Here is a 57671-nt window from a genome sequence, read left to right as displayed (position 1 = left end):
GACACGGCGGACACGCCGCGGAGGCTGGCCGAACGGGTCGGGGAGCTGCGGGGGGACGGACGGCCGGTGGGGAGCGCCTCGGCCACGGTGGTTCAGGGAGCGGGAACGGCGCTCGCTGAGCCGGTGGTTCGGCAATCAGTGGCGCGCCCTGCCGCGCAGGAGACCGCCGAAACCGCCGCAGGCCCCGCCGACCCCGCCGGAAGCCCCGCCGAAGGCCTGACCGCCCTCTTCGGACAGCAGCTGCACCTGGCAGGACAACTGGTCGAACAGGTCGGCGAGATGATCTCCCGCCAGCTCGACGTCCTCGCCACGACCGCCGCCACCGCGACGCCACGGACCGAGCCCACCGCCCTCAGCACCACCTCGGCCGTCGACACCACCCCAGCCGTCGACACCACCCCGGCCGTCAGCACCGCGCCCGCCCCCTCCACGTCACCGGCGCCGGCCGGAAACACCGACTTCAGCCTCTACTTCTTCGGCGACTACCCCCAGGACGGCGACCAGGACAAATACGGCCTGATCATGGCCGCCGCCGACTTCGCCGACCGGCACGGCTTCCACGCCCTGTGGTTCCCCGAGCGGCACTTCAACTCCTTCGGGGCGCTGTTCCCCAACCCCTCCGTCCTGGCCGCGGCCCTGGCCGGCCGGACCAGCCGGGTCCGGCTGCACGCCGGGTCCGTCGTCCTGCCGCTGCACCATCCCGCCCGGGTCGCCGAGGAGTGGTCGGTCGTCGACAACATCTCCGGCGGCCGGACGGGCCTGTGCTTCGCGAGCGGCTGGCACGCCACCGACTTCGCGCTCGCCCCGCAGAACTTCGGCCGCCACCGCGAGGTGATGTACGAGCAGCTGAAGACCGTACGGCAGCTCTGGTCGGGCGAGCCGCTGAAGACCACGGCGGGCGACGGCACCCCCGTCGAGATCAGCCTGCACCCCCGCCCCGTCCAGGACAGCCCCCCGATGTACGTGGCCGTCGTCGGGAACCCGGACAGCTACCGCCGGGCGGCCGCCGAGGACCTCGGCGTGGTCACCAACCTGATGACGCAGACGGTGGAGCAACTGGCCGAGAACATCGCGCTGTACCGGCGCTGCCGTGCCGAGCACGGTCTCGACCCGGCGGCCGGGCGGGTGGTGGTGCTCGTGCACACCTACCTGGAGGAGGACGCGGAGCGGGCGCGGGCCGAGGCGTACCGGCCGTTCCTGTCGTACCTGCGTTCCTCGCTCTCCCTCTTCGACCAGGTCACCAACAGTCTCGGCTTCCGGGTGGACCTGGAGAACACCCCGGAGGAGGACGTGGAGTTCCTCCTCGGGCGGGCCTACGAACGCTACTGCGACTCCCGCGCCCTGATCGGCGACGAGCAGACCGCCGGGGAGACCGTACGGCGTCTGCTGGCCGCGGGAGCGGACGAGATCGCCTGCTTCGTGGACTTCGGCGTGCCGAAGGAGAAGGTCCTGGCGGCGCTGCCGGTCCTGGACCGGGTCCGCAGGGCGGCACCGGCGTCTTCGGGGCCCGCGGGCAGCACCCCGGGCACTCCCCGGACGATGGCTCCGGCACCGTCGGCACCCCGCCGGGCGCCCCTCACCCCCGCCCAGCGCCGCATCTGGTTCCTGGAGCAACTGCACCCGGGCACCGCCATGTACCACGAGCCCAAGGCGATCCGCCTGGACGGCCCGCTGGACGTCCCGGCCCTGCGCTGGGCACTGGACCGGGTCGCCGACCGGCACCCGGCGCTGCGCACGGTGTTCGGCGACACGGACGGTGTCCCCTACCAGGAGATACGCGACCGCATGCCGCTGGACTGCCCCGTGGAGGACCACACGGGTGCGACGGAGGAGGCGGCCCTGCGGACGGTGCTCGCGGCGGACCACGGACTCGATCTGTCCGCGGGCCCCCTGGTCGCGGCCCGGCTGCTGCGCCTGTCCCCCGACCGCCACCTGCTCTTCCTCCTGGCCCACCACATCGTCTTCGACTCCTCCTCCACCGCCGTGCTGGCCCGCGACCTCGCCGCGTACTACCGCGCCCGGCGGGGCGGAGGTCCCGAACCGCGGCCGCTGCCCGAGCTGCCGGCGGCCGGCCCGCCGGACCCCGCGTCCCTGGACTTCTGGCGGCAGCACCTCGCCGGCACACCGGAACTGAACCTGCCCACCGACCGCCCCCGTCCCCCGGTCAGGACGGGAGCGGGCGCGAGCCTCACCCACGCCCTCGACGCCGACCTGACCGGCCGCCTGCAGACATGGGCGGCCGGGCAGCGCGCCACCCTCTTCATGACGCTGACCGGCGCGATCGGCGCGGTCCTCGGCCGGTTCAGCGGGCAGCGGGACGTGGTGATCGGCACGGCGGTGGCGTCCCGCCCCACCGGCGCCGAGGACCACGTCGGTCTCTTCCTCGACACGGTCCCGCTGCGCCTGGACCTCACCGGCGACCCGGACTTCGCGACCCTGCTGGGCCGGGTCCGCGCGAGCAGCACCGCGGCCTTCGAACACAGCGGCGTCCCCTTCGACGAGCTGGTCAGCGCCCTCAACCCGCGCCGCGACCCCGGCCGCAACCCGCTGTTCCAGGTGATGGTGGAGTACGAGAACGAGGGCGGGGCGGAGTTCGACCCGCCCCGCCTCACCGCCACCCTGCTCGACGTCCCGAGCGACCGCGCCCCGTTCGACCTCAGCGTCTACCTCACCCGCCACCCGGGCGGCGTCCGCTTCATGGTCGAGTACGACACGGCCCTGTTCGACGAGGTCACGGTGCGCCGTTTCGTGGACTACGTCGAGCAGGTGCTGCGCCGGACGCTGGACACGCCGGACGCGCCGCTCGCGGCTCTGACCGCCCTCACGGCGGCCGACCGCACCGCGCTGGCCCGCCTGGAGCGCACCGGAGAGGGGACGGACACCGAGGCGGACACGGGGACGGACACGTGGACGGACACCGGGGCGGACACGGGGACGGACACCGAGGCGGACACCGGCCCGGCCGCCCCCGGCACCCTGCACGGCCTGTTCGAGCAGCAGGCGCGCCGCACACCGGACGCCGTGGCGCTCCTCGACGACGAAGGCCGCATGTCCTACGCCGAGTTGGACGCGGCGGCCAACCGCCTGGCCCACCTGCTCCGCACCCGCGGCGCGCGACGGGGACAGCGCGTGGCGGTCCTGCTGCCCCGCGGCCCGCGGCTGATCATGGCTCTGCTGGCGGTCCTCAAGACGGGAGCGGCCTACGTCCCGCTCGACCCGTCCCTGCCCGCCCCGCGCCTGGCCCTGCTCCTCGCCGACACGGAACCGGTGCTCCTCCTCACCTCCGAGGCGACGGCCCGCCCGGACCTCGAACTCCCCGTCCAGCTCGTGGAGTCGGCGGACGACACCCTCCCGTCGACCCCGCTCGCGGACGGCGCCGGGCCCGAGGACCCGGCCTACTGCATCCACACCTCGGGCTCGACCGGCCGCCCGAAGGGCGTCGTCGTACCCCACCGGGGCCCCGCGAACCTGGTCCGGCACCACCTGACCCGGCACCCGGCGCTCCGCACACTCCAGTGGACGTCACCGGCGTTCGACGTGAGCGTCCAGGAGATCTTCACGACGCTCGCGTCGGGGGCGGCGCTCGTCCTCGTCGACGACGCCGTACGGCACGATCCGGCTGCGGTGGCCGAGGCGGTGCGCCGCCACGAGGTGCAGCGCCTCTTCATGCCCTGCACCCCGCTGAAGTACCTGATGGAGACGACCCCCCAACTGCCGTCCCTGCGCGAGCTGTTCTCGGCGGGCGAGGCGCTGCGGCTCACGCCGGCCTTCCGCCGCTTCCTCGGCACGCACCCGCAGTGCGCCCTCCACAACCAGTACGGCCCCACGGAGACGTCGATCATCGTCACGTCGCACCGCGTCGATCCGGCCGGTGAGGAGTGGCCCCCGATCGGCACACCGGTGCCGGGAGCCCGGATCCTGCTTCTGGACGGCACGGGCCGGCCGGTGCCGCTCGGAGCGGTCGGCGAGATCCACGTGAGCGGCGTGCCGGTGGCGTACGGCTACCACGACCGCCCCGCCGAGACGGCCGCCGCGTTCCTCGACGACGGCGAGGGCGGTCGGCTGTACCGCACGGGCGACCTGGGCCGCTGGCGTACGGACGGCACCCTGGAGTACCGGGGCCGGGCCGACGACCAGGTCAAGATCCGCGGCCACCGGGTGGAACCGGGCGAGGTCCAGGCGGCGTTGACGGCACTGCCGGCCGTCCGGGACGCGGCGGTGCTCCCGCGCCGCGACCGCCACGGCGACACCGAGCTGGTGGCGTACGTGGTCCCGGACGAAGGGACGTCCGGGCCCGCTGTCCGCACCGCGCTGGCGGCCCGGCTCCCCGACCACCTGGTCCCCCGCCGCTGGGTGCTCCTGGACCGCCTCCCGGTGAACGCCTCCGGCAAGCTGGACCGCGCGGCCCTGCCGGCCCCCGGGGACGACACGGACGACTCGGACGACGCGGCGGAGCCCTCGCGCTCGGAGCCGGCGACGGACCTGGAGAAGGTGCTGCACGAGCTGTGGTGCGAGGAACTGGACACCCGGCCGGTCCCGGTCACGACACCGTTCTTCGAACTCGGCGGCCACTCGCTCAGTGCGATCCGGCTGCTGAACCGGATGCGGGAGGCGGCGGGCGTCGACCTGACGATGGCCGAGTTCTTCCTGGACCCGACGATCCGGGGCATCGCGAACCGCGCCCGGGTCGTGGACACCGTCCCGATGCCGTCGACCCTGCGCCGCCTGTGGCGCCGCCACCACGCGCTCGCCGACCCGAGCGTCTACAACATCGCCCACCGCGTGGACCTGCACGGCGACCTGGACCCCGGCGCGCTGCACCGGGCCCTGACGGATCTGGTGGCCCGCCATCACGCGTTGCGCGGCAGGCCGGTGCGCCGGCAGGACGGACGGTACGAGGTCGAGGTGCTGTCCGACGTCCCCGTGTCCCTGCCGCTCAGCGACCTGCGCGCGCACGCCGGTGACATGGAGGAGGCGGTGGACCGCTGGTGCCGCGAGCAGGTGTCCGTCCCCTTCACGATGGACCAGCCGCCCCTGTTCCGCTTCGGTCTGGCCCGCGTCGCACGGGACCGCTGGGTCCTGGTCACGGTCTTCCACCACGCGGTCTGCGACGGCTGGTCCCTGGGCATCATCAGGCACGACCTGGCGGACCTGTACCACGCGCACCGAACCGGCGCCGCTCCGCAACTACCCGCCCCCACCGCCCATTTCACCGACTTCGCCCGGGCGGAACACAACCTCCCGGACGACCGCAGGAAAGCCCTGGACCACTTCTGGCGCACGGAACTGGAGGGCATCCCCCTGCGCCCGCCCCTCCCCTACGACCACCCCCGCCCCCGCACCCTGTCCGGCCGGGGCGCCCTGCACACCTGGACCGTCGACGACGGCACCGCCGCCCGCCTGACGGACACGGCGACCCGCCTGGGCACCACGGCCTACACGATCCTGGCGGCCACGTTCGCGACCTGGCTGGGCACCCTGTGCGGCGACCGGGACGACATCGTCCTGGCCGCCTCCAGCGCGAACCGCGTCCGCCGCGACCGCGAGGACATCGTCGGCATCCTGGGCGACGCGGTCCTGCTGCGCGCCCGCCTGTCCGAGGCCGGCTCCTTCCCCGACCTCGTCACCCAACTGAGCACCACCCTCTTCACGGCCCTGGACCACCAGGAACTCCCCCTGACGGACGTGGTCTCCCTGGTCGCGCCCGACCTGGCGGAGTCCCTGTTCCCGACGGTCCTGTTCACGGTCGTCACCACGGAGCCCCCGTCCCTGAACCTCCACGACGTCCGAACGACCATCACGGCCCTCCCCGCCGAGGGCGTGTCCCGCAACGAGCTCTACGTGGTGATCGCCCCCGAGGCGGACACGATCACGGTGACGTTCGAGTACTCGACGGACCTGTTCGGGGCGGAGACGATCGAGGCGTGGGGCCGGTCCTTCACCCAGCTGCTGAGGGAGGTGACGGCCTCCCCCAGCCGATAGGCGCGGTTGTGGCCCCCAGCCGGTAGGCGCGACTGAGGGCGCGCCTACCGGCTGGCGCGGTTGCGGGCGCCTTCGAATGTTTCGAGGGTCAGACCGAATAATGCGAGAGGTATTGACGGGTACCCCGGGCCTCCTATCATCCAGGTTGCCCGGGCACTCGAACGCCCTGATGTGTCATGGACCCATCACCCCCCCACCAGGCCAGCTGACCGACCGTGCGCGCGGAGCGCTTCCGATGGGAGCGCTCCCTCACCCGCTCATCACCGACCTTTCGTACGCACCCCTGTCAGAAAGCCGAGGTACCCGTCATGCGCCGCAGACTTCTCGCCCTGGCGGCGGCACTCTCCTCGCTGCCGCTCCTGTTCACCGCCGCCCCGTCCGCCCACGCGGCCGACCCGACGACCATGACCAACGGGTTCTACGCGGACCCCGACTCCAGTGCGAAGCGGTGGGTCGCCGCCAACCCCGGCGACGGCCGGGCGCCCGCGATCAACGCCTCCATCGCCAACACCCCGACGGCCCGCTGGTTCGGCTCCTGGAGCGGCACCATCGGCACCGCCACGGGCGCGTACGTGGGCGCCGCGGACGCCCGGGACAAGCTGCCCGTCCTCGTCGCCTACAACATCTACAACCGCGACTACTGCGGCGGGCACTCGGCGGGCGGAGCGTCCTCGCCGTCCGCCTACGCGAACTGGATCGCCCAGTTCGCGGGCGGGATCGCGGGCCGCCCGGCCGTCGTCGTCCTCGAACCGGACTCCCTCGGGGACTACGGCTGCATGACCCAGGCCCAGATCGACGAACGCAGGGGCATGCTCACCGGCGCGCTCGCCGAGTTCAACCGTCAGGCCCCGAACACCTGGGTCTACCTCGACGCCGGCAACCCGGCCTGGGCGAGCGCGGCGACCATGGCCCAGCGCCTCCACGGGGCCGGACTCCGGCAGGCCCGCGGTTTCTCGCTCAACGTCTCCAACTACCTGACCACGGCCGAGAACACCGCGTACGGCGCCGCCGTGAACAGGGAACTCAGCGCCCGGTACGGCTACACCAAGCCGTTCGTCGTGGACACCAGCCGCAACGGCAACGGCGCCAACGGCCAGTGGTGCAACCCTGCGGGCCGCCGTATCGGCACCCCCACCCAGCTGGGCGGAGGCGCCGAGATGCTCCTGTGGGTCAAGGTCCCGGGCGAGTCCGACGGCAACTGCGGCGTCGGAGCCGGCTCCTCGGCCGGGCAGTTCCTCCCGGAGGTCGCCTACAAGATGATCTACGGCTACTGATCGGGGGACTCCTCCAGCCACGCGCCGGCCGGGGCGCCGGGGAGCGGGGGCGGCTCTACGCTGGAAGCAGCCGCTGGAAACCAGCCCCGAGGGGCACGGCCGTCCGGACGGAGGCGTGGCGCGTGGAGATGGCCGGCAAGCAGGACTCCCCCACTGCCGTGGTCGTGGTGGCCCCGGACGGCGTGGTGAGCGGCTGGAGTGAGGGGGGCCGGCTGCTGCTGGGCTGGCCGGCGGAGGAGATCGTCGGCCGCCCGGTGGCCGAGCTGCTGGTCGATCCCCCGCCGCCCGGCTTCCCCGAGGGGTACGGCGCCGGCCCCGACCCCACGGGGTTCGTCTCCCTGCGCCACCGGGACGGTTCCACGGTGGACGCCGTGGTGGCGGCGCACCCGCTGTCGGGCCCCGACGGGCGGGCACTGGGGCACGTGGTGACCGTGCAGCGCTGGGGACGCCGCCCCGTGATCGCCGACCGGGCCTTCGAGCAGTGCCCCTTCGCTCTGGGCGTGTACGACCCTGAGCTGCGGTTCCTGTGGATCAACGCCTCCTCGGGCCGGGTGATAGCGCACTCCGAGGAGCAGGTGCTCGGCAAGAAGTACCGCGAGGTGCTGCCCGAATTCGACCGCACGCTGTTCCCCGAACGCGACGACAAGCCCTACACCGACAAGCTCGCCGAAGTGGCGAGGACGGGCGAGCCCGCGCGTCTCATCACCGTCTTCCGCCCCCGCGGCAGCGACTACGCCAACGCCTGGGCCACCAGCATCTGGCCCGTGCGGGACGCCGAGGGCAGGGTCCGCGCGATCGCCAACTGGGGATTCGACATGAGCGCCGAGTACTGGGCGCGGCAGCGGCTGCTCATGCTGAACGAGGCCGGCGGCGGCATCGGCCGGACACTCGACGTGATCGGCACCGCGCACGAACTGGCCGGCACCCCGGTGCCGGGATTCGCCGACCTCGTCAGCGTGGATCTGTTCGACGAGGTGCTGCGCGGAGAGGAACCACCCTCCGCGTCCTCGTTCGCCCCCGGCGAGACGATCACGCTAAGCCGTGCCGCCCGGCACAGCGCGAAGGAGGACACCGACTCGGCTCCCGGGCCCGGCACACAGGTCGGCCACGCTCCCGGGTCCGTCGCCGCCCGCTGCATGACCACCGGCAGGTCCACGGTGGAGCTCGCCGCCGACCCCGGCCAGGGCGGCGAGTGGGCGTTCGGTCCGGGGCTCGCCGCCGACCCGGCCCACTGGCCGCCGGGCAACCCGTTGATCGACGAGTCCCTCGCCGCGGACGGGCTGACCGGCCGGATCACCGTGCCGCTCCGGGCCCGCGGCGCGCTGCTCGGCGTCGTCACCTTCTCCCGCTTGGACCGGCCCGAGGCCTTCACCGCAGACGATCTGATCCTCGCCGAGGAGCTGGCCGCCAAGGCAGCGGTCGCCATCGACAACGCCCGCCGGTACGCGCGCGAGCGCACGACCGCGCTGACCCTGCAGCGCAGCCTGCTGCCGCAGGGGCTGCCGAACCAGGAGGCGGTCGAGGTGGCGTCCCGCTACCTGCCCGGCGGGACCGGCACGGAAGTGGGCGGTGACTGGTTCGACGTCATTCCGCTGTCCGGCGCCCGGGTCGCCCTGGTCGTCGGTGACGTCGTCGGACACGGCCTGCACGCCTCGGCCAGCATGGGCCGGCTGCGTACGGCGGTCCGCACCCTCGCCGACGTCGACCTGCCGCCGGACGAGCTGCTGACCCACCTGGACGACCTGGTCCTCCACCTCGCCAGCGACCTCCGGCCCGCGGACCACTTCCGGCAGACCGGCGAGTCCGGGGCCAGCTGCCTGTACACCGTCTACGACCCGGTCTCCCGGCGCTTCACGCTGGCGAGCGCGGGCCACCCCTTGCCGCTGATCATCCACCCGGACGGCACCAGGGTCCCGGTGACCGCACACCCCGGACCGCCGCTGGGCATCGGCGGCCTGCCGTTCGAGTCCACCGAGTCGGAACTCCCGGAGGGCAGCCTGCTCGCCCTCTTCACCGACGGGCTGCTGGAGGACCGCGAGCACGACATCGACGAGCGGATCGCCGAACTGCAACGGGTGCTGAACCACTCGGCCCCCTCACTGGAGGCCCTGTGCGACACGGTGACGGACGCCATGCTCCCCGATCGCCGCACCGACGACGCCGCCCTGCTGCTCGCTCGCACGCACGCGCTGGATCCCCACCACGTCGCCGACTGGGACGTCGAGCCCGACGCCGCGCAGGTGCCGCACGCCAGGAAGTTCGCCGTCGACCAGGTGGACGCCTGGGGCCTGGAGGAGGCGTCCTTCGTCACCGAGCTGGTCGTCAGCGAGCTGGTCACCAACGCCATCAGATACGGCGAGCCGCCGATCAGGCTGCGGCTGATCCGCGACAGCTCCCTGATCTGCGAGGTCACCGACGCCAGCAACACCGCTCCGCACCTGCGCCGGGCCCGCGCCTTCGACGAGGGCGGCCGGGGCCTGCTGCTGGTCGCCCAACTCACCCAGGGCTGGGGCACCCGCCACACCACCAACGGCAAGACGATCTGGTGCGCACAGCCCCTCCCGGGGGGCGCGCCGCACTGACATCCAGGCCGCGGAGCGGCAGACGAGTCGGGCTGTACGCCGGGTATTCCTGGAGCACCTTTCTGACCTGCGACTTTGTGGGAGCGAACCGGCTGTGACCTGCTAGGGCGGGTTGCAGAGGCGACCGGAGGCAGTCAGAGGAAACCGCTCTGATTCGACCCCGATTCGACCCGAGGGCGATCGGGCGCTGCTCGGAGCCAGTCAGAGGCAATCGCTCTCTGTTTGGCTCCGAGTCGGCCGAGGTCGGGGCGGTGTCGGACGAGTCAGGACTCCACTGACGGTGCTCGAAATCGGTCTCGGTCGAGCCGCGATGGGAAGTTCGCTGAAATGCCGTCGAGCGGGGCGGCCCAGGTCAGCCCTGCCCACAGGACGATCACCGCTACCGTCAGGCGGCGGCAGATCTCGACGAACCGGACGGCGGGCCGTCGTGCCTCAGCAGGTCGGTGGCTCGGTGGGCGGTTTCGTCGGCGTCCTCGGGAAGGAAGCGGCTGGCCTGGCCGCTCCATGTGACGATCAGCTCGTCACGTGCGCGGGTGGCGGCGACGAACACGAGTGAACGGGCGCGCTGTTCCTCCTGGCGGTAGCGGTCCGGGTTCGCGAGCCGATACTGCTCGATGCGTTGATGCGGTACCTGGCCCTCGCCGATGGAGGTGAGGAAGACGCGCTGGAACTCCAGGCCTTTGAAACGGTGCATGGTCCCGATGCGTACGGCGTCCAGGTCGGCGCGAACTCCCTCCTGCCTCAACTCGACCACCGGGATGCTGAAGGGTTTGCGGGCCAGAACGTTGGCGAACTCCTGAGCAGAGCTCCCATCGGGCACGCTCACGGCCATCGCGGAGTACGGCGTGCCATAGGCGTCGTGGCGCTCCTGGATGAGGGTCGCCACCGCCCTCATCTCGGTGAGCCGGTCTGGGGCCCGCCAGAACTGTGGGGCCAGTCCGGTGAGGACGGATCGGTAGCCGTCGAGTGTGTCGGTGCCCGCGTCGAGGTCGTCGAAAGAGGCACCCTCGATCAGACGGTTCGCGCTGCCCAGGATCTGACGGGTGGTGCGGTAGTTGAGGGTGAGACGCCGTGAGGCGCGGCCGCGGACCTCGATGCCCTGGCGGCCGAGCACGACCTGATTGCCGTAGATACGCTGGTGGGCGTCGCCGACGAGGAAGATGTCGTTCGGCCCCTTGCGGACCATGGCACGCAGCATGCGCCAGTGCGAGGCAGACAGGTCCTGTGCCTCGTCGACGACGATGTGCTGGTAGCGCGGCTTGAGCCACATGCCGCTGCCCGCCTCCCGATGGACCAGGTCGCGGCCCCCCACTTCCTCCTTGTAGCGGGCCTGTTCCTCGACGCGGGCCATCCGGCGCTGTTCGATGGTGGCCGCCTCCTCGGCGATCAGCGCGTACGTCGTCTGCCGCGGCGGGGACTCCAAGTGGGCCTTGTAGGCGAGCACGAGCTGCCAGATCTCGTGGCGCTGGGCGGTCGTGACGCGTGGGCGCCCCGAGCGGGTGACGCGTCGGTAGGTCTCCCACGAGCCGCATCCGCCCGCGACGATCACATGCTTGAACTCTGTGTCCAGGAAGTCGGCGTCGTACTGGAAGCTGTTCGTCTCGGTGATCACGGTGTGCCACAGGTTCATGGCCGCGTTGTCGTCGATCGGCCGGCCCAGCTCCACCCGGGTTTCCTGGACGATCTCGCGGGCGAGTACGTCGACCGACTTGACATCGACGCGGGCCAGAAGTTCGTCGCCGCCCAGCTGACGCAGCCGTTCCTTGAGATCCAGCGCGAGGTTGGTGTTGTACGTGGTGAGCAGAACCGCATGGGAGTGGCCGGGCGGCAGCCTGTCGACCAGGTGGCGCACCCGGTGGAGGGCCACGACCGTCTTGCCGGTGCCCGGACCGCCCGTAACTTTCGCCGAGCCCTTGAAGTCACCGGTGGCCAGGCGCTTCTGCTCGGGGTGGAGGAACAGCCTCCAGGCGTCGAAACTCTTGCCGAGCGCGCCGAGTACGGCGTCGTCATCGGTCTCGGCCTGGGACACGGCACGCTGGGCCGCACGGGAGAAGTCACGGGGATTGACGTCCTCCTCCGCACGCCACTTCTCCGTGATGTACTGCCGCACTTCCTTCGGATCCACGCGGTCGCGCAGTGCGAGGAGGACGTCCCGCGTGAGTTCCGGAAGGTTGTGGACGAGCAGTGCTTCGAACTGCCCGTCGGTGCAGACCTTCCGCAGGGCCGGCAGGAGAGAGCGGACGACTCCGAGGTCGAGGAGGAGCTCGTCGTCGTAACGGGCGAAGAGCGGGGTGAGGAGGCTGCTCGTGGGGGTCGGTACCGGTGCGGCGGCTTCGGTGCGAGGCGTGTCCGGTGCGGCGTCCGCCCTCACCGCCCCGTCGCGTGGAGCGTCGTCCGTGGTGGGTTCCGTGCGGCCCGGCAGGGCGACGACCTGGGCGCTGACCTCGCTCTGGTCGACCACCTCGATCGCGCCCGACACGGGGTTGATCTCCACGGTGAGCCGGGCGAGTTCGGCACCGGCCTGGGTGCCGTCACGCACGGCGAGGACCCGCATCTCGTCCTCGCCGTCGGTCGACAGGAGCAGGACCATGCAGGTGTCGGCGTGTGCCAGGTAGAGGTCTCCGTTGGTGCCCGCGGCCCTCAGGAAGGTCCGGCGCAGGGCCCGGTTGTTCCGGTCGGCCCGCAACCGGTGGACGAAGGTCGCGACCGCGTCCCCCACGGCACCGCCCCTGCGCCGGATGTCCTCGTGGGCCTGGAGCCCCACCTGCACCCGCGTCCTGGCCCGGCCCCCCGGCCGACCCGCCGCGTAGCTCATTGCGCGCCCCCCTTCTCGCCCAGCAGCCGGGCGAGTTCCTCCACGTCCCAGTCACCCGGCGCGCGTACGTGCCAGTCGGCTGACGCACACTGGGCCATGTACTCCGTGTCCTCGGCGTCCTCCCCGAGGACGATGCCGATCTTATGGGCAGGCCAGGCGAGTTCGATGGTGCGGGAAACGCCGTCGACATCCCAGCCCGCCTTGCCTGCCGGCACGTCTTCACGGGCCGACAGATGCTCGGCGAGCGCCGCGACCTCGGGATCTCCCCACTTGGACAGCTCTGCGACGACCAATTGCCAGGCGGATCGCTCCACTGGAGTCATGACCTCGGCCGCTTCCGGAGTCCCCGTTTCCGGCTGCTCCTCGGGTTCCGTCGGGTTGACGCCCTGCAGGCGGTCCTCGGCCTCGTCGAGGGCCTCAGGCAAGGCGAGTCCGGTGCCCGATGCATCGTCGCGCAGCGCGGCCAGAAGGCCCGTACCCGATCCGGCGGTGGCGGCGAGCAGAGAGGCGTCGAAGGTGTCGAGCGTGGAGCGGGCGAGGGCGAGTCCGTCGGCCTGACCCGCGCCAGTGGGGTCGAGGAACTGGATGATGTTCCCCCAGCTCAGCCAGGCCTTCCAACGGCGCCTGTGGTCGGGCCGGTCGCCTTCGACCGCTTCGGGCCGATCGTCGAGCACGGCGAGAGCGCTCCAGCGCAGCGCCTTGGCGTCGGCGCGCTGGGCTCCGGCGAGGACGAGGGGCAGCCCTGAACCGTCCTGGAACGAGAGCAGCTTGAGCCCTTGTCCCGTGACGGCCGGGGCGGGCTCGTCACGAACGGCGGCCTCGATCCACCCGGTCGCGGTGACCGCGTCGGCGTCGACCAGGTCGTTCCTGCGGAGGAAGGCGGGCGCGCTCACCGCGAGCTGGGCGAGTTGCTGCCACTTGTTCAGCCGGGGGTCGCGCAGGAAACCCAGCAGGGAGGGGATCGCTCCGCCGTAGAGGAGGGCGTCGGCCTCCGAGGGATCCCGTCGTGCGTTCGCCCACTGCTTGCGCACCATGGCCCCCGGTCCCGCGGGGGAGGTCACGTCGTACGGCGGCCAGGCCGCGTCGGCCTCAGGGCCGGCGACAACGGGAGCGAGCGGATCGCGAGGCTCGTCCACGTCCTCGGCCGGCTCGTCCTGCGGAGCCCTCAGGGCCTTCTCCCAGGCCACCACGTCGTCCCAGCTGATCTGCCAGACGAGGATGCCGTCGGCGCGCAGCAGGGCACGCTTGGCGGCGTCGGCCGCGATCCGGTTGGTGCGGGAGGAGGCGTGCCAGCGGTAGCCGTCGAGGTAGACGGCGATCGGCATGGGGGGCGCGCCGTCGCTCGTGGTGTCCCCGGTGACCGGGCGGAAGAGGAGGTCGGGGCGAGTGCGGTAGCCGTGCAGGTCCTTCTGGGCCACGACCTCCCAGCGGACTCGGCCGCCGCCGGGCCGGGTGAGGGTGAACTGCTTGCCCTGCCTGCCGGTGGTGGTCTCTTCGTGGTCCGCGGGAGCACCGTTCTCAGGGACGGCGAGCCAGCGGTCCAGGGCCTCGATGAAACGGCGCTCGAGGTCGCTCTCCGCCTGAGCGGCGAACCGGATCTCGGCGTCTGCCGACTCCTTGCGGAAGTCCCATCCGCTGTGCCCGTCGGCGCCCAGCAGATCGTCGAGCATCCACAGGGCTTCCTGCCGGTCGAGGTCCTTGTAGTCCCGTTCCGGGGCGTAGCCGAGGAGGCAGAGGTGGCAGGCGCGGCGCCCCTGGGTGTCCTTGCAGGGGCAGACCCGCAGCGCGTCCTGGGCCTCGGCGAGCACGGCCCGGAACTCCTCGCCGTCACGCTCCACCAGACGCTGGAGGTATCCGGTCCCGCCAGGCAGCGCGTCGTACAGCACCAGGTAGTTGCGGGTGAGGTCGCTGTCCCGGTCCGGCTCGGTGGCGGGGGCGGAGCGGATGTGGGCGGGGTCGCCGCCGTAGCGCCGGGCGAGGCCCAGGTGGAGCGCGGCGGAGAAGGAGGCGAGGCGTTCGGGCACGTTCAGGGTGGCGGCGGGGAGCAGGATGCGCAGCGCCTCCGTGCGGTGCTCGGTGGCGGTGACCACCTGCACGTCCTCGGGTGTGGCTTGCTTGTCGCGGCGGCGGGTGGGGCACCACGGCCGGTGGTGTGCGAGCTCGGGGCGGCCGAGCAGGGACTGGCTGAGCGAGTCCTGGGTGGGGCTGTGACCGGGCTCCCGGTCGGTGGCGCCGCCGCACCGCGGGCACACGGTGAACCCGGTGGGGGTGGCCACCTCGGTGCCCGCGAAGTAGGTGTCCTTGGGGCGGCCGTGCCGGGCCTTGCCGAGGTTGAAGCGTCGGATGACCGCCTCACGGACGTGGTCCACCCCGAAGGTCCTGTTCTTGTGCCGCCAGGTCTCCTTGATGTTCTGCCGGTCGACGTCGACGGCGGTGACGGTGGTGTAGGTGGTCCGGACCCGGTTCTCGTGGTCGTCGACGATCCGGGCGTCGTCCCGCTTGTCGTGGGCGGTCACCTTGCGCGGCACGACCACCTGGAAGACGGCGCTGCGTCCGCCGATGCCGTGGCCGCCACAGCGCGGGCAGGGCGAGGTGTCCTGCTCGGCCCGTTCACCGGTGCGGACGTGGCCGCACTCCCGGCAGATCCGCCAGGTGCGCAGTCCGACCGGCATGCCTGCCGGTGAGCCCTTCCGGGTGGGGCCGAGGTCGAAGCCGTCGACGACGTGCCGGTAGCCGCGTACGTAGTAGGCGTTGCCCGGGGCGAGTTCGGTGAGCGCGGCCTCGGCGGGCCGGTCGTAGACACGCGGTTCGCTGCTCCACTTGGTCCTGGGCGCGCCCTCGGCGCCCGGCTTCCCGTCAGCCGTGCGGGCCTTGCGGACGGGCTCCTTGAAGGTGAGCATCGCCTCCAGCCGTACGCCGTCCTCGACGAGGCTGTAGTTGGGCAGCAGCCCGTGCTCGACGAGGAAGCCCTGGGCGTCGGCCTGGGCCATTTCCTGGAGCCGCTTGCTGACGCCGGTCGCCTCCCGGATCAGGGTGCGCTTCTCACGGGCCTCGTCGTCCACGGATTCCTGGAGCGCGTCCGCCGCATCGTTGATCATGTCCTTGCGCCGGACGAGTTCGGCACGCTCGGCCTGCCAGGCGCGCTCGGCCGCGTCCAGCTCCTGGCCCAGTTTCTCCGCGGCGAACCGACGCAGCACCTTGCGGGCATCGCTGGAGGCACCGGATCCGGGAACGCCCTCGATCTCGGGGAACAGGCGCAGGAATTCGTCCGCGAGGTCCAGGCGGCCGACCGTCGCCTTGCCGAACTGCTTCAGCCAGCCCGAACGGCCGACGAGCTGGGTCACCCGGTCCGGCAGCGGAATGACACCCTCCAGGGCACCCCGGGCCGCGCGGTCGATCAGGAACGCCGTGTACTGACGGCACAGCAGCTCACCCGCCGACAGGAAGCAGCCGGGCGGCAGGATCGGGCCCGCGATCAGGTGGCGTGGTTCGGCGAGGTGGTACAGCGCGCGGGGGCTGGTGTCGGCGAGCGACACCGTGAAGGCGTTGCCGGTGGCGCGGCCGGCGCGGCCGACCCGCTGGACGTAGCCGGCCGTGGACGGTGGCAGCGAGGCCAGGATGACCGACTCCAACTGGCCGATGTCGATGCCCAGTTCAAGGGTCGGAGTGCAGGACAGGACGTTGGGGTCGGTATGCTTGACGCCGCGTCGGAAACCTTTCTCCACATCCTCGCGCTCCTTGCGCTTGAGGACACCGGTGTGTTCGGCGGCGACCACGCTGTACGGCTTGGCCTCCCGGTACAGACGCCGGTAGTAGTTGGAGCGGGGGTCGCGGGCCGCGCGTCCGCCGACGTCGGCGGACGGCCGGGTGAGGGCTCCCTCGCAGCGCTTGAGCGGGCAGCGCGTGCCCTGCCACACCTCGGCGCGCTCCGGCGGCACGGTCTGCGTCCAGCCGCACTCCCGGCACGTGAGCACGGCGAGCGGGGTCTGTTCGTCGTCCAGCGGGCGTACGCGTACATGGCCCGGTGTGAGCCCGTACACCCCGTGGCCCTGCTGCTTGTCGGCGGTGTTGGTCCGCCGCCGGGCCAGTGCGCCGATGTCGTCGTGGGCCAGCTGCTCGAACAGCGCGGCCAGGTACTCCCCCGCGGTCTGCCGGTCCAGCCCCAGGCAGCGCTGGGTGAAGTCGACGTACCAGCTGTCCCGGGTGTCCACCCGCTCGAAGTCCGTGCTTCCGCTGCGGGCGCCGACCAGCACGAACGCCGGCGCTTCGGAGTTGCGGCCGAAGGCGGGCATACCGGTGGGACGGCCTGTCCAGACCGGGTAGCGGGTTCGGCCTTCCTCGTCGATGAAGTTGTCCAGCCAGGTGTGGTGGATGCCGCCGATCTGACGGATGTGTTCGAGGAGTCCGCGGACGTAGCCCTCGAAGTAGCGGAGCCGTTCGGGGTCTCCCGGTGCGGGGGGTCCGCTCGCCGCACCGGCGGCAACGGGCAAGAGCTGCCCCTGATGGAAGCCGAACAGAGCCTCGGCAGTCTGAGCCGCTTTCTCGGGCTCGGGCAGATGCACCTCGGCCGCGACCGTGCGGGTCAGTTCGAGGGTGCGGCCGAGGCGGGAGTGCAGGCCGAACTCCAGCAGCGTGTTGAACGCAAGGCGCTGGCCGACGAGCTCCCAAGTCGACTCCGGGATGCGCTTGCGGCCTTCGAGCAGGCGCTTTACCTGGGCCACGTCGTGCAGGTCGGGCGGGACGACGGAGGCGAGGACCCGCTTCTCCTGTACGGCGGCCCGGCTCACGAGGGAGGCGATCAGTTCGTTGAGCGGGACGCCGTCGGCCGCGTAGGCGGGGTCTGTGCGGACGCGCTCGGACAGCTGCTCGTGGATCAGCGAGCGGAGCGAGAATTTCCAGGCGCGGCTGGCCACGAAGCCGGCGCGGTGCGCCGCGTCCTGCACCGAGTCGTTGAAGATCAGCGTCTTGCGGCGGTCCCGCTTCTCCTCGTCCTCGGCCGGGAGTTCGCCGCCGGTGAAGAGCTGGGTGACCACGACCGAGGCGAGCGGGGCGACACCGGCACCGAGGAAGCGGATGCCCTGGGCCTGTCCGCAGGCGGGGCAGCGGTCCTGCTTGGAGTAGTCGCCGCGCTCCTGGTTCTCGAACCAGGTCCAGACGTAGACGCCGTTGTCGGGGGCGGGAGAGACCCCGCCGTCGGCACGGAGGACTTCGTCCGGGTCCAGTCTGCGCAGTGCCGTGCCGTTGTCCTCCAGGACCATCAGGGTCGCGTCGTGCGCGGCGCCCCGCCGGCCGCGCTGGGCGCGGCGCGCGAGTGTGGCGCGGGCCTGTTCGGCGGCCTCGGCCGGGGTGGCCGCGATCATCGCCCGCACCCGGCCCTTGGCGGCTCCGCCCGTCACGCTGGCCCGGTAGATCTCGTCCGGGGCGTGCACCAGGTTCTGCGGATTGCGGTCGGGGCATATCGCGGACCATCCCGAGCGCCCGCAGTGTCGGCAGTAGGCCGCCGGCAGCCGCCCCGAGGCGCGCGCCTTCCGCCGCCGCTCCACCTGCGCGGCCACCGTCACCGCTTGCCGGTCGGCATCGGCACGGTTCTGCTCGGCGAGGGCGGCCTGGTCGGCGTCCGACCAGGAGAACACCGGTTCCGGGCTGACGAACCGCAGCACCCGCGACAGCGCCCGCAGCCACAGATGTGTCTCCACGAGCAGCAGCGGCCGTTCCTCGTCGGCGGGCGCGTCGGGATCGCGAGCCACGGAGATCAGCGCCACGAACCGCGCCAGAGCGGCGGCGGCCTTCTCCGGGTCCTGTGCGGCGGCGGCGCGCCAGGCCGACGTGGCGTCGAACCCTTCCAGCACCTCCAGGGCCGTCAGCGGGGCGTCCTTGGTGTGCAGCAGTGCACGCGTGAGGGGGTGGGCGAGCAGCCGCCGCCCCAGCTCGCGGGGGTCGGCCGTGTCGCACCCCACGGTGGCGCGTGCCACGGTGTCCATGCCGCCGGGTGTGCGCACCGGGTCCGGGAGGCCGGCCAGTTCCTCGGGGGACGGCAGGGGCAGCGAGTGGTCGACGGGTGAGAGGAACTCGTCTATGTCCCGCCGGTCCTCCCCCACCACCGCGTCGTCCGGGAACCGTACGCCGAACACCTGCGAGGCCACGTCCAGCATGGCCCGCGCCCCGCCCGCCCCGCCGCCGGACCCGAGGGTCGCGGAGGTCGCCACCGGACAGATCGACCCGAGCGGCCGTCCCTTCCCGGCGGCCCCGACCACGGCCGCGAGGCGGCGCAGCAGCATCGCCACGTCGGTGCCCTGGGCGCCGTCGAAGGTGTGGAACTCGTCGATCACGACATACGCCAGGTCCGCGTCCCGCCACAGGGAGGCGTCCTGCTGCCGCTGGAGCAGCAGGTCCAGCATCTTGTAGTTGGTGATCAGGATGTCCGGCGGGTTGCGGCGAATCTCGGCCCGGTCCACCATCACGCGCCCGTACGGCGGCTCGGACCCGCGCGCGGCCGAGGCCTCGCCGATGTACAGCCCCGCCGTGACGTTGTCGAGGCGCTTGTCGCGCTCGAACAGGTCGCCGAGGCGACCGGCCTGGTCACCGGCCAGGGCGTTCATCGGATACAGCAGTACGGCCTTGATGCCCGCCTTCCCGGCCTCCCGCGCGCGGCGGCAGTGGTCGAGCACGGGGATGAGGAAGGACTCCGTCTTGCCGGAGCCGGTGCCGGTCGTCACGAGGGTCGGCTCGGGCCGGTGCCCACCCTTGCTGGTCAGCCGGGCGAACGACTCCGCCTGGTGCGCGTAGGGCCGGAAGCGCGCCGGGAACCAGTCCAGGTGGCGTTCCCAGCCGCCGGCCGCCGGCCGGAAGGGGCGCCGGATGCGAAGGTAGGGGCCCCGGAAGAGGCCGTCGACCGGGTCGGTGAGGAAGTCCTCCAGGGCGTCCTGGGTGTCCGGTTCGGCCAGGGCGAAGGTCGTCGTCAGATACTCGACCGTGGTGTCGCGCAGCGTCCGCGCGGCAAGTGTGGGTCTCATGACGCGCCCTGGCCCCCGTCTCCCGTGTCCCGGCACCCGTCACCGCCTGGACTGATCACGCTCCACTCTACGACCGGCCACTGACAGTGCACCCGCGTTCGCCGGGACGAGGATGATCAGGGTCTGAGGTCGATGACCCTCACCGGCTGCCCCTTCCATGCTTCAGGTTCGGTGGTGGCGACCACCGCGCCGTTCGGCCGCTCCGGCGTCGGCTCGGCCGCGTACCGCGTGTGCGCCGGCGCCCATGAGTCCTCGCGGGCCAAGGCCAGCGCGGCGGGCAGGTCCAGGTCGAGAACGGTCACACCCGGGAGCGCGGCGAGGTGCTCCGCCGTGCCCGGCCGTACGCGGTCCGCCGAGACCAGGGCACACGCCGGGGCGTACAGGAACCAGCCCGCCTCGGCATGGGCGCGATGGATCAGGCGCGAGGCGAGCACGTTGCCCTGCCCGGCCGCGACCATCGCCGTGTCGTCGAGGACGATGTGCAGGGGCTCGGTCACCGCGCTCCCGCCTGACGCAAGCGCTGGTCCAACTCGGCGTCGAGCGCCGCCTGTTCGTCCGCGCTCGGGTCGTAGCCGTTCCATTCCCGCAGTGCGGCGCGAGCCTGCTCGGCCTGTTCCGCGCGTTCCTCGGGGGTGAGCAGCGTTTCGGCGAGGTGGGACAGGTAGCCACGCAGGGACATGCCTTCGGAGGAAGCTATCCGGGCGAGTCTGTCCCGAGCTTCGGCGGGGATGCGGACGTTGGCGTCGGACATGGCTGCCTCCTCGTTCGGACGCCGCCAGAATACGGGTACGGGTACGTACCCGTCCAGTTCATTCGGGGATCGCGAGGGCACACTCTGCCCAGACCGTGTTGCCTGGTCCCCCGTCCGACCGGAGGCGCCAGTCCCAACGGGAGGCGAGTCCGGCGACCAAAAGCAGCCCTCGGCCGCCGGTGTCCTCGGCGCCGGGCGCCCGGAGGGCGTCGGTGCGGGGCGGCGCCCGTTCGACGCGGGTGTCGGTGACCTCGACCCGGACGGTCTGCGTGTGCGCGATCACCTGTAGGCGAAGATGGAAGCCCCGGCCGGGAACGTGGCCGTGCGCTACGGCGTTGCTGGCCAGCTCGGCGATGACCAGCACGATCGCGTCGTGCCGGTAGGAGTCGTACGGGATCCCCCAGACGTCGAGCCGGTGCGCGGCGAGCCTCCGGGCGAGGCGGGCGCGGCGCGGGATGGAGGTGAAGCACATCCCGAACGTGCAGTCGAGTGGCGCGTGAGGGGTAATCAAGTAGACCGCGGAGCGGTCGGGTTGAGAGGTGTGGGTGGAGGTGCCGGGTTTCTTCGTCATACCGACAGACGCTGCAGGTGCGGGCGGGGCTGGAGCGGGAGGAGTTCGGGCGGCGGATCGGCTATTCGGCGTCCACGGTCGCGTCGTTCGAGCAGGGGCGGAGGATTCCGCCGCCGGGGACGATAGAGCAGGCGGATGAGGTGTTGGGGGCGGGTGGGTTGCTGACGGTGTGGAAGGAGCAGGTGGAGCGGGCTCAGTATCCGGTGTTCTTTCATGGCCGTCGAACTGCTCGCGTACGACACCCATGTGCTCAACGGCTTGCTCCAGACCGAGGAGTACATGCGGGCAGTGCTCGCTATGCGGCGTCCCGTCCTGGACCAGGAGACCATCGAGCAACGCGTGACGGCTCGCCTGGCTCGGCAGGACATTTTCAGCCGATGGCCCGCGCCGCTATTGAGCTTCGTCCTCGACGAGGCGGCTCTGTGGCACCCGTCGGGAGGCAAGGACGTGCACCGTGGGCAATTGAAGCAACTGCTGCTGATCGGCGACAAGCCCCACGGCGAGATTCAGGTCATGCCGACTGATCGCGAGCACAACGCAGGTGTAGACGGTGCATTCACGGTCATTACACGCAAGGACGGAAAGAGGTTCGTCTACACCGAGGCGCAGGGAACCAGTGCCCTCCAGACGGAGCCGGAACAGACGACTCTCGCAGCCGCCCGCTATGAGATCACCGATCGCAGGCTCTCCCGTCGCGAGAGTCGTTCGACTTCATCGAAAGGTTGCTGGGATCGCTACGAACAACTCTGAGTCCTCAACCATCGCGTCCGGTCTCACCTGGTTCAAGAGCAGCTACAGCGGAGCCGAAGGTGGTCAGTGCGTCTAGGTCGCGGCCGGTACGGAGTTGTGCACGGTCGGGACTCCAAGGCCGTGGCCGGGCCTGTCATACGTGTGTCGCGTGAAGCGTGGGCGGGGTTCGTCGGGGAAGCCTGACGGTCCTACGTACGCGAGAGCCCTGCTGGTCCTTGTCGGGCGGCAGGGCTCTCGTACGTCACGCCTCGCGCATGCGGCGCGTGAACTCGGCGTGGGCCACCTTCATCTCGACCTTGCGGCGGGCCTGGTAGAGGGGGTCGGTGTAACCGTCGGGGAGTGTGTAGGCGTTCGGGAACTCGTCGTGTGAGCTCAACGTCTTCCAGGCGTCCTTGGGTTGCCCGTAGCCATGTTGCTGGTGCGCCTTCGCGATACGCCGGCCGGTCGCGTCGAACCACATGCTCTCCTCATACTGCTGGAGTACGGGGAACCGGGCGTCGTACATCGCGACCAGTTCGTCCGCGCTGATGCCGAGCCATACGGCGACGAGGGCGTCGATCTCGACGAGCGCCGCGCGACGGGCGAACTCCGTGCGGAGGGGGGTGTCGCGGGTCCAGGTGCGGCCTACGCCTTCGGCGAGCGGAGGCGTGGACTCGGGCCAGGTTCCAGAGGCTGCCCAGGTGTCCTGCTGCCAGGCTGTGTCGTACAGCTCCTCCCAGAGGAGGGCGTAGGCGTTGGTCTGGCAGTTGAGGCGGAGGGTGCGAAGGAGGAGGGCTGGGGCAAGGGGGTGGCCTTCGGTGGGGGCAGGCAGCGTCTTGGCCTCACCGATGCGTAGATCATTACGGGCAGTGGCACGCAAGTAGTAGTCCAACGGCAAAGCAGCCATGAAGCCAGCAGCGAGCACAGTGTCAGTGGCACTGCCCAGCGCCATAGAGTTCACCAAGTCCACGTGCACAGGACCTTGCGGAATGATGGCCGCGAACAGGCTCCGTTCAGTGTTGGACGCGATCTGCCTGCGCCACGCCACCCGGTAAAACGCAGAGTACGGTCGCATGCTCGCCGCCAGGAACAGGTCCTCGACAGCTTCGCTAATGAGCCGCTCATCCAACTCCGGGTCGGCTGCCCTGACCTCCGCCTCCGCAGCAGCGACCGCAGCCGGGTCGTTCCGAAGCTGGGCAATTCGCTCGTGATCCACCCAGTGGTCCTGCGCGCCTACGAACCGGGCCCGGTCCCCGGTAGGGAGGTAATTCGTGCGCGGCACCGCGCCCACCGCAAGGTTCAGGTGATCCCATGCCTCGTAATCACGCATGCTCTTCGAGCCGCCCTCCGGTGGCTGCTTGTAAAGCGGCGTGGCCACGTGAATCAGCGGTCCTTGGAGGATGACGTCCCGCCAGCTGTCGACCTCGCTGGGGGTCCAGGTGAAGTAACCCTTCGTACGGTCGGTCTTCTCGTTGAAGCCTCCGCTGATCCGTGGACGCAGCGCGCCAAGCCGATGCGGCCACTTCGCGAGGGCGCTGATGGCGGATTCCTCGGCTCGTGTCACGGGGTAAAGGAGCTTGGCCTGCTCGGCCGGCGGCGGATTCTCCTCTCCTGCCAGTTCGAGCCATTCCGTAAGGCGCGTCTCGTCCACGGTGATGATCCGGTCCTGGTGCGCTCGCAGGTCCCACTTGCCCTCGTGTTTGACGCCCGGCACGGGGTCGTCCATCTTGGTGTGCCGAACGGACTTGACCAGGACGCTGGGGTGCAGCAGCCAACTCATGTGCTGGAAGTGGATGTCCTGGTCCTTGCCATACACGTTGACGCTGAAATGGCTACTGTTACCCACCGGGTTGGCAAAGATGAGCAGCTCATTGGTGAAGTCCGCGTGGAAGCGCAGGTGCCGATAGGCAGCCGCACGCAGAACCGCCTCATTTGATCCAGTCAGATGCGTGGACGGATGAATCAGACCGGCGATACCCCGCTCACCGATAGCCCGCCACCCTGACAGCATGAACGCCCGATACATATCCGGCCGTGTCCCCACCAACTCCGGATACGTATCCGCCGACGACAGGAACTCCGAAACACCGGCCACGGTCCCCAGCTCACCCAGATAGAACGACCGGTTCTCAGGCCTGCTCAGGACCTCGGCGACGTTCCACTCCCGGTCGGCCTCGGTGTCCTTGCCGCCCAGCACGAACCACGGCTCGGCCTCCGCGAGGACCCCGTTCTCGTCCCATTCCTGCCGTACCCACGGCGGATTCCCCACCATCAAGTCGAACCCGCCCTCGGCAAAGACCTGGGCGAAGTTCAACTCCCAGTGGAAGAAGCCCCGTTCCTCCGCAATCCGCTGCACCGACTCGTACCACGGGAACGTGTCCCCGAGATCCGCCGGCCGGGACCACGCCGTGGCCTCGGTCATCTTCTCGTCGAGCTCGGCCTCCTTCTCATCCAGCTCATGAAGGTCCTGCACTCCCTCGAAGGACAGCAACGACACCTGCTGCCCCTCCCCGGTGTCCACATCCACCCGTCCGAGCACGGCCTCCGCGAACTCAATCCAGTCGTCTAGGGACTTGAGCGCGACCTTCCGCTTGGCGTGCCCCTTGGGCAGAGTCGTGCGGTCCTCCCCGTTCGGCCGGTATTGGAACTCGTCCGCGCCGTCCAGCAGCCCGATCTCTTCCAGCGGCCAAAACCACAGCGCACACCAGGCGTCCATGACCTGCTTGAGCCGCCAGTAGGGGGTGCCCCTCCGCTGGAGTGCCTTCAGGACGGCGTCCCGGTCCATCGGAGGACGACGACGCCCCGCACCGCCTTCCTCCTCCCGGGGAACCGCGGCCCCCCAGACATCCACGTGCCGCGAGATCTCCTCCTCGGACAGCCTCAGCCGCATCACGACCAGGTCCCACAGGTACTCGACCCGCCGGGCGAGCCCGATCAACCGCCCGGTCTGCGTCCGAGCTCCGGGCTCCTCGTCATCGTCCTGCGCGGACTTGACCGATGCCGCCGCCGTCACCCGCGACGCACCACTACCTCCCCCACTGCCAGCCACCGCCGAGGTAACCCCCAGCGTCGGCTGCTCCCAGATCTCCAACCCAAGATCGAAGGCACCCTGCCCCAGCGCCTCGTCCTTCTCCGCCTGCTTCTCCGGAGTCGGCGCCGCCTTCTTCTTCGGCGCGGGCGCCCTCCGGGGGTCCCCCTTCGGGTTGCGTCGCATCGCCGACCGCCACTTGCGCAGCGCCTCGACCAACTCCGGCTCCAGCCAGTCGACGACCTTCCCGTCGACCACGGCCTTGACGGTCTCCTTGGACGTGCCCTTGTTCAGCGTCCGGACGGAGACCTTCTCCCCGATCGACCCCCACCCCATCGCGGGCAGCAGGAACTGGTGCACCTCCCGCGCCTTCAGCTTCTCAGTCAGCGGCACATGCCGGGGCCTCTGCGGCTCCTTGGACGTCAGCCAGCCGCCCTTGCTGAGGCTGTTGCCGGGGTACACCTTGCGCGCGGCGCCGATCAGGGAGTTGCCCCGGTGGAGGTGAAGGCCGTACCAGGGTGCCTTCATGCCCCGGTGCATGGTGTTCAGCCACAACGAGATCTCGGCGAGCTCCACCGCCGTCTCGTTGAGGTCGACGCCGTACGCGTTGTGCAGCGCGATGTACGCCTTCACCTTCTGCAGCTCGCGCTGGTAGTCCTCGGGGTCGATCTCCACGCCCCGCTCGCGCTCGGCGAGCTTCAGGTACAGCTCGGCGAGCTGGTTGACGGCCTCGTTGAGGAACGCGCCGGAGCCTAGGGCCGGTTCGCACACCCGCCACTTCAGGACGTCGGCGGCGTTGATCCAGGCCTTCTCCGGCTCCTTGGGGTCGACCTCGCCCTTCTCGTCCAGGCGGAAGCGCAGGGTCTGCTCGACGGTCGCCTCGGTGAGGGACTTCGGCGTGTAGTACGAGGCGCTGGTCTCGCGGTCACGGCCGGCGAGACGGTAGACGTAGGAGTCCACCTTGCGCGGCACCGGCACCAGTTCGTTGGTCTGCGGGTCGCGTTCCGTCCCCACGAACACGTCGTTCGGGTAGCGCCCCGAGGCGACCTGGCTCGCCTTGATCAGCCAGGAGCCGCCGCTCGGGTCGCCGCCCTTGGCGACCTCGTACAGCGGCTCGTCGGCGATGAACCCGGTGTACGACATCAGGCCCTCGTACACCGCGCCCAGGTGGTTGATGTCGAGGTTGGCGTACGAGATGAAGCCGCCGCGCCCGCCACGGCCCCGGCCCTCCACCACGGTCAGGTTGCGCAGCACCTGGTGCAGGACCTTGTTCCGCAGGCGCAGGTCGAGGCGGCGGGCGGTGTCGGGGACCGTACCGTCAGGAGCCTTGTCGGCGGGGTGGACGATGATCTGGTCGACGAGCTTTATCGACGTCGGGTCGAAGAGCCGGGAGCGCAGGGCCTCGATGCGGACACCCGCGTAGCCGTCGTCCTCGGCCAGCTCAGGGGTCTCACTGTCGACGTCGGCCACGGAACCGCGCGAGGTGACCGTCTCGGCGACCGGATGACCGGTGAAGACCTTCTCGAACAGCAGCGCCAGCGAGTCGTGGAAGTGGTGGCGGTCGCGCGAGGCGCTGGACAGCTTCTCCTGGACGACCAGCTCGCGCAGTCGGCCCACGCTGTACCCGGAGGTGTACTCCGGGCTCTTCATCGGGAGGATGTCCAGCTCGGGGCGGGCCTCGGCGTAGAGGAGGAAGAGGATGCGGTACAGGTAGCGGAGCGACTCCTTGGTGAGCAGGCGGGGCAGGGCGCCGGGGTCGGCGAGGGGGCCCGGGAGCCACTCGGGGAGGTCGTCGGGCCGGACTCCCTTCCTGCCCGCCAGCTCCAGCACCTCGTTGGCGATCAGCTGGACCGACTTCTTGAGGCCCTCGCGCAGGTCGGAGGTCACGCCGACGGAGTGGTCCCGGGACTCCGCCACCAGGCGGGCGATGTCGTCGTCCCCACCGTCCTCGGCGGGACGGAGCGACTGCGCCCCGAACAACGCGGCGATCACGTCGAGTTCGCCGGCGGTCGCGCCCTTGAGACCCTTGCGGGGGAGCGCCACCTCCAGGCTGACCGCCAGATGACGGCCGCGCGCGAAGTTCTCCCGGTCCGCGAGGACGATGACCCCGCCGAAGAGGAGCAGCGCGTAGCGGGGCGCGTCGTCGGCGGACAGCAGCCAGGCCGCCAGGTCCGTGACCGTGGTGAGGGTCTTCCCGGAGGCCACCCGGACGGGGACGGCCAGGCGGTTGGCGGAACCCTCGCCGCGCGTGGCGGCCACGTCGTCGGCGAAGCCGCCGGTGAGGACGACGATGCCCGGCTCGCTGTGGGCCACGGGCACCGCGACCGGAGCGGCGGCACCGTGCACGGTGAGGTGACCGGGGGCGGGGGTGAACCCCAGGGCCTCCAGGACCCGTACGTGCCAGGCGTTCAGGCCCGCCCGCCAGGCGCCCTCCGGGGTCTCGTCGTAGACGCGCGGCGCGGTCGCGGGCTGGAAGGCGGGCGGCCCGTCCGGGCCCGTGTGCGCCTTGAGGGCCTCCGTCGCCGACTGCTGGGCCGCGATCGCCCCGGCGTCGGGCAGCGGGTTGTACTTCTCGGCCTCGCCGCCCACGCCGAGGCGTACGTCGAGGTACGGGCCCGTGAGGTCGCGCAGGCCCTGGCGGGGCGTGGGCCGGCCCTGGCGCTCCTCGGCCGTCCACTCCTTCAGGCGGCCGGTCTTGAGCTGCTTGGGCAGGATCTCGTCCAGGTAGAAGGGCGGGAAGTACTCGCCTTCGTTGGTCAGAGCGTCGAACTTCACGCTTGCTGCTCCTGCCGGATCGCGTCAGTGGTGGTGGATCGGGGGGATCGGGGCGTCGTCATGAGCTCGGCTCCAGGGCCGCCAGGACACGCACCATCGGCTCGCCCGTCGTACGGAGCCGGGTCGCCGCCTCTTCGAGGTTCTCGGCGGCACGGTCGCGGGCCGTGCGTCCGCCGCTGAAACCGGGGAGGGTCTGAGCGCGCCAGAGGCCGACCTTCTTCTCGTACTCGCGCAGGGGGCGGTCGACCAGCTTCTCCGCGTCCTCGCGGCGCAGCCTCATCTCGCGGCGGGTGGCCTCAACGGCCTCGCGCACGTGGCGGCGGAGCGCCGCCGGGTCGCCCTCGGCGAAGTGGTCGGGCATGTCCGGGCCCAGGCCGAGGTCGGCGAGGAGGGTGCGGGTCAGCTCCCTGACCCGGGGCTCCCCGTCCGGTCGGCCGAGCCGGTCAACGGCCAGCCAGGCGACGACCGTCGGCCGCCCGTCCTTATTGGACCACACGCCCTGGGTGAGGAACACCGGCTCGGGCAGGCGGGTGCGGTCCACCTGGATCACCGGCGCCTGCTGACGGCCCAGCTGGACCAGGACCTTGTCGGTGATCCACTCCATGACCGGGTGCAGCTCGCCGACGTAGTGGGCGTCCGGCCACAGGGAGGAGGAATCGGCGTCCTCGCGGGCCCGCTTCAGGGAGTCGGCCGCGTCCTTCTTGCTGAAGGTGAGCTTCATACGGCGGGTGATGCCCTGGTCGCGCAGGTAGCCGGCGGGCAGCACGTCGAGCCGGTCGGCGAGGTCGTCCGGGGTGTCGAAGCTGAGGTCGGTGCCGTTCACGGTGGTGTCCAGGCGGAAGGGTTCCAGGTCGGCCAGTTCCGCGAGGCCGGCGAGGACGTATTCGCGGCGGTCCTTGAACAGGCGCAGTTCCTCGACCTGGTGGAGGGGAGAATGGGCGGCGGCCTGGGCGGCGGGGGCCGGCTCCTCCTGCGGGGCGCCCGGGGTGTCGGGGGCCTCGTGGAAATCGAAGCCCGCGTCGCCGTCGTAGTCCGTGTCGAAGTCGAAGTCGGCGTCCTCGAACGGATCGCCGTCCGCACCGAACTCGGCGTTCAGCTGTTGCGCGAGCGGCAGGTCCGCCGGGGTGACACCCTCGTCCAGGGGAACGGACTCCAGGTCCGCCACGGCCTCCTGCGGCGCCTCACCCTTGAGCAGCGCCTCCATGACGCGCTTCTCCTCCAGGTCGCCGTCGTTCTCCCTCGTCGCCGCCTCCACGGCGCCGAGGACGGCGTGCACCCTGGCCTCACGGGCGAGGACCTTCTCGGCGATATCGGTGTCGTCGAGCGCGCCCTCGACAGACGACTCGAGGATCATCGCGCGGAACTCGGGCGGCTCGGTCTGGCCGTAGCGGTCGATGCGGCCGTTGCGCTGCTCGACCCTGATCAGGCTCCAGGGCAGATCCCAGTGGATCAGGTGGTGGCACTGGCGGTGCAGGTTGACGCCCTCGGAGGCGCCGTCGCCGGTGAGCAGCAGACGGACGTCGCCGCCCGCGCGGGCGAACTCGTCGACGTACTCCATCTGCACCTTGTCCGAGACGCCGGTGCTGTGCAGCACCTTGACGGCGGCCTTGGCGTCGTCCTTCTTCTTCCAGCCCAGCAGTGGGGGGAGCACCTCGCCCAGCCAGTCGAGGGTCTCGCGGCGCTCGGAGAAGACGACCGCCCGGGGCACGTTGCCCGCCCCCACGCCGATGCGGCGCAGCTCCTCGACCAGTCCCGCGAGCTTGGACGTGGCGGTCAGCCCGTCCTCCCCGCCGGCCGCGCGGTCGATGGCTCGGGCAAGCTCCATGAGACGCAGGAGGGAGGCGGCCTCGGGCGTGCATGCCTCGACGTCGGCCGGGGGCACGTCAACGATCTTGTGTCCGTCGGGGAGGCGGTGGCCCGTCTTGGCGAGCCTCTGGCGGGCCGTGACGAACAGGGCCCGGTGCGAGGAGAGGAACGACTTGAGCAGGACGTACGGGAACAGTCTGTCCTCCGTACCGGCCTGGGCGTCGGGCTGCTTGAGCCAGTGCTCGGCCAGCTCCTGGAAGACCTCCTCCTCCAGCTCGCTCGCCTGGCAGCGCACCGGATGGGAGCCGCCGCGCGGCGCCCAGTGGTCCTTGAGCTGCGCCGCGACCTCGGCGCTGACCTTGGTGCGGCGCAGCATCAGATGGTCCAGCTCTTCGGCCTTGGGATTGCGGGGGTCCTTGACCGCCATGGGGTCGAGGAGGCGGATCAGGCCGGTGAAGGCCTGCATGTCGCCGTTGTGGGGGGTCGCGCTGGCCAGTACGAGGGCGTCGGTGCGCTCGGCCAGGAGGTCGGCGAGGGCGCGCCGGTCGCTGCCCTGGTTGATGAGGTTGTGGGACTCGTCGATGACCACCGCGTCCCAGCGGATGTGCTCCAGCCAGGGGCGGTAGCGCTTGGGGTTCTTGAGCGTGTCCATGGAGATGATCACGCGCTTGAAGTACGTGAACGGGTTGCGGCCCGCCGGGATCTTCCGCTCGATCCGGGCGATGCCGGCGCTGTCGAGCCGCACCAGGGGCAGCGAGAAGCGCGTCCACATCTCGTGCTGGAACTGTTCGAGCACGGGAGCCGGCGTGACGACGAGGATGCGCTCGCCCCGGCCGCGCCGGATCAGCTCGCTGAGCAGCACCCCGATCTCCAGGGTCTTGCCGAGCCCCACGACGTCACCGATCAGGAGCCGTGGCCGCAGCGGGTTCGCCAGGGCCTTCGCGGCGGGCCGCAGCTGGTAGTCCATGCGGTCGAGGAGGAAGCCGTCGGCCAGCGCCAGCCGGCGTTCGGTCTGCGGGAGCGGGGTTTTGCGGAGCACGGCCTCCAGGAAGAGGCGGCTGCGCCGGAAGTGCGGCGAGCGGTCGCCGATGAGCTCGGTGTCCTCGGGGAGCAGGATCCGCGGCTGGTCCATCGTGGGCACGAGGAACCGGGCCTCCTGGCCGCGCACCAGCTCGGACGCTCCGACCGCCTCGATCACGAACTCGCCAGGGCGCACCTCGTCGCTGCTGCGGACCATCCACTCCTCGTCCCGCACCTCGATCACCGTGCCGGCGGGCGGAGCTCCTTCGGGTTGCGCCATGGCCTGGGCGGCGGGGCGGTCCTCAGTGCTGCCGGGCGCGGTGTCGGGCATGTGTGCGGGTCCTTTCGGGTCGTACGGGGAACGTCCTGCGGCGATGAAGCCGAGTGTGGCCGATGCCGCCGGGGCAGGGCGTCCCCGTGAAGCCTAGGGCTCCGAAGAGGTGAGGTGGGAGGCTTACGTGGGACGGCTCAGGGCTTTGGCGATCAGGCCGGGCACGGCGTGAGGGGCCGCGTGTCCTGCCGACTTCGCCGGCCTGCGGTCGCGCCGTCCGCGCTGCTACAGCCTGCCGCTGTGCGCGTAGGCCTTCCGCAGCCGCTCGGCCACGCGCAATGCGGCACGGGGCGGGGCAGCCGCGGGCTGTTCCTCGGCCGGCCGCGGAGGCTGGAGGGGGTAGCTGGTGGGGTCGGGGTGTTCGGCGGGAGGCGCCTCGGGGACCTCGTCCGGTGGGTTCGGCGCGGGAAGTGGTTCGGCGGGCTGCGCCTCGGGCTGGTCGACGACCGTCGGTTTGTACCCGGCCGGTACGCCGTCCTCGGCGGCATCCACGGCCAGCTCGATGTCGTCGGTGTCGACGATGCCGAAGAAACCCGCGCCACCACTCGACAGGTCCACGGGCGTGCCCCCGGCCCACGGCGCGTCGGGCGCGGCCCCCGCATCGACCGCCCGCTGAGCCAGATCCCGCACCGCCGGATCGACACCGCCCGAGCGTGCCTCAGGAGGCAGCTCCGGAGCCAGGCCGGCCTCCGCCACGAGCACCTTCAGCTGCTCGAACGCCAGGTCCTGGGTCAGCCCCGCTTCGTGAAGGAGGGCCCGCAGCCCCATGTCCACCCTGTCAAGGTCCGGACGCAGGCCGGGGATGTCCACCAGTATCTGCGCGAGCAGCGGGCGGAAGTCCGCGCCGACGCCGTTCCAGTGCGGCGGGGTGAGGAGGGGCTCCTCCGGGTAGGGCGGCCTGCCGGTCAGCGCGAAGAACAGCGTGGCACCGAGCGCGTACACGTCGGTGGGTTCCTTGGCGCTCGGGAAGTTGTGGAGCTGCTCGTAGGACATGTACTTCTTGGTCCCCCAGGCTTCACCGGGGCCGGTGATCGCCTGGCTGGTCCGTCGTTCGATGAGGGTGGCCAGCCCGAAGTCCAGGACGACCGGGCCGTGCGGGCCCAGTACGACGTTGTCCGGCTTGAGATCGCGGTGCAGCAGCCCCGTGCCGTGGATGGCGCGCAGGGCGTCCACCAGGTGGAGGCCCAGGGCGGCGTACGGGCCCACGGAGAACGTGCCGGACTCCTTCACCATCCGGTGCAGCGACGGACCCGCGATGTAGTCCATGGCGAACCACGGTTCCGACGCGTCGGTGTCGGCCGCGAGGAGTGCCGGTACCCGGTCGCTGACGACGGCCCGGATCGTGTCGATCTCCCTGTCGAACCGCTTCCTGGCCCCCGGCTTGTCCAGTAGGTGCGGCTGGATCATCTTGACCACGGCGAGCCGCGGCTCCGCGGCGTCCGCGCCCTCGTCGGGCTCGACCAGGTGGTACGTCGCGGTCAGCTCGTCCGTGAGTCCGTCCAGCGGGATCCGGCGGGCCAGATAGGCCACACCCATGCCGCCCTCCCCCAGCCGTGCGAGCAGTTCGAAAGGCCCCAGCACACGGGGGTCCTTGTCGGCGTCCAGCGGCTCCATCGGCGCCCTCGTACCCCCACGCTCATGTCACGGCCCCCCGGCCGCACTGCTGTCGATCAGTTTACGGGCAGTGTCACGGCGGAGGCGGTCGGTGAAGGAGAGGCGATGGTCCCGTTCCCGACCTGGCTTGAATCGGCGGGTGGCTGAACACTGGACGCTATACATGAGCACGCTGCGCGATCGGGCGTCATGTTCATACGGGGAGGCACGGCATGCGGGCCTGGGTGGTACGGGCGGGAGAGAACGGTCAGAGGGAGCATGCGGCCCTGGAAGAAGGGGTGCTCCTGGCCGGGTGGCACGAACTGGGAGACCTGACCGACCTCACCACCCGCGAGGACATGAAGGCCGCCGTGGCGGCCGCCTATCCCGACGAGGGCCCCTACACGGTCGGAAACTGGACCGGCCAGCTCTACCGCTTCGTGCATGAGATACAGCCCGGGGATTTCGTCGTCCTGCCGCTCAAATCGTGGCGGGTGGCCGTGGGCCGGGTCACGGGCGGCTACGAGCACCAGGCGCAGGCCGCGGACGGTCCGCGTCACATCCGCCGGGTGGAGTGGCTGGTCAAGGACATCGACCGGCAGTCGATCCAGCCCGATCTGCTCGACAGCATGGGGTCGCTGCTGACCGTCTTCGAACTCAGCAGGTTCGCGGCGGCGGAGCGCATAGCGGCCCTCGCCGAGGGCAAGCCCGACCCGGGACGGCCTGACGCCGACGAGTTCGCCGCCAGCCTGACGGAACCCACCAAACTGTACGAGGAGGTGCGCCGCCGCGCCGCGGACGAACCGCTCACGCTGTCCATCCGGGATTTCCTCGCCGTCTGGGGCGTCCAGCGCAGGTATCCGGCCGCCGTCGAGCAGATCAAGAACGATCTCGACCAGCGCGGACTGGTGACCGTGCCGCCCTTCACCGAAGGCAGCATCGACAGCAAGATCGCCGTATTGGCGGGCGGCGCCGAGCCGGACGCCTCCGGAACCAGCGCCGTGACCCGGTTCACGGACACCACGGCGGTGCCCCATGGTGTCGTCGAGGCCGACGGCGAGGTCGAGACACAGACCGTCGCCTACCGCGTGAGCAATCTCGAATCGGCGAACCGTATGCCCGAGTTCGTGAGGGTGGGAGCCGACCTGAAGACCGCCATGACGCTCATGGTGCTGCGGGGCTACAGCCAGCTTCCCGTCCTCGACGAGGACGGGCGACTGCGCGGCGTCGTCAGCTGGGAGTCGATCGGGCGCGCCCACATGGCCGATCCCCACGCAAGCCTCGAATCCGCCACGGTCAGGGGCCAGGAGGCCGACCGTTCGGACGACCTGCTGGACTGGATCGGCACCGTCCAGCAGTCCGGGTTCGTGCTCGTACGGGACCGCGACCATAAGGTCTGCGGTCTGGTCACGGCGGCCGACCTGACGGTTCAGTTCGGGACCCGCGTACGCCCCTTCGTGCTCGTCGAGGAGATCGAGCAGCGGCTGCGGCGTGTGGTCGACCGGTGCATCCCGCTCGATCGCATCCGCGCGGTGGTTCCCGCACGGCGCGCATCCCGGGTGAACTCCGCCGCGAACTTGACGTTCGGAGCGTACGGTCACCTGCTCAAGGTGCCCGAGAACTGGGCCGCCCTGGGCTGGGCCATCGACCAGGAGTACTTCCTGACTGCGCTCGAGGAGTGCCGCCAATTCCGCAACAGCCTCATGCACTTCAGCCCGGATCCCGTCACCGACGACCAGTTGCTGCCGGCGCAGGGGCTGCTCGAACTTCTTCGCTCCATGGATCCCTCGAACTGAGACCAATAGGGGGAACAACAGGTGGGGGGCGCGAGGAGATCGCAACGGCCCTGGGGGAACTGTTGGCGATCTCAAGGGATTCGGGTAGACGGCCGCGCTGGCAGGGGGTCGGGCGAGCGGTCCGTACCGGTGAGGACGGCTGGTACGCGGTCGACGTGCACGGCTCGGACATCGGACCGGGCCAGCTCGAGGGCCTGCGACTGGCAGGCCCGAGCCGGACGCCATCGAGGGAAGTGGCTTCTCCGTCTCGGTTGCGTGGTGGCAAACACTGAGGAAGCCGATCGCGGCGGCAACACAGTGCGGAGAAGACAGACGAGTCGGGCTGTACGCCGGGTTCTGTTCCCGGGGTTCCTCGCGGAGCCCCGGGCGACGGCCATCCATCTAGGGCCGGCGTTGCCGCCGGCCTCGTGCGGTCTACCCGCGGACTCGGGCGGGCAGCCCTCGGTCGTCCGCGCAGAGACACCGGGGTGTCTCCTCTTGACCTTGCTCCGGGTGGGGTTTACCTAGCTGCCTGGGTCACCCCAGGCACTGGTGGTCTCTTACACCACCGTTTCACCCTTACCCGGCGCCTGAGCGCCGGGCGGTTTGCTTTCTGTGGCACTGTCCCGCGGGTCACCCCGGGTGGCCGTTAGCCACCACCCTGCCCTGTGGAGCCCGGACGTTCCTCGGGAAGCTCCCCGTCAGGGGGACTCCACGCGGCCGTCCGCCCGGCTCGTCTGCCGTGTCGACCATGGTACCCGGCGTGGCGCGGGCTTCGGCGCCGCGGCCGTGGCCAGGACCGAGCCGGCCAGGATCAGGGCGAAGGCGGCCAGCACCGTCGGGGTCAGGTGCTCGTCCAGGAAGACGGCGCCGGCCGCCACCGCGACCGCCGGATTGACGTACGTGATGACCGACGCGCGGGTCGGGCCGGCCTCCTTGATCAGTTCCAGGAACGCCACGAAGGCGATGGCCGTGCAGACCACGCCGAGGGCCGCGAGGGCGGTGAGGGTCTCGGGCGAGGGGAGCGTCGCGGGGCGGGAGGCGACGGCCGCGGGGGCGTAGACCAGGGCGGCCAGGGCCAGGCAGGGCGTGATGAGGTGCAGGGTCGGGACGTCCTTGAGGTGGCGGGCGGCGATCAGGGGGGCCGTGGCGTAGCCGACGACCGTCAGCAGGACCTCCGCCAGGGAGAAGGCGTCGCCGCCGGTCAGGTGCGGCACGGTGAGGACGCCGACGCCGGCGAGGCCCAGCGCGAGGCCGGTGACGCGGCGGGCGCCGAGGGACTCCGCCGTGCCGAAGAAGCGGGAGAGAAGGACCGCGACGATCGGTACGCCCGCGATCAGCAGGCCCGCGGTGGAGCTGGAGAGGTGGCGTTCGGCGTCGGTCAGGGTGTACCAGGGGCCGACGATCTCGATCACGGCGAACGCCAGCATCGGCTTCCAGTGCGTCCGCACGGTGCGTACCAGGCCCGGCTGGCGCAGGGCGAAGGGGAGGAGGAGGGCGGCGCCGAGCGCGCAGCGCGCGAACACCACCGCCGACGGGGACAGTTCGCCCACCGCCACCTTGATCAGCAGATAGGGGACGCCCCAGACCACGCCCATCAGGGCGAACAGGAACCAGCCGCGTGCAGTCATGCGCCGAGTCTCGGCCGTCTCAGCCCGTCGTGTCTTGAACGCTGTTGCGGTACGCCGCCGGGGTCACGCCCAGCACGCGGCGGAACCAGCGGGTGAGGTGCGCCTGGTCGGCGAAGCCGACGAGACCGGCGACCTCGGCGGGGCGCAGGCCGGTTTCCAGGAGGCGGCGGGCCCGGGCCACCCGGTGCTGGGCGAGCCAGGCGTACGGCGGCACGCCGGTGGTGGTGCGGAAGGCGCGCAGGAGCTGGTAGCGGGACAGGCCCAGGTCGGTGGCGAGGTCGGCCAGGGAGGGCGGGTCCAGCATCTCGTCCGCGAGGCGGTCGCGGACGGTCCTGGCGATGTGGTCCGCGCCGGGCAGGGTGTCGTCGCTCGCCCGGGCCGTGGAGTGGCGGCGGGCCAGGGCCGTGAGCAGCCAGGGCAGCCGGGACTCGGCCTCCAGCGGGTCGGGGCGGGCGCTGATGTCGGTGTGGGCGGCGCGCAGGGCGGCGGCGAGTTCCGGGTCGTGCAGGACGGGGTCGCGAAAGTGCGGGAGGCCGCCGAGGGTGCCGTCGCGGAGCAGGGCCGGTTCGGCGTAGAGGGCCTGGTAGGCGTAGCCGTCGGCGGCGGCCGGTCCGCCGGTGTGCATCTCGCCGGGTTCCAGGACGACGATCGAGCCGGGGTAGGAGTGGATGTGCCCGCCCCGGTAGGCGATGACCTCGGACCCGCCGACGGTGACACCGACCGTGAACTCGTCGTGAGCGTGGGGCGCGTAGGTGTGCTGATCGAAGTGGGCGGTGAGCAGGTCCAGGGGCGGCCCGGCCCGGCCCAGTCGGGCTCTGGTCCAGCTGGCCTGTTCCCGTATCCCCATGACCCACCCCCGGGCCCAGGGGATCAGAGGAAGTCCGCTGTGTCCAGGTCGAAGGCGAAGGGTTCGGGGAGTGCGAGCCGCTTTCCGAAGGCCGCGGTGGAGAGACGACAGCAGTCGTCGCGCTCCGGCTCGCTGAACAGCGTCGTAGAGCCTGCGTCCCGGTCCACGAGCAGGTAGAGAGGGATGCCGCCACGGGCGTAACAGCGGCGTTTGGCCACCCGGTCGATCTCCGGCCTGGTGAAGGTCACTTCCAGCACCATGGTGACTCCCTCGCAGGGCATCCAGGGAGGCGCCCCACGGAAGAGCCGTGGCGCTCGGGCGACGACCGTGCCGTCCGGGACCACATGGTCCTGGGCCCGGCCGGCTGCGCTGTTCAGCTTCAGCCCCTTGTTCCCGGAGAACTGGATGTCGATTTCTGAGCGGAGGTGAAGCTGGCGCACGATCCGGCTGATGCAGTGCTCATGGTGCCCGTCCGGCAGCGGTGTGAGGACGAGGTCCCCTTCCACGAGCTCGGCCCGGAAGCCCTCCGGGGTTTCCAGGTCGACGAACCAGTCCAGCAGCAGCTTCTGCGTGTACGGGTCCGGTGTCACGGCGAGATCCCCTCCTCCATCGCTGCTCGGCAAGAGCAGCATGGGGCATCGCAGAGGGAACAGCCGGCGAGAACGCTGCGCTTCCCCCGACCGTGCGTGCTTGACCCTGCCGCAACGTCAACGTCTTCACTGGTGGCATGCGGATCGGAGAACTGGCCGGCGTTGTCGGCGTGACCACGCGGGCCGTGCGGCATTATCACCAGCTGGGGCTGCTGGCCGAGCCGGAGCGGCGGGCCAACGGGTATCGGGAGTACGGGCTGCGGCACGCCGTCGCGCTGGCGCGGATCCGGCGGCTGACGGAGCTGGGGCTGGGGCTCGCCGAGGTGCGGGACGTGCTCGCGGACGACGCCGGGAAGGACCTGGTCGAGGTGCTGACCGAGCTGGACGAGGATCTGGCGCGGCAGGAGGAGGCCATTCGGGAGCGGCGAGGACGGTTGCGTGCGCTGCTGGAGGCGGAGGGCGGGCTGCCGGCGGAGGGGCCCGTGTCGCCCGAGCTGGCCGCGCTGTTCGCCGGGACCGCCCATCTGTCGGACAGTCCCATGGCCGCCAAGGACCGCGAGATCATCGCCTTCCTGGAGACCTCCATGCCTGCGGAGGCCCGGGAGCGGATGGTGTCGTCGGTCGGAGAGGCGCTGGGCAGTCCGGCGGCCGTGGCGCGGGCCGGTGCGGCGTACGCGCTGCTCGACGCGCTCGCCGACGCCGCGCCGGACGACCCTCGGGTCGAGGAGGCGGCCCGGGCGCTCGCCGGCTGCATTCCCCCGGGGCTGTTCCCGGAGGTCGGGGAGCTCGACCAGGACGACAGCGTCCTGCGCGCCTTCTACGACGACCTGGCCCCGGCGCAGGCGGAGGCGATGCGCCGTACGCTGCGGATCCTCGCCGAGGAGCGGCGATGAGGACCGCGCGGCTGCTGGTCCGGCACGAGGTGCGGGTGCTGGTGAGTCTGCTGCTGTGGGCGGCGCGGCGTACGCACGGCACGAAGCACGGCCGGGCCTTCGGGTACGCGCGCGGGCAGGGCGCGATGATGGCCGGGTTCGCGTTCGTGTGCGTGATCGAGACGGTGGCGATGTCGGTGCTGCTGCGGGACTTCCCGACCGTGCACGCGGTGTTCCTCTTCCTGGACGTGTACGGCGTCGTGGCCGTCGTCGGGCTGCACGCCTCGTCCGTCGTCCGCCCGCACGTGCTGGAGGACGGCTCGCTGCGGATCCGGCGGTACGTGCACGTCGATCTGCGCGTGCCGCTGGAGCGGATCGCCTCCGTGCGGCGCGAGCTGCGGATGACGCACGAGCGGGCCGACGGCGAGCTGGACGTCGAGGTCGGTTCCCAGACCACCGTCACGCTCGAACTGACCGAGCCGGTCACCCACGTCACCTTCCTCGGCCGGCGCCGCGAGGTACGGGTCGTCCGCTTCCACGCCGACGACGCCGACGGCCTGGTCCGCGCCCTCGGACGGGCGCGTGTCTGAGGCCCCGTACGCTGTCGGCGGAGTTCGATCGAAGGAGTACGCGTGCTTGTCCTGCTGCCGCCGTCCGAAGGAAAGGCATCGTCCGGTCGTGGTGCGCCGCTGAAGCCGGAGTCGCTGTCCCTGCCGGGGCTCGCCGAGGCCCGGGAGGCCGTCCTCACCGAGCTGGTCGAGCTGTGCTCCGGCGACGAGGACAAGGCGCGCGAGGTGCTCGGGCTGAGCGAGGGGCTGCGGGGCGAGGTCGCGAAGAACGCGGAGCTGCGGACGGCGGGGGCGCGTCCGGCCGGGGAGATCTACACCGGCGTGCTGTACGACGCGCTCGGTCTCGCGTCCCTCGACGCGGCCGCCAAGCGGCGTGCCGCGCGGTCGCTGCTGGTGTTCTCCGGGCTGTGGGGGGCGGTCCGGGTGACGGACCGGATCCCGTCCTACCGGTGCTCGATGGGCGTGAAGCTGCCGGGTCTGGGTGCGCTGGGCGCGCACTGGCGTACGCCGATGGCGTCGGTGCTTCCGGAGTTGGCCGGGGGCGGGCTGGTGCTGGATCTGCGGTCGGCCGCGTACGCCGCCGCCTGGAAGCCGAAGGGCGAGGTGGCCGGGCGGACGGCGACCGTGCGGGTGCTGCACGCGCCGACCCGGAAGGTGGTCAGCCACTTCAACAAGGCGACGAAGGGGCGGATCGTGCGCGGTCTGCTGACCGCCGGGGCGGCCCCGGGGTCTCCGGCCGAGCTGGTGGAGGTGCTCCGGGACCTCGGATACGTCGTGGAGGCGGCGGCGCCCGGGAAGGCGGGGCAGGCGTGGTCGCTGGACGTGCTGGTGGACGAGGTTCATTAGCACCTACCAGCATGCGTTGCCTACCAGCATGCGTTGCGCGTAGTGCAATGACCTTTGCGCAGGGTGCTCGGCGAGCGGCAGTATGACGCCATGGCCTCCTCTCCCCTGCCCGCCTCCGTGCTGGATCTCGCGCCCGTCGTCCCCGTCGTCGTCATCGAGGAGGCCGGCGATGCCGTACCGCTGGCGCGGGCGCTGGTCGCGGGCGGGCTGCCCGCGATCGAGGTGACGTTGCGGACGCCCGCGGCGCTGGAGGCGATCCGGGCGATCGCCGGTCAGGTGCCGGGGGCGGTGGTCGGCGCCGGGACGGTCGTCAGCCCCGCGCAGGTGACGGAGGCGGTGGCCGCGGGTGCCCGGTTCCTGGTCAGTCCCGGCTGGACGGACGCCCTGGTGGAGGCGATGCGGGCATCGGGCGTGCCGTTCCTGCCGGGGGTGTCGACGGCGTCCGAGGTCGTGGCGCTGCTGGAGCGCGGGGTGCGGGAGATGAAGTTCTTCCCGGCCGAGGCCGCGGGCGGTACGGCGTATCTGAAGTCGCTGTCGGGGCCGCTCCCGCAGGCGCGGTTCTGCCCCACGGGCGGCATCGGCCCGGCCTCCGCCCCGGACTATCTGGCGCTGCCCAACGTCGGCTGTGTGGGCGGGAGCTGGATGCTGCCGCAGGACGCGGTGGCGGGCCGCGACTGGGGGCGCGTCGAGGCGCTGGCCCGTGCGGCGGCGGCGCTCAGCGCAGGTGGGACGTGTCGTTGAGGAGGCGGACGCTGGCGTTGCCGTCCGCGTAGTAGGCGACGACCGACAGGGACGCGGCCGACAGTTCCATGCGGAACAGCGACTCCGGCGGGGCGCCGAGGGCGAGCCGGACGAACGTCTTGATCGGGGTCACGTGGGTGACGAGCAGGACCGTGCGGCCCGCGTACGCCGCGATCAGCTTGTCGCGGGTGGCGGCGATCCGGGTGGCGGTCGCCGCGAAGCTCTCGCCGCCGCCGGTGGGTTCGGCGTCCGGGGAGGCCAGCCAGGCGTTCAGGTCGTCCGGGTGGCGCTCGCGCACCTCGGCGAAGGTGAGTCCCTCCCAGGCGCCGAAGTCGGTCTCGCGGAGCCCGTCCTCGATCTCCACGTCGAGCCCGAGCCGGGCCGCGACGATGCCGGCGGTCTCGCGGGTCCGGGTGAGGGGCGAGGACACGACCGCCTGGATCGTGCCCCGCCGGGCCAGCAGCGCGGCGGCCCGCTCGGCCTGCTCCCGGCCGGCGTCGGAGAGGGAGGGGTCGGTGCCGCCGCTGCCGGAGAAGCGCTTCTGCGGGGTGAGCGGGGTCTCGCCGTGCCGGAGCAGGACGAAGGTGGCGGGCGCGCCCATGTCGGCGGGGGCCCAGCCGGGCGCGGCCACGGCTTTGGCGGCACGGGTGTCGGCGGCGGCCTTGTCCGCGCGGGTGTCGGCATCGGCGGATGCGGCCTCGTCGGGTGCGGTCTCGTCGGGTGCGGTCTCGGCGGATGCGGTCTCGTCGGGTGCGGTCTCGGCGGATGCGGTCTCGGCGGATGCGGTCTCGGCGGATGCGGCATCGCCGGGTGCGGTCTCGCCGGGTGCGGTCTCGCCGGTTACGGCCTCGCCGGCGCCCCCGGCAGCCCCGGCAGGTGCGGCCTTGTCCGTGCGAGTCTCAGCCCCGGCAGGTGCGGCCTTGTCCGTGCGAGTCTCAGCCCCGGCAGGTGCGGCCCCGCCGCCGGCCCCGGCAACCCCGGCAGGTACGGCGCCGCCGCCACCCCCAACAGGCGCGGCCCCGCCAGCGCCCCCGGCAGCCCCGGCAGGTGCGGCGCCGGCGCCGTCCCCGGCAGGTGCAGCCTCACCGCCGCCCCCGGCAACCCTGGCACGTACGGCCCCGCCGCCCCCGGCAACCCCGGCACGCACGGCCCCGCCACCCCCGGCAACCCCGGCCACCGTGTCCAGCTCAGCCGTCGACGCCGGCTCCGACCACTGCTCCCCCCTGGCCCCGGCGTCCATCGCCTCGTTGGCCAGGCGGTCCGCGTGCTTGTTCTCGGCGCGGGGGATCCACGTGTAGGTGACGCGCCCGGGCGGGAAGACCCGGGCCGCCTCCGCCGCCAGGGGCTTCATGTCGGGGTGCTTGATCTTCCAGCGGCCCGACATCTGCTCGATGACGAGCTTGGAGTCCATCCGGACGTGGACCGTCGCGGCCGGGTCCAGCGCGTGGGCGGCGTGCAGGCCGGCGAGGAGGCCGCGGTACTCGGCGACGTTGTTCGTGGCGACGCCGATGTACTCGGCGGTCTCCCGCAGGGTCTCCCCCGTCGCCGCGTCGCCGACCACGGCCCCGTAGCCGGCCGGCCCCGGGTTGCCCCGCGACCCGCCGTCGGCCTCGATGATGAACTCCCGCACCGCAACGGCTCCCCGGAGGCCTAGAGACCGGACTCGGACGTGCGCACCAGGATGCGGCGGCAGTTCTCGCAGCGGATGACCGTGTCGGGCGCCGCCTTGCGGATCTCGCTCAGTTCCGTGATGGCGAGCTCCTGCCGGCAGCCCTGGCAGCTGCGCGCGTACAGCTTCGCCGCGCCGATGCCGCCCTGCTGCTCGCGCAGCTTGTCGTAGAGCTTGAGCAGGTCGGCGGGGACGGACCCGGCGATGACCTCGCGCTCCTTGGTGACCGTGGCGGTCTCCCCGTCGATCTCCTCGAGGGCCGCGTCGCGGCGCGCGGCCGCGTCGTCGATCTTCGACTGGACGGAGGCGACGCGTTCGGTCAGCTCGGCCACCCGCTCCTGCGCGGACTCCCGGCGCTCCATGACCTCCAGCACCACGTCCTCCAGATCGCCCTGCCGCTTGGCGAGGGAGGCGATCTCGCGCTGGAGGTTCTCCAGGTCCTTGGGGGAGGTGACGGCGCCGGAGTCCAGGCGCTGCTGGTCGCGGGTGGCGCGCTGGCGCACCTGGTCCACGTCCTGCTCGGCCTTGGTCTGCTCGCGGGCGGTGTCGCTCTCCTCGGTCTGCGCGGCCACGAGCAGGTCGCGCAGCTGGGTGTGGTCCTTGGTCAGCGACTCGATCTCGGCGTGCTCGGGCAGCGACTTCCGCTTGTGCGCGAGCTGCTGGAGGCGGACGTCGAGGGCCTGGACGTCGAGGAGGCGGATCTGGTCGGCGGGCGCGGCGTTCAGTTGGGGGCTCCAGGTGACGGTGAGTGGCTGGTCCAGGGGTCGGTGACCGTCTTCGAGACGTGGACGCGCAGGTCCCATCCGTGCCGGTCGGAGATCTCGTCGAGCTGGCTCGCGGCCAGCTCGCACCAGGGCCACTCGGTGGCCCAGTGCGCCGCGTCGAGCAGCGCGAGGGGGCTGTGGGCGCGATCCGCCAGAAACTCGGCCGCCGGGTGGTGGCGCAGGTCCGCGGTGAGGAAGGCGTCGACGCCCGCCGCGCGGACGTGGTCGAAGAGGCTGTCGCCGGAGCCGCCGCTGACGGCGACCGTGCGCACCAGCGCCTCGGGGTCGCCGGCGACGCGGACGCCCTGCGCGGTGGCGGGCAGCCGCTCGGCGGCCCGGGCGGCGAACTCGCGGACGGTCAGCGGATGGTCCAGGGCGCAGACGCGGCCCAGGCCCCGGCGTCCCTCGGGGTCGGCGGGGTCCGGCACGAGCGGCCCGGTGACCCTGAGGTCCAGGGCGCCGGCGAGGGCGTCGGAGACACCCGGGTCGGCGGTGTCGGCGTTGGTGTGGGCGACGTGCAGCGCGATGTCGTTCTTGATGAGCGTGTGGACGACGCGGCCCTTGAAGTGCGTCGCCGCGACCGTCGTCGTGCCGCGCAGGTAGAGCGGGTGGTGGGTGACGAGCAGGTCGGCGTCCAGCTTCACCGCCTCGTCGACGATCTCCTGGACCGGGTCGACGGCGAACAGCACCCGCGTGACCTCCTGGTCCGGGTCGCCCACGACCGTGCCGACCGCGTCCCAGGACTCGGCCCGCTCGGCGGGCCACAGGTTCTCCAGCGCGGCGATGACTTCAGACAGACGGGGCACGGGTGCAAGGCTACCCGTCTGATCTGTGGCGTTGAACCGCCACCGCCCGCTCCCGGCACCCATCGCCCCGCTCAGCACAATCGCCCCCTTTTCCTCAGGCGAATCGTTCCTGGAACACCCTTATGTGTGAAGTGGGGCGCCAGGGAATTCCCCGCCCGTTCGTGCGAAAACTACGTTCGTCACTGGAGGTGACCGAACGATGACGGCCTGTGCGATCGAGCCTTCGGCGGGACACGAGGACGGGGCGGCGCCGGCGGGCTGCACGCTCACCGTGGACGGTGCCTACGCCGCACGCCTCGCCTCGGCCGGCGACTCCTGGTTCCCGGAGCGCTGGACCCTCGACGGCCCGGAGCCCTACGCGGTACCCCTGCCCCGCAACCAGCCGGAGGAGCCCGGCACCGAAGTGCAGCCGATGGGGGACGGGCGGGTCCTCATCCACCGGCTGGTGGCCCGGCGGCACGCCTTCTCCCTGCTGTATCCGACCGGGCCCGGCACCGGTGAGCTGCCCCTGGGCGCGGTCGAGTGCCCGGACGACTCCGCCCGGCTGCGGCTGCTGCCGCCGGTGCCCGGGGGCGAGAAGGCGTACGCCCTCGCCGTCGGGCCGCGCTCGACGTCGGTGTGGCTGGTGGCGGGCGGCGCCTTCGGGCCCGAGCGGCTGGCCGAGCTGCCCGGCCGCTGCTCGGGCGGGGTGTGGCTGGACCGTACGGCGCGGTTGCTGGCCCTGGACCGGGAGACCGGCGGTCGCACCAAGGCCGTCGTGGTGGACCTGGACCGCGGCGGGGAGGTGTCGCCGCTGCTGCAGATCGCCGCCGACAGCGACGACCGGCTGCTGCTCGCCGACCACGACAGCGGGCTGCTCATCGTCCGCTCGGACGCGCCCTCGCCCGGGCGGGCCCGGCTGGGCTGGGGGGTCCTGGGCAGCACGCTGCCGGTGCGGTTCCCGCAGTGCCTGCGGCTGCGGGACTGCTCCGTCACGCCGTTCGCGATCCAGCCGGGGCAGATGCTGACGCCGGAGAGCTGTGCGGTGGCGCTGCGGGTCGACGGGCCGGCGGGCAGCTGGATCGGCGTGTGGCGGCCGGCCGAGCGGCGGGTGCACCACCTCCCGGCGCCGGAGGGGTGGTTGGCGGGCACGGGCCTGTGGACGGCGGACGGGGTGCTGCGCCTGCCGTTCGTGACGCGGGACGTGCCGTGCGGTGTGGCCCAGGTCGGTCCGCCAGCGGCCGAGCCGCCGGAGGCCGGTGCGGCGCCGCCGTATCCGGAGCCCGAGGCCCACCCCGAGGAGCCGGCGCCCTCGGGGCACCCGCCGGAACCGGCGCCCCCGCGTCCGGAACACTCCGGGCACCCGCCGCACCCCCCTTCACCGGCCGGCCCCGGACCTTCACCGGCCGGCCCCGGACCTTCACCGGCCGGTTCCGGGCCGTCCCCGGCAGGTCCCGGGCCGTCCCCGGCCCCCTCGGCGCCGCGCCCGGTCCCGTTGCAGCAGGCGCCGTTGGGACGCCTTGTAACGAACTAGTGCCGGTTGGCGTGGCCGCCTGGATCCGGGGTGTGGGGGGCCGGTTAGACTCGCCCGGCTGTAAGAAAGATCATGTTGACGGGGTGAATTCCATCCGATGAGCGACGCCAGCACGAACCAGCCGCGCAATGACGTCCAGGAGATCTCCGCCGGCCACGGCCGGCACCGTGGCGAGGTCTCCACGCAAGACAGCGAGACGGCTCCGCGCGGACGCCACCGCAAGCCGGTGGCGGAGACCGAGCAAGCCGTGACTGCGGCCTGACGGCACGCCAGTCACCGACGCGTGAACGGCCCCTCCCGCCCTGCGGCGGGAGGGGCCGTTCCCTGTTCCTCACCCGCGTCTGAGCCCCAGCACCTCCGCAGCGGCGAACGTCTCCCCCGCCGGCCGGTCCGCGTAGTACGGCCCGAGGACGGCGTCCAGCTCGTCGTAGGTGAAGGTGTCCTGCTTGCTGTCGAACTTGGCGGCGACCCGGGGCCGTTCGACGACGGCCACCATGCCGCCGTGCACCACGAGGAGCTGCCCGGTCACCCGGGCCGCGGCGGGCGAGGCCAGGTAGCCGACCAGCGGGGCGACGTGCTCGGGGGCGAGCGGGTCGAGGCCGCCCCCGGAGGGCTGCTCGACGCCCGCGAAGACGTCCTCGGTCATCCGGGTGCGGGCGCGGGGGCAGATGGCGTTGGCCGTCACGCCGTACTTGCCGAGGGCGAGGGCGGTGGAGGTGGTGAGGCCGACGATCCCGCCCTTGGCGGCGGCGTAGTTGGGCTGTCCGGCCGAACCGGCGAGGAACGCCTCCGAGGAGGTGTTGACGATCCGCCCGAACACCGGCTCCCCGGCCCGCTTGGACCGCTCCCGCCAGTGGGCGGCGGCGAACCGGGTGGTGTTGAAGTGCCCCTTGAGGTGCACGCGGAGCACGGCGTCCCACTCCTCCTCGGCCATCGAGAACACCATGCGGTCGCGCAGGATGCCCGCGTTGTTGACGAGGATGTCGAGCTTGCCGAACTCGGCGACGGCCAGCTCGATAAGCTCGCGCGCCTGCCGGAAGTCGGCGACGTCGCCGGTGTGCGCGAGCGCGGTCCCGCCGGCCGCGCGGATCTCGGCGGCGACCTGCTCGGCCGGTCCGGCGGAGGCCTCGCCCGTACCGTCGCGGCCGGGCTGCCCGTAGTCGTTGACGATCACGGCGGCGCCGAGCCGGGCCAGTTCCCGTGCCTCGGCCCGGCCGAGCCCGCGGCCCGCGCCGGTGACGATCGCGGACAGTCCCTGGAGCGGCAGCGGCATGGCGGTGTCCTCACATCTCGATGCACGTACGCAGGGCGGTCCCGGTCCGCATCTGGTCCAGGGCCTCGTTGATGTCGGCGAAGGGGACCCGGTGGGTGATCAGGCCCGCCAGGTCGACGCGGCCCGCGCGCCACAGGGCGATGGTGCGTTCGTAGGAGCGCAGGATGTCCCCGCCGCCGTACATGGAGGGCAGGATCCGCTTCTCGTCGAAGAACAGCTCGAACATGTTCAGCTGGAGGAAGTCGTCCATGGCGCCCGCCCCGACCACGACGAGGGTGCCGCCGCGCCGGGTGTTCTCGTAGGCGGCGCGTGCGGTGGCCGACTTGCCGACGACCTCGAAGACGTAGTCGAAGCCCTCACCGCCGGTGATCTGCTGCCCGGCGTCGGCCAGTTCGCCGGGGGGCACGGCCCGTGTGGCCCCGAACCGCAAGGCCGCCTCGCGTCGCGTCACGACCGGGTCGACGGCGACGATCTCGGCGGCCCCGCGCAGCCGGGCCCCCTGGATCACGGAGAGGCCCACGCCCCCGCACCCGATGACCGCCACCGACGAACCGGCCGTCACGTCCGCCGTGTTGAGTGCCGCGCCCAGCCCGGTCGTCACCCCGCAGCCGATGAGGGCGGCGATGTCGAAGGGCACGTCGTCGGGTATGGGGACCGCGCACCCGGCGTCGACGACGACCTCCTCGGTGAAGGTGCCGGTGCCGGCCATGCCGAAGACGTCCCCGCCGGGCCGCCTGAAGTTGGGGGTGCCCGCGTTCATGAACCCGGCGAGGCACAGCTCGGTCTGTCCGCGCTTGCAGGCGGGACACGCGCCGCAGGCGGGCAGCCAGCACACGACGACCCGGTCACCGGCCGTCAAGTGGCCGACGCCCTCACCGACTTCGAGGATCTCGCCCGCCCCCTCGTGCCCGGGCACGAACGGCCCGGGCTGCGGCAGCACCCCGCTCATCGCGGACAGGTCCGAGTGGCACAGCCCCGCCGCGCGCACCCGGATCCGCACCTTGCCGGGTCCGAACCCCACCGCCTCGACGTCGTCGAGGACCTCCAGCTTGTCCTGGCCGATCTCGTGCAGTACGGCTGCGCGCATGGTGCGGCTCCCCTCGTACGGCGTGCGGAACTCAGGTGTGTGCGACGACGGTGTCGGCGAGGACGGGCGCGTCGTCCCTCTCCACGGCACTGACGGCGACCCGGATCGCGCCGTCCGTACGCCACATGCGCACGCGCAGCGTCTCCCCCGGGTACACGACCCCGGCGAACCGCGTGGCGTACGAGCGCACCCGGGTCACGTCCCCGCCGAGCAGCGTGTCGACGACCGCCTTGAGGGTCATGCCGTAGGTGCACAGGCCGTGCAGGATGGGCCGCTCGAAGCCGGCGACCTTGGCGAACTCCGGGTCGGCGTGCAGCGGGTTCCAGTCGCCGGAGAGGCGGTAGAGCAGGGCCTGGTCCTCGCGCACGGGCCGTTCCACGGTCCGGTCCGGTGCGCCGGCGGGCGGGTCGAGCCGGCCGGACGGCCCCCGGTCGCCGCCCCAGCCGCCCTCCCCCCGCACGTAGATCTGCGCGTCGCTGGTCCACAGCGGCCCGTCGGCGTCGGCCACGTCGGTGCGCATGACGAGGACGGCCGCCTTGCCCTTGTCGTACACGGCGGCGATCCGCCCGGTGGCGGTCGCGCGGCCCTCGGCGGGGAGCGGGCGGTGGATCTCAAGGCTCTGCCCGCCGTGCAGGACCCGGGCGAGGTCGACGTCGATGCCGGGCATGGACAGCCCGCCGGTCACGCCGGGCTTCCCGGCGCCCGCGACGGTGGCGAAGCTCGGCAGGACGTGCAGCCGGGACTCCAGGGTGTAGCGCAGCTCGTCGGGGTCGGTGGCGGGAGTTCCGGCGCCGATGCCGAGGTGGTAGAGCTGCACGTCCTTGTGGTCCCAGGAGATCTCGCCGGTCCGGGGTTCGGCGGCGAGCGCCTTGGCTGCGTCGATGGGCATGGGGCTCCTGATCGCCGTGGGGAAGACCTCGGTACGGCCGTCCGCACCGTCGGCCGCACCGAGGCCGTCTGGCACCGAACTGGAACGCGTTCCAGTCCTGCGCCCTCTGTATAGCCCAGCCCCCCGCAGTTGTGAAGGCTCCTGACACCGCGTCAGATCGATCGGGCGATGACATTTGTCCTGCCCGATTCCGTACAAGCGCCTCTGCCGGAGGACCCCGGCCGGTCCGTAGCGTCGCTGCCATGAACTGGTTCGTACGCTGTGCTTCGCACCGCCGCGGCGCGGCGCACCTCTGATCGGAGGCGGGACATGTCCTGGAGACACGAGGTCCACTGCCGCGTCGAGGCCATACGGTCGGCCGCCCGGGAGGGCCGGGAGCGGCAGCGGTACTACCAGGCCGACAAGGAGCGCCTGAAGGCGGAGTGGCGAGCCGCCCGGCGGGCGGGCGAGCACCCCGGCCCGCCGCCCAGCGGCCTCACCCTGCTGCCGTGGCTGCTGCTGGGGCTGGGCGCGTGCTCCAGCCTCTTCCAGGGCCGCACGCCGAACCCGTGGATGGGCGGCCTGGGGCTGCTGGCCTTCAACTCGCTCTACATCTACGTGGCGCTGCGCTCGTTCCACAAGGAGAAGCGCGAGGCCCGCTCCACCCGTGTGGCGCTCGCCCTGCTGACGGCCGTGACATGCTCGCTCGCCGCCGGCTACGGCGACAACTGGCTGCTGTTCTTCCCCCTGCTGGGGCTCGCGACGGGCGCGGCCCTGCGCCTGTCGCACCTGCGGCCCGCCGGTACGGCGGTGGCGGTGCTGGCGGGTGCGGTGGCCTGCTTCCACGACGGCTGGGGCGGCCTGGACATCGCGTACGCCACCTGGATCTCGACGATGGTGACGGCCGCGATCATGCGCCTCTCCGAGGCGGTGCACGAGTTGCGCGCCGCGCGGGAGGCGCTGGCCCGCCGGGCGGTCGAGAAGGAGCGGCTGCGGTTCTCCCGCGACCTGCACGACCTGCTCGGGCACACGATGTCGGTGATCGTCGTGAAGTCGGAGGCGGCCCGCCGGCTGGCCGCCCGCGACCTGGACGCGGCGCTCGCCCAGATCACGGACATCGAGGCCGTGGGCCGCCAGGCCCTGACGGAGATCCGGGAGGCTGTGACCGGCTACCGGCAGGGCAGCCTCGCCGCCGAACTCGACCGGGCGCACTCGGCGCTGACGGCGGCGGGCATCACCCTCGTCGTCAGCCGCTGCGACCCCCCGCCCGGGCCGCAGACCGAGGCGCTGCTGGGCTGGGTGGTGCGGGAGGCGGTCACCAACGTCGTCCGGCACAGCGGGGCGCACCGCTGCGAGATCACCCTGTCGGGTGCCGGGGAGCGGGTGCGGCTGACCGTGGCCGACGACGGGGCCGGGGCGGTCGTCGGAGGCGGGGCGGTCGCTGAGGGCGAGGCGCTCGTTGGGGGCAAGGCGCTCGTCGGAGGCGGGGCCGGGGCGGCCACCGGCGGTACGGGGCTGACCGGCCTGACGGAGCGCCTCGCGGCGGCGGGCGGCAAGCTGACGGCGGGCCCGCGGGCCAGGGGCGGGTTCGCGGTCACGGCCGAACTCCCCCTGGACGCGGCCGACGCCCGGCCGGAGGGGGCCGACGCCCGGGCAGAGGGGGCCGACGCCCGGGCAGAGGGGGCCGACGCCCGGGCAGAGGGGGCCGATGTCCGGCCGGAGGGGGTGGAACGTCCGCACGACGTCACCGGCGTGTACGTTGGCCGACGGTCCGCGTCACACGTCGGCGGCGTCGGCACCGGTCAGGGCGACGACAGGCCCTAGGGGAAGCCGACGGCCAGGGGAAATGGAGCACATGGCACGCGTCGCCGTCATCACCGCGCCGAACATCGGGTACCGCAACACGGGCATGCTGACCGTCGACTTGGCGTTCGAGTCCCTGCGGCGGCGTATGGGCGGCGGGCTCGACGCCACCTGGTACACGCTGCACACGCCGGAGACCGTGCCCCTGCGGGAGTGCGCGCGCGACACCGGCTTCCCGTTCCGGTTCCTGCCGCTGACCGAGCACCTCGACGACCTCCGCGACCACGACGCGGTCGTCTTCTGGGGCGACTTCCTGCACACCCGCCACTACCTGGAGCAGGACGCGACGAACCGCCTGCTCGACTTCGGCTTCGCCGCCGACCGGGACGCCGCCCGGGCCCTGCTGCACCGGACCATGCTGCTGGCGGACCAGCCGGACGAACTGCTCGCCCGGACCCTCAGCTACGGCGGGACCATCCTGCACAACACGCAGTCCGACTACGAGGACAAGGAGTACGGGCCGCTGTTCACCCGCCTGGTGACGCGCGGTCACCGGATCTGGGTGCGGGACCCGCTCTCGGCGGCCAAGATCGCGCACCTCCGCAAGGACCGTACGACCGACCACTTCGGCTCCGACGCGGCGCTGCTCTCCCGCCCGGGCGACCTCGACCACCTCCCGACCACACCGTGGTCCCGGTCGGTCCCCGAGGGCGGTGCGATCGGCGTGTTCCTCGGTGCCCGTACGCCGATCCCCGGCTGGCTGCCGGGCTTCTGCCAGGGCCTGTCCGACCGTCTGGGCGCCCCGCTGGAGTGGCTGCCCTGGTTCGACCGGGACGTCCCGGACGCGGTCGGCCACATCGCGCGGCGCCCGGGGGAGCACACCATCGGCGACCTGGTGGCGGTCCTGTCCCGCTACCGGCTGGTCATCACCGACACCTACCACCTGGCGGTCAACTCCTGGGGCGCCGGCACCCCGGCGGTGTGCGTCGGCGCGCCCGAGCCGACGCCGAAGACGCATGACGACTACCTGACGCTGAGCGATGTGAAGAAGCACGTCTTCCACATGGCGTACGACGCGACGGACTTCTATCTGTCCACCCGGGAGGGGCACGGCCAGGACATCGACCGGCTCGTCCGGCTCGTGGAGGGCGGCGGCGCCGACGCCGTCGCCACGCGCATCCGCGAGCACGCCGACCACTCGGCGACGGCCTTCACGGAGACGCTGGCCTCGCTGCTCGGCGCTCCCCGCCCCGCCCCGGCCCCATGACCGGCAGACCGGTGCGGGTGCTGCTCGCCGAGGACCAGGGCATGATGCGCGGCGCGCTCGCCCTGCTGCTCGGGATGGAGGACGACATCGAGGTCGTCGCCCAGGTGGCGGCCGGTGACGCGATCCTGGACGCGGCGCTCGCCCACCGCCCGGACGTCGCCCTGCTCGACATCGAACTCCCGGGCCGCAGCGGCCTGGACGCCGCCGCCGACCTACGCGCCCGGCTGCCCGAGTGCCGGGTGCTGATCCTCACGACCTTCGGCCGTCCCGGCTACCTCCGCCGCGCGATGGAGGCGGGGGCCACCGGCTTCCTGGTGAAGGACGGGCCGGTCGAGGAGCTCGCCGCCGCCATCCGCCGCGTCCTGGCCGGCGAGACCGTCGTCGACCCCGCCCTGGCCGCCGCCGCGCTCAGCGCCGGCCCCAGCCCGCTCACCGCCCGCGAGAGCGACGCGCTCAGGGCGTCGGCGGACGGCGCGACCGTCGCCGACATCGCCGCCCGGCTCCACCTCTCGGAGTCCACGGTCCGCAACTACCTCTCCGCCGCCATCGGCAAGACCGGCACCCGCAACCGCATGGAGGCCCTCCGCGAGGCACGCCGCCAGGGCTGGCTCTGAGCCCGACGGGTGCTACCCCCGCCGGAACGACGCCGTCCACAGGAAGGACTCCCCGAAGCACTCCGAATCCTCCGGCTCGTCCCGCATCCGCCGCAGTTCGACCTCGGTCAGCCCGGAGAAGATGTCCCGCAGCGCCTCGGGCGTGTAGGCCAGCCCGCCGCGCAGCCCCGCCCCCTCGCGGTAGAAGTCGGCGTCGGACAGCTCCGACCCCATCCCGCCGGCCCCGGCCGCGAAACACGTCAGGGCGAACAGGCCGCCGGGGGCCAGGAGCCGCTCCAGCAGCGCCAGGTAGCCGACCCGCCGGTGCGGCGGCAGGTGGTGGAAACAGCCGGAGTCGTACACGAGGTCGTACGGCCCGGTGAGTTCCGTGCCGGCGAGCGCGAAGGCGTCCCCGCACTGGAACCGCACACCCTTCACCCCGGTTTGCCCGGCCCGGTCCCGGGCCCAGTCGACGGCCGTCGAGGACAGGTCGACCGCGTCGACCTCGAAGCCGCGCGCCGCCAGGTACAGCGCGTTGCGCCCCGCGCCGCACCCCAGGTCGAGCGCACGCCGCCCGCCGGCCGGCCCCCGCTCCACCAGTCGCACCAGGTTCTCGTCCGGCTTCGCCACGAAGAACGGCACCGGCCGGGAGCGGTCGGCGTAGAAGGCGTCCCACCATCCGGCTCCCCGCTGCGACCACCGGTCGGCCTCGGGTGCGAACAGCCCGTCGAGCAGGGCGAGTACGTCGTCGACAGTGCGTATGTTCCGGTCCATCCGGCCCCCTTCCGCGACCGCCAACGGTAGGCCGAGTAGCGGCGAAAGGCCAGGTCAGGGCGGTTTTCAGGCATGGTCCGGAGGCGCCTGGCGGCCCGCCGCGCACCGGGGGCGTCACGGGCCTCGGGACCACACCGCCCCCGTGCCGAAATGCCCGTGGCGCGCTGTCCAGGGGCCGTCACGGGGCTGTTCCGGCCCACGCGACAGGCGTTCTTTTCCCGCGTCAGCGGTCCTGCCGCTCCCCCGCCGTGCGGGGCAGCCAGACCCACATCAGCAGCACCCCCGCCGCCAGCACCGCGGCCCCCACCCGGAACGCCGACGCGTAGCCCTCCGTGAGGGCCTGCGGCGTCGTACTGCCCGCCGAACGGGCCGCCGCCAGGGTGGACAGGACCGCCAGCCCGAGGGAACCGCCCATCGTGCGGGAGGTGTTGACGAGGCCGGACACCAGCCCGGCCTCACCGGGGGGCGCGCCGGAGGTGGCGAGGGAGGCGAGCGGTGTCGCCGCGAGGCCCGCGCCGAGCATCATGAGGATGCCGGGGAACAGGATGGCCGTCGCGTAGGAGCCCTCCGCGGTCATCGTCGACTGCCAGGCGAAGCCCGCCACGGCGACCAGCGTCCCCAGCACCGCCACCGTGCGCGGTCCGGCACCCCGCATGAGCCGGGGCGCGAGCTTGGAGCCGATGATGACGGCCAGGGAGCTCGGGACCAGGGCGAGGCCGGCCTCCAGCGGGGTGTAGCCGAGGACGTTCTGGGCGTAGAGGGTCATGAAGAACCACATGCAGAACATGGCGGAGCCGCACAGGAACATCGCCATGTTCGCCGAGGAGACCGCGCGCAGGCGCAGCAGTCCGAGCGGCATCAGCGGGCTCGCCGTGCGGGCCTCCACCGCGAGGAACAGCCCGATCAGCAGGAGCCCGGCGAGCAGCGGCAGCAGCGCGGCCGGTGCCGTCCAGCCCGCCGCCTCCGTCCGGGAGATGCCGTAGGCCAGCGTGCCGAGCCCGGCCGTGACGAGCAGCGCGCCGGGCAGGTCGAGCCGCCGCCCGTCCCGCTCCCGGCCCTCGGCGAGGAACCAGGCGGCCGCGCCCAGCACCACGGCGCCCACGGGCACGTTGATGAGCAGCACCCACCGCCAGGACAGCGTCTCCACCAGCAGCCCGCCGACCAGGCCGCCCGCCGCGCCGCCCCCGGCGCCGACCGCCGTCCAGGTCGCTATGGCCCGGGCCCGGGCGGCGCCCTCCGGCACCGAGGCGGTGAGGATCGTCAGCGTCGAGGGCGCCAGCACCGCGGCGCCCAGCCCCTGCACGGCCCGGGCGAGGAGCAGCTGCCAGTCGTCGAGGGCCAGCCCGCCGGCCAGGGAGGCGAGGGTGAACAGGCCCAGCCCGACGAGGAACATCCGCTTGCGGCCGTAGAGGTCGCCGGCCCGCCCGCCGAGCAGCATGAACCCGGCGAAGGCGATGGCGTAGGCGTTCACCACCCACTGCAGGCCCTGCTCGCTCAGGCCGAGCCCGGTCCGCATCGACGGCAGCGCCACGTTGACGACGGACACGTCGAGCACGACGAGGAACTGCCCGGCGCAGGTGAGCGCGACGACGAGCCACATCGGCGGCGCTCCGCGGGCGCGCAGCCAGGGGAGGCGGGAGGTGCGGGCGGCGGCGGCATCGGCGGATTCGAGCATGGGTGTCATGCTCTCAACCGCCTTGCACCCCTTGCATCGGGATTTCGCCGTGACCGGCCTCGGGCCGGGGACCTAGGTCCCCGGCCCGCACCTGGGGTCCACCCCAAGGAAAGGTCAAGTTTTCGTTAGAGTGCCAAAGCAACGGAATAGTTGCCTGCGCATACAAGGTTCATGCTCCACGTACCCATGCACGCCCGAACCCCCCGGCTCGGAGGCCCCACTCCATGACGCAGACGACGACAGACCGCCCCGCCGGCAGAGCGAGCGGGGCCGTGGTCCCGGTGCTCGCCTTCGCGGGCATCGTTGTCGCGGTGATGCAGACCCTGCTCGTCCCGGTCATCAAGGATCTGCCGCAACTGCTGGACACCGCCCCCAGCAACGCCACCTGGGTCCTGACCTCGACCCTCCTCTCGGGTGCCGTGGCCACCCCGATCATGGGCCGCCTCGGCGACCTCTACGGCAAGCGCCGGATGCTGATCCTGAGCCTGTCGGTGATGGTGCTGGGCGCGCTCGTCAGCGCGCTCACCAGCGATCTGCTGCTCATGATCACCGGCCGCACGCTCCAGGGCTTCGCGATGGGCGCGATCCCGCTCGGCATCGGCCTGATGCGCGACATGCTGCCCCGCGAGAAGCTCGGCTCAGCGATGGCCCTGATGAGTTCCTCCATAGGCGTCGGCGGCGGCCTCGCCCTGCCCGCCGCCGCCCTGGTCGCCCAGCACAGCGACTGGCACGCCCTGTTCTACGGCGCCGCCGGCCTCGGCGTGCTCTCGATCGCCCTCACCCTCCTCGTCGTGCCGGAGTCCCCGATGCGCGCCGAGGGCTCCTTCGACCTGCCGGGCGCGCTGGGCCTCTCCGCCGGCCTCGTGCTGTTCCTGCTGCCGATCACCAAGGGCAGCGACTGGGGCTGGGCCTCCGGCACCACGCTCGGCCTGTTCGCCGCGTCGGCGGTCGTGCTCGTGCTGTGGGGCGTGATGGAGCTGCGCGTCAAGGCCCCGCTGGTCGACCTGCGCACAACGGCCCGCCCGGCCGTGCTCTTCACCAACCTCGCCTCGATCATGGTCGGCGTCTCCTTCTACGTCGTCTCCCTGGTCCTGCCCCAGCTCCTCCAGCTGCCGAAGTCCACCGGCTACGGCCTCGGCCAGTCGATGGTCGTCGCGGGTCTGCTCGTCGCGCCGCTCGGTCTGACGATGATGTTCACGGCACCCGTCTACGCCCGGCTGTCCGCGAAGTACGGCCCCAGGGTGACGCTGATCCTCGGCCTGCTGATCATCGCCATCGGCTACGGCGCCGGGCTCGGGCTGATGAGCGCCCCGTGGCAGAGCCTGGTCATCTCCGTCCTCCTCGGCGCGGGCATCGGCCTCGCCTACTCCTCGCTGCCCGCGCTGATCGTCGGCGCGGTCCCGGCGTCGGAGACCGGCGCCGCCAACGGCCTCAACACGCTGATGCGTTCCATCGGCACGTCGGTGTCGAGCGCGGTCATCGGCATGGTGCTGGCCGACACCGCGAACACCGTCGGCGGCGTCGAGATCCCGACCATGCACGGCTTCCGGGTCTCCTTCCTGATCGCGACGGCGGCGGTGGCCGTGGGTCTGGTGCTGGCGCTGTTCCTGCCGGGCCGGCGGCCCTCGCAGCAGCCGCAGCTGCGCGCCAGCAGCGAGGAGGACGCGGCGCTGGAGCGCGCCGAGCAGGCCCTGCGGGGCTTCCGGGGCCGCGTGCTGGCCGCCGACGGCGTCCCGGTCGCCCGAGCCAGGGTCACCCTGATCGACCGCCGGGGCCGCCAGGCCGGGGCGACGCTCTCCGCCGAGGACGGCGGCTACGCGCTCACCGTCCCCGCCCAGGGCTCCTACGTCGTGGCGGTACGGGCGGCGGGCCACGAACCGCTCGCCTCGTCCGCGACCCACGCGGGCGACGACCGTCCCGTCGACCTGGATCTGTCGCTGCCGGGCGAGACGGTCACCGCCTGACCCGTTCCCCACCCGTACCCCCTGTCGTCCCCCGGCGGGGGGTACGGCACGATGGGCGCCCGGACCGTCGTACGACCGAGAGGAACCCCATGCCCGCGGCCCCGAAGCCCGAGATCCTGGCCGCGTTCGAGGCGGCGAAGGGGTTCATGCCCGTGGCGGAGGGACTGGCCGTGTACGCGGCGGCCGTGGAGGCCGGGCGGCTGGGGCTGCCGCTGCTGGAGGTCGGCACGTACTGCGGGCGGTCCACGATCCTGCTCGCCGACGCCGCCCGCGAGGCCGGGGTCAGCGCGCTCACCGTCGACCACCACCGCGGCAGCGAGGAGCAGCAGCCCGGCTGGGAGTACCACGACCCGGAGACGGTCGACCCCGAGCTCGGGGTGATGGACACGCTGCCGGCGTTCCGCCGCACCCTGTACCGGGCCGGGCTGGAGGACCACGTGGTGGCCCTGGTCGGCCGGTCCCCGCAGATCGCCGCGTTCTGGCGCACGCCGCTCGGCTTCGTCTTCATCGACGGCGGCCACACCGACGAGCACGCCACGGCCGACTACGAGGGCTGGGCGCCGCACGTCGCCGAGGGCGGGCTGCTCCTCATCCACGACGTCTTCCCGGACCCGCAGGACGAGTTCACCGGCCAGGCCCCGTACCGCGTCTACCTCCGGGCCCTCGCCTCGGGCGCTTTCACGGAGGTCTCGGCGACGGACTCACTGCGGGTGCTGCGGCGCACGGGCCCGGGCGTCTAGAGGAACGGCTGGGCGGGTGAACCGCACGCTCCCCGCCTGCTCCCGGTCGGCCCACGGGCGGCGTGGCGAGTCGGCGGGCGCCCTCCGCTGCCCAAGGATCCGGGCGCGTGGCACACACCTTCGCAGAGCTCGTCGAGAAGCAGCGCGCGGCGGACGAGGCGTACGCCCGCGTGCGTGAGCTGCAGGACGCGTACGGGCCGCCCACCCAGACCAAGTGGAGCGACCAGCAGACCACCACCTGGGAGACCGCCTGGCGCGCCTGGCGCGACCTCGCCCGGGACGTCCAGGCGGCCGTGACCGCGTTCGCGAAGCAGGAGGAGACCCCCCGCCAGGAGATCGAGGCCCGGGTGAAGGAGGCGGTACGCCACGGCGGCGACGACGGCAACGCCGGGTAGCCGCCGCCGGTGGGCCGTGCTACGCCCGCTCTGCCCTGGCCGACCGGGAGCGAGACCGGCACCGCCGGGGGGAACCACCACCGGTCGGGACGAGCAACGGCCCCCTTCGGCCCTGCCGGCACGGGAGCGAGACCGGCAACACCGGGCAGCCACCACCGGCCGGGACGAGCAACGGCCCGCCTCGCCCCTGGCCGACACGGGAGCGAGACCGGCAACACCGGGCAGCCACCACCGGCCGGGACGCGCAACGGCCCGCCTCGCCCCTGGCCGACACGGGAGCGAGACCGGCAACACCGGGCAGCCACCACCGGCCGGGACGCGCAACGGCCCGCCTCGCCC

34 protein-coding genes, 1 other RNA gene and 3 pseudogenes (1 of these 38 running past the window's edge) are annotated in these 57671 nt (G+C 72.2%); 18 read left to right on the top strand and 20 right to left on the bottom strand.

Annotated elements, in window-relative coordinates; translation table 11 throughout:
- The 3 genes from ABZ948_RS15995 to ABZ948_RS15985 form a co-directional block, all read left to right on the top strand.
- Positions 1–5982 carry the 3' portion of a non-ribosomal peptide synthetase/type I polyketide synthase gene (locus ABZ948_RS15995; RefSeq protein ID WP_359759909.1) on the top strand. Its footprint begins 4962 nt before the window's first position, so the window shows 5982 of its 10944 coding nt (coding positions 4963–10944); the start codon falls outside the window, past its left edge; it ends in the stop codon at positions 5980–5982.
- Positions 5983–6290: 308 nt separating this feature from the next.
- On the top strand, positions 6291–7256 hold the full coding sequence (locus ABZ948_RS15990) for a glycoside hydrolase family 6 protein (protein ID WP_359759907.1): 966 nt from the start codon (positions 6291–6293) through the stop codon (positions 7254–7256).
- 128 nt (positions 7257–7384) lie between these two features.
- The gene (locus ABZ948_RS15985) at positions 7385–9838 is read left to right on the top strand and encodes an ATP-binding SpoIIE family protein phosphatase (protein WP_359760025.1); all 2454 of its coding nucleotides are present in this window, start codon (positions 7385–7387) and stop codon (positions 9836–9838) included.
- A 385-nt stretch (positions 9839–10223) separates the two neighbouring features.
- Here the strand turns inward: ABZ948_RS15985 and ABZ948_RS15980 are convergent, their stop codons facing one another.
- From ABZ948_RS15980 to ABZ948_RS15960, 5 genes are all read right to left on the bottom strand, one after another.
- The gene (locus tag ABZ948_RS15980; RefSeq protein WP_359759905.1) at positions 10224–12653 is read right to left on the bottom strand and encodes a UvrD-helicase domain-containing protein; all 2430 of its coding nucleotides are present in this window, start codon (positions 12651–12653) and stop codon (positions 10224–10226) included.
- Positions 12650–19666: a DEAD/DEAH box helicase gene (locus ABZ948_RS15975; protein ID WP_359759903.1), complete on the bottom strand. Its 7017-nt coding sequence runs from the start codon at positions 19664–19666 to the stop codon at positions 12650–12652. The genes ABZ948_RS15980 and ABZ948_RS15975 overlap by 4 nt, the downstream gene beginning before the upstream one ends.
- 116 nt (positions 19667–19782) lie before the next feature.
- Positions 19783–20163 carry a PIN domain-containing protein gene (locus ABZ948_RS15970; RefSeq protein WP_359759901.1) on the bottom strand — a complete coding sequence of 127 codons (381 nt, stop codon included), beginning with the start codon at positions 20161–20163 and terminating at the stop codon, positions 19783–19785.
- A complete protein-coding gene (locus tag ABZ948_RS15965; protein WP_359759900.1) occupies positions 20160–20417 on the bottom strand; it encodes a hypothetical protein in 258 nt (85 codons plus the stop codon). Before ABZ948_RS15965 ends, ABZ948_RS15970 begins: the two co-directional genes overlap by 4 nt.
- Before the next feature lie 58 nt (positions 20418–20475).
- Positions 20476–20988, bottom strand: coding sequence for an ATP-binding protein (locus tag ABZ948_RS15960; RefSeq protein ID WP_359759898.1), 513 nt, complete (start codon positions 20986–20988; stop codon positions 20476–20478).
- 11 nt (positions 20989–20999) lie between these two features.
- Here ABZ948_RS15960 and ABZ948_RS15955 point away from each other — a divergent pair.
- A pseudogene (locus ABZ948_RS15955) lies at positions 21000–21725 on the top strand (helix-turn-helix domain-containing protein); the annotation flags it as partial.
- A pseudogene (locus ABZ948_RS15950) lies at positions 21719–21921 on the top strand (DUF397 domain-containing protein). The pseudogenes ABZ948_RS15955 and ABZ948_RS15950, both read left to right, overlap by 7 nt.
- Before the next feature lie 58 nt (positions 21922–21979).
- On the opposite strand, the gene ABZ948_RS15945 reads toward ABZ948_RS15950, so the two are convergent.
- The 3 genes from ABZ948_RS15945 to ABZ948_RS15935 form a co-directional block, all read right to left on the bottom strand.
- Entirely contained in the window at positions 21980–27520 is a 5541-nt protein-coding gene (locus ABZ948_RS15945) for an Eco57I restriction-modification methylase domain-containing protein (RefSeq protein ID WP_359759896.1), read from the bottom strand.
- Positions 27521–27578: 58 nt separating this feature from the next.
- The gene (locus ABZ948_RS15940) at positions 27579–30677 is read right to left on the bottom strand and encodes an SNF2-related protein (protein WP_359759894.1); all 3099 of its coding nucleotides are present in this window, start codon (positions 30675–30677) and stop codon (positions 27579–27581) included.
- A gap of 225 nt (positions 30678–30902) precedes the next feature.
- A complete protein-coding gene (locus tag ABZ948_RS15935; protein WP_359759892.1) occupies positions 30903–32291 on the bottom strand; it encodes a serine/threonine protein kinase in 1389 nt (462 codons plus the stop codon).
- A gap of 212 nt (positions 32292–32503) precedes the next feature.
- On the opposite strand from ABZ948_RS15935, the gene ABZ948_RS15930 reads away from it, so the two are divergent.
- Positions 32504–34066, top strand: a complete 1563-nt coding sequence (locus tag ABZ948_RS15930) for a CBS domain-containing anti-phage protein (protein ID WP_359759890.1) — start codon at positions 32504–32506, stop codon at positions 34064–34066.
- 309 nt (positions 34067–34375) lie between these two features.
- Here the strand turns inward: ABZ948_RS15930 and rnpB are convergent.
- The 4 genes and pseudogenes from rnpB to ABZ948_RS15910 all read right to left on the bottom strand — a co-directional run bounded on the left by rnpB (position 34376) and on the right by ABZ948_RS15910 (position 37155).
- Positions 34376–34781, bottom strand: an RNA gene (gene rnpB, locus ABZ948_RS15925) — RNase P RNA component class A.
- Between the two features lie 115 nt (positions 34782–34896).
- Positions 34897–35643, bottom strand: a pseudogene (locus ABZ948_RS15920) (DMT family transporter); the annotation flags it as partial.
- A 52-nt stretch (positions 35644–35695) separates the two neighbouring features.
- Positions 35696–36523: an AraC family transcriptional regulator gene (locus ABZ948_RS15915; protein ID WP_359759888.1), complete on the bottom strand. Its 828-nt coding sequence runs from the start codon at positions 36521–36523 to the stop codon at positions 35696–35698.
- Positions 36524–36546: 23 nt separating this feature from the next.
- Positions 36547–37155: a Uma2 family endonuclease gene (locus ABZ948_RS15910; protein WP_435857510.1), complete on the bottom strand. Its 609-nt coding sequence runs from the start codon at positions 37153–37155 to the stop codon at positions 36547–36549.
- A 95-nt stretch (positions 37156–37250) separates the two neighbouring features.
- Between ABZ948_RS15910 and ABZ948_RS15905 the strand changes: the two genes are divergently transcribed.
- The 4 genes from ABZ948_RS15905 to eda all read left to right on the top strand — a co-directional run bounded on the left by ABZ948_RS15905 (position 37251) and on the right by eda (position 40141).
- Positions 37251–38006 carry a MerR family transcriptional regulator gene (locus tag ABZ948_RS15905; RefSeq protein WP_359759884.1) on the top strand — a complete coding sequence of 252 codons (756 nt, stop codon included), beginning with the start codon at positions 37251–37253 and terminating at the stop codon, positions 38004–38006.
- On the top strand, positions 38003–38575 hold the full coding sequence (locus ABZ948_RS15900; protein WP_359759882.1) for a hypothetical protein: 573 nt from the start codon (positions 38003–38005) through the stop codon (positions 38573–38575). The genes ABZ948_RS15905 and ABZ948_RS15900 overlap by 4 nt, the downstream gene beginning before the upstream one ends.
- A gap of 42 nt (positions 38576–38617) precedes the next feature.
- Positions 38618–39400 carry a peroxide stress protein YaaA gene (gene yaaA / locus ABZ948_RS15895; protein WP_359759880.1) on the top strand — a complete coding sequence of 261 codons (783 nt, stop codon included), beginning with the start codon at positions 38618–38620 and terminating at the stop codon, positions 39398–39400.
- Positions 39401–39490: 90 nt separating this feature from the next.
- Positions 39491–40141, top strand: coding sequence for a bifunctional 4-hydroxy-2-oxoglutarate aldolase/2-dehydro-3-deoxy-phosphogluconate aldolase (gene eda / locus ABZ948_RS15890; RefSeq protein ID WP_359759878.1), 651 nt, complete (start codon positions 39491–39493; stop codon positions 40139–40141).
- Here eda and ABZ948_RS15885 read toward each other — a convergent pair.
- Genes ABZ948_RS15885 through ABZ948_RS15875 form a run of 3 tightly spaced genes read right to left on the bottom strand, consistent with a single transcriptional unit; the run spans position 40116 to position 43380 of the window.
- Positions 40116–41771 (bottom strand): bifunctional RNase H/acid phosphatase, encoded by a 1656-nt coding sequence (locus tag ABZ948_RS15885; protein ID WP_359759876.1) that lies wholly within the window; start codon positions 41769–41771, stop codon positions 40116–40118. The two genes, eda and ABZ948_RS15885, sit on opposite strands and share 26 nt — an antisense overlap.
- Positions 41772–41791: 20 nt before the next feature.
- Positions 41792–42535: a zinc ribbon domain-containing protein gene (locus ABZ948_RS15880; protein WP_359760024.1), complete on the bottom strand. Its 744-nt coding sequence runs from the start codon at positions 42533–42535 to the stop codon at positions 41792–41794.
- Positions 42532–43380, bottom strand: coding sequence for a Nif3-like dinuclear metal center hexameric protein (locus tag ABZ948_RS15875; protein ID WP_359759874.1), 849 nt, complete (start codon positions 43378–43380; stop codon positions 42532–42534). The genes ABZ948_RS15880 and ABZ948_RS15875 overlap by 4 nt, the downstream gene beginning before the upstream one ends.
- Before the next feature lie 199 nt (positions 43381–43579).
- Between ABZ948_RS15875 and ABZ948_RS15870 the strand changes: the two genes are divergently transcribed.
- Positions 43580–44893: a hypothetical protein gene (locus ABZ948_RS15870; RefSeq protein ID WP_359759872.1), complete on the top strand. Its 1314-nt coding sequence runs from the start codon at positions 43580–43582 to the stop codon at positions 44891–44893.
- 97 nt (positions 44894–44990) lie between these two features.
- Positions 44991–45155: a hypothetical protein gene (locus ABZ948_RS15865; protein ID WP_356519550.1), complete on the top strand. Its 165-nt coding sequence runs from the start codon at positions 44991–44993 to the stop codon at positions 45153–45155.
- A 69-nt stretch (positions 45156–45224) separates the two neighbouring features.
- Here ABZ948_RS15865 and ABZ948_RS15860 read toward each other — a convergent pair whose 3' ends face one another.
- The 3 genes from ABZ948_RS15860 to ABZ948_RS15850 are packed head-to-tail and all read right to left on the bottom strand — an operon-like array spanning position 45225 to position 48142.
- Positions 45225–46166 (bottom strand): 3-oxoacyl-ACP reductase, encoded by a 942-nt coding sequence (locus ABZ948_RS15860; protein ID WP_359759870.1) that lies wholly within the window; start codon positions 46164–46166, stop codon positions 45225–45227.
- 10 nt (positions 46167–46176) lie between these two features.
- Positions 46177–47253 (bottom strand): Zn-dependent alcohol dehydrogenase, encoded by a 1077-nt coding sequence (locus ABZ948_RS15855; protein WP_359759868.1) that lies wholly within the window; start codon positions 47251–47253, stop codon positions 46177–46179.
- Between the two features lie 31 nt (positions 47254–47284).
- A complete protein-coding gene (locus tag ABZ948_RS15850) occupies positions 47285–48142 on the bottom strand; it encodes a MaoC/PaaZ C-terminal domain-containing protein (protein WP_359759867.1) in 858 nt (285 codons plus the stop codon).
- A 309-nt stretch (positions 48143–48451) separates the two neighbouring features.
- Here ABZ948_RS15850 and ABZ948_RS15845 point away from each other — a divergent pair, with 309 nt between their 5' ends.
- The 3 genes from ABZ948_RS15845 to ABZ948_RS15835 are packed head-to-tail and all read left to right on the top strand — an operon-like array spanning position 48452 to position 51805.
- The gene (locus ABZ948_RS15845; protein WP_359759866.1) at positions 48452–49945 is read left to right on the top strand and encodes a sensor histidine kinase; all 1494 of its coding nucleotides are present in this window, start codon (positions 48452–48454) and stop codon (positions 49943–49945) included.
- Positions 49946–49976: 31 nt separating this feature from the next.
- Positions 49977–51191 (top strand): polysaccharide pyruvyl transferase family protein, encoded by a 1215-nt coding sequence (locus ABZ948_RS15840; RefSeq protein ID WP_359759864.1) that lies wholly within the window; start codon positions 49977–49979, stop codon positions 51189–51191.
- Entirely contained in the window at positions 51188–51805 is a 618-nt protein-coding gene (locus tag ABZ948_RS15835) for a response regulator (RefSeq protein ID WP_359759862.1), read from the top strand. Before ABZ948_RS15840 ends, ABZ948_RS15835 begins: the two co-directional genes overlap by 4 nt.
- A 12-nt stretch (positions 51806–51817) precedes the next feature.
- Here the strand turns inward: ABZ948_RS15835 and ABZ948_RS15830 are convergent, their stop codons facing one another.
- Positions 51818–52558 carry a class I SAM-dependent methyltransferase gene (locus ABZ948_RS15830; protein ID WP_359759861.1) on the bottom strand — a complete coding sequence of 247 codons (741 nt, stop codon included), beginning with the start codon at positions 52556–52558 and terminating at the stop codon, positions 51818–51820.
- 223 nt (positions 52559–52781) lie between these two features.
- Entirely contained in the window at positions 52782–54242 is a 1461-nt protein-coding gene (locus ABZ948_RS15825) for an MFS transporter (RefSeq protein WP_359759859.1), read from the bottom strand.
- A 215-nt stretch (positions 54243–54457) separates the two neighbouring features.
- On the opposite strand from ABZ948_RS15825, the gene ABZ948_RS15820 reads away from it, so the two are divergent.
- From ABZ948_RS15820 to ABZ948_RS15810, 3 genes are all read left to right on the top strand, one after another.
- Positions 54458–56197: an MFS transporter gene (locus ABZ948_RS15820; protein ID WP_359759858.1), complete on the top strand. Its 1740-nt coding sequence runs from the start codon at positions 54458–54460 to the stop codon at positions 56195–56197.
- An 89-nt stretch (positions 56198–56286) separates the two neighbouring features.
- Positions 56287–56937, top strand: a complete 651-nt coding sequence (locus ABZ948_RS15815) for a class I SAM-dependent methyltransferase (RefSeq protein ID WP_359759857.1) — start codon at positions 56287–56289, stop codon at positions 56935–56937.
- A gap of 107 nt (positions 56938–57044) precedes the next feature.
- Entirely contained in the window at positions 57045–57332 is a 288-nt protein-coding gene (locus tag ABZ948_RS15810) for a hypothetical protein (RefSeq protein ID WP_359759855.1), read from the top strand.
- Positions 57333–57671 lie beyond the last annotated feature (339 nt).

Origin of the sequence: Streptomyces olindensis (assembly GCF_040645895.1) — a bacterium.
In the GTDB taxonomy this organism is placed as follows: Bacteria; Actinomycetota; Actinomycetes; order Streptomycetales; family Streptomycetaceae; genus Streptomyces; species Streptomyces olindensis.
Note: the sequence above shows the minus strand (reverse complement) of the source record. Positions and strands in the feature narration are given on the sequence as shown.

What these genes read in the sequence shown, in the direction of transcription:
- ABZ948_RS15990 (WP_359759907.1), top strand. Translation starts at nt 6,291, where the DNA reads ATGCGCCGCAGACTTCTCGCCCTGGCGGCGGCACTCTCCTCGCTGCCG.
- ABZ948_RS15985 (WP_359760025.1), top strand. Translation starts at nt 7,385, where the DNA reads ATGGCCGGCAAGCAGGACTCCCCCACTGCCGTGGTCGTGGTGGCCCCG.
- ABZ948_RS15980 (WP_359759905.1), bottom strand. Translation starts at nt 12,653, where the DNA reads ATGAGCTACGCGGCGGGTCGGCCGGGGGGCCGGGCCAGGACGCGGGTG.
- ABZ948_RS15975 (WP_359759903.1), bottom strand. Translation starts at nt 19,666, where the DNA reads ATGAGACCCACACTTGCCGCGCGGACGCTGCGCGACACCACGGTCGAG.
- ABZ948_RS15965 (WP_359759900.1), bottom strand. Translation starts at nt 20,417, where the DNA reads ATGTCCGACGCCAACGTCCGCATCCCCGCCGAAGCTCGGGACAGACTC.
- ABZ948_RS15960 (WP_359759898.1), bottom strand. Translation starts at nt 20,988, where the DNA reads ATGACGAAGAAACCCGGCACCTCCACCCACACCTCTCAACCCGACCGC.
- ABZ948_RS15940 (WP_359759894.1), bottom strand. Translation starts at nt 30,677, where the DNA reads ATGCCCGACACCGCGCCCGGCAGCACTGAGGACCGCCCCGCCGCCCAG.
- ABZ948_RS15935 (WP_359759892.1), bottom strand. Translation starts at nt 32,291, where the DNA reads ATGGAGCCGCTGGACGCCGACAAGGACCCCCGTGTGCTGGGGCCTTTC.
- ABZ948_RS15930 (WP_359759890.1), top strand. Translation starts at nt 32,504, where the DNA reads ATGCGGGCCTGGGTGGTACGGGCGGGAGAGAACGGTCAGAGGGAGCAT.
- ABZ948_RS15915 (WP_359759888.1), bottom strand. Translation starts at nt 36,523, where the DNA reads ATGGGGATACGGGAACAGGCCAGCTGGACCAGAGCCCGACTGGGCCGG.
- ABZ948_RS15910 (WP_435857510.1), bottom strand. Translation starts at nt 37,155, where the DNA reads ATGCTGCTCTTGCCGAGCAGCGATGGAGGAGGGGATCTCGCCGTGACA.
- ABZ948_RS15905 (WP_359759884.1), top strand. Translation starts at nt 37,251, where the DNA reads ATGCGGATCGGAGAACTGGCCGGCGTTGTCGGCGTGACCACGCGGGCC.
- ABZ948_RS15900 (WP_359759882.1), top strand. Translation starts at nt 38,003, where the DNA reads ATGAGGACCGCGCGGCTGCTGGTCCGGCACGAGGTGCGGGTGCTGGTG.
- eda (WP_359759878.1), top strand. Translation starts at nt 39,491, where the DNA reads ATGGCCTCCTCTCCCCTGCCCGCCTCCGTGCTGGATCTCGCGCCCGTC.
- ABZ948_RS15870 (WP_359759872.1), top strand. Translation starts at nt 43,580, where the DNA reads ATGACGGCCTGTGCGATCGAGCCTTCGGCGGGACACGAGGACGGGGCG.
- ABZ948_RS15865 (WP_356519550.1), top strand. Translation starts at nt 44,991, where the DNA reads ATGAGCGACGCCAGCACGAACCAGCCGCGCAATGACGTCCAGGAGATC.
- ABZ948_RS15860 (WP_359759870.1), bottom strand. Translation starts at nt 46,166, where the DNA reads ATGCCGCTGCCGCTCCAGGGACTGTCCGCGATCGTCACCGGCGCGGGC.
- ABZ948_RS15855 (WP_359759868.1), bottom strand. Translation starts at nt 47,253, where the DNA reads ATGCGCGCAGCCGTACTGCACGAGATCGGCCAGGACAAGCTGGAGGTC.
- ABZ948_RS15850 (WP_359759867.1), bottom strand. Translation starts at nt 48,142, where the DNA reads ATGCCCATCGACGCAGCCAAGGCGCTCGCCGCCGAACCCCGGACCGGC.
- ABZ948_RS15845 (WP_359759866.1), top strand. Translation starts at nt 48,452, where the DNA reads ATGTCCTGGAGACACGAGGTCCACTGCCGCGTCGAGGCCATACGGTCG.
- ABZ948_RS15840 (WP_359759864.1), top strand. Translation starts at nt 49,977, where the DNA reads ATGGCACGCGTCGCCGTCATCACCGCGCCGAACATCGGGTACCGCAAC.
- ABZ948_RS15835 (WP_359759862.1), top strand. Translation starts at nt 51,188, where the DNA reads ATGACCGGCAGACCGGTGCGGGTGCTGCTCGCCGAGGACCAGGGCATG.
- ABZ948_RS15830 (WP_359759861.1), bottom strand. Translation starts at nt 52,558, where the DNA reads ATGGACCGGAACATACGCACTGTCGACGACGTACTCGCCCTGCTCGAC.
- ABZ948_RS15825 (WP_359759859.1), bottom strand. Translation starts at nt 54,242, where the DNA reads ATGACACCCATGCTCGAATCCGCCGATGCCGCCGCCGCCCGCACCTCC.
- ABZ948_RS15820 (WP_359759858.1), top strand. Translation starts at nt 54,458, where the DNA reads ATGACGCAGACGACGACAGACCGCCCCGCCGGCAGAGCGAGCGGGGCC.
- ABZ948_RS15815 (WP_359759857.1), top strand. Translation starts at nt 56,287, where the DNA reads ATGCCCGCGGCCCCGAAGCCCGAGATCCTGGCCGCGTTCGAGGCGGCG.